Origin of the sequence: Streptomyces sp. NPDC002588, from assembly GCF_040295925.1 — a bacterium.
Lineage (GTDB): Bacteria > Actinomycetota > Actinomycetes > Streptomycetales > Streptomycetaceae > Streptomyces.
In genome coordinates this window covers 56,142-113,033 of sequence record NZ_JBEOWF010000037.1, presented here as the reverse complement: position 1 = coordinate 113,033, position 56,892 = coordinate 56,142, and the positions used below count along the sequence as shown (strand labels likewise).

General features: G+C 71.5%; 48 protein-coding genes and 2 pseudogenes (1 of these 50 cut by a window edge). 33 read left to right on the top strand and 17 right to left on the bottom strand.

What is annotated here, in order from left to right; translation table 11 throughout:
• Nucleotides 1-1,768 precede the first annotated feature (1,768 nt).
• Nucleotides 1,769-2,023 carry a hypothetical protein gene (locus tag ABT057_RS34720; RefSeq protein WP_352347796.1) on the top strand — a complete coding sequence of 85 codons (255 nt, stop codon included), beginning with the start codon at nucleotides 1,769-1,771 and terminating at the stop codon, nucleotides 2,021-2,023.
• Between the two features lie 19 nt (nucleotides 2,024-2,042).
• Here the strand turns inward: ABT057_RS34720 and ABT057_RS34715 are convergent.
• Together ABT057_RS34715 and ABT057_RS34710 are read right to left on the bottom strand one after the other, a co-directional pair.
• Nucleotides 2,043-2,240 (bottom strand): annotated as a pseudogene (locus ABT057_RS34715) (hypothetical protein); the annotation flags it as partial.
• Between the two features lie 322 nt (nucleotides 2,241-2,562).
• Entirely contained in the window at nucleotides 2,563-2,928 is a 366-nt protein-coding gene (locus ABT057_RS34710) for a hypothetical protein (protein ID WP_352347794.1), read from the bottom strand.
• 364 nt (nucleotides 2,929-3,292) lie between these two features.
• Between ABT057_RS34710 and ABT057_RS34705 the strand changes: the two genes are divergently transcribed.
• From ABT057_RS34705 to ABT057_RS34685, 5 genes are all read left to right on the top strand, one after another.
• Nucleotides 3,293-3,826, top strand: coding sequence for a Mu transposase C-terminal domain-containing protein (locus tag ABT057_RS34705; protein ID WP_502974014.1), 534 nt, complete (start codon nucleotides 3,293-3,295; stop codon nucleotides 3,824-3,826).
• Nucleotides 3,823-4,731, top strand: a complete 909-nt coding sequence (locus tag ABT057_RS34700; RefSeq protein WP_352347792.1) for a TniB family NTP-binding protein — start codon at nucleotides 3,823-3,825, stop codon at nucleotides 4,729-4,731. The genes ABT057_RS34705 and ABT057_RS34700 overlap by 4 nt, the downstream gene beginning before the upstream one ends.
• Nucleotides 4,728-5,450 (top strand): TniQ family protein, encoded by a 723-nt coding sequence (locus tag ABT057_RS34695; protein ID WP_352347790.1) that lies wholly within the window; start codon nucleotides 4,728-4,730, stop codon nucleotides 5,448-5,450. The genes ABT057_RS34700 and ABT057_RS34695 overlap by 4 nt, the downstream gene beginning before the upstream one ends.
• Before the next feature lie 23 nt (nucleotides 5,451-5,473).
• The gene (locus tag ABT057_RS34690) at nucleotides 5,474-5,845 is read left to right on the top strand and encodes a hypothetical protein (protein WP_352347788.1); all 372 of its coding nucleotides are present in this window, start codon (nucleotides 5,474-5,476) and stop codon (nucleotides 5,843-5,845) included.
• Nucleotides 5,846-5,965: 120 nt separating this feature from the next.
• Nucleotides 5,966-6,427: a recombinase family protein gene (locus ABT057_RS34685; RefSeq protein ID WP_352347786.1), complete on the top strand. Its 462-nt coding sequence runs from the start codon at nucleotides 5,966-5,968 to the stop codon at nucleotides 6,425-6,427.
• Between the two features lie 99 nt (nucleotides 6,428-6,526).
• Here the strand turns inward: ABT057_RS34685 and ABT057_RS34680 are convergent, their stop codons facing one another.
• Genes ABT057_RS34680 through ABT057_RS34670 form a run of 3 tightly spaced genes read right to left on the bottom strand, consistent with a single transcriptional unit; the run spans nucleotide 6,527 to nucleotide 9,866 of the window.
• Nucleotides 6,527-7,363 carry an ABC transporter permease subunit gene (locus ABT057_RS34680; RefSeq protein WP_352347784.1) on the bottom strand — a complete coding sequence of 279 codons (837 nt, stop codon included), beginning with the start codon at nucleotides 7,361-7,363 and terminating at the stop codon, nucleotides 6,527-6,529.
• Nucleotides 7,360-8,922 carry a DUF1349 domain-containing protein gene (locus ABT057_RS34675; RefSeq protein WP_352347782.1) on the bottom strand — a complete coding sequence of 521 codons (1,563 nt, stop codon included), beginning with the start codon at nucleotides 8,920-8,922 and terminating at the stop codon, nucleotides 7,360-7,362. Before ABT057_RS34675 ends, ABT057_RS34680 begins: the two co-directional genes overlap by 4 nt.
• Nucleotides 8,919-9,866, bottom strand: a complete 948-nt coding sequence (locus ABT057_RS34670) for an ABC transporter ATP-binding protein (RefSeq protein WP_352347780.1) — start codon at nucleotides 9,864-9,866, stop codon at nucleotides 8,919-8,921. Before ABT057_RS34670 ends, ABT057_RS34675 begins: the two co-directional genes overlap by 4 nt.
• A gap of 124 nt (nucleotides 9,867-9,990) precedes the next feature.
• On the opposite strand from ABT057_RS34670, the gene ABT057_RS34665 reads away from it, so the two are divergent.
• The 5 genes from ABT057_RS34665 (at nucleotide 9,991) to ABT057_RS34645 (ending at nucleotide 21,762) form a co-directional block, all read left to right on the top strand.
• Complete coding sequence (locus ABT057_RS34665) at nucleotides 9,991-11,244, top strand: sensor histidine kinase (RefSeq protein WP_352347778.1); 1,254 nt, start codon at nucleotides 9,991-9,993, stop codon at nucleotides 11,242-11,244.
• Nucleotides 11,241-11,918 (top strand): response regulator transcription factor, encoded by a 678-nt coding sequence (locus tag ABT057_RS34660; protein ID WP_352347776.1) that lies wholly within the window; start codon nucleotides 11,241-11,243, stop codon nucleotides 11,916-11,918. The genes ABT057_RS34665 and ABT057_RS34660 overlap by 4 nt, the downstream gene beginning before the upstream one ends.
• Before the next feature lie 523 nt (nucleotides 11,919-12,441).
• Nucleotides 12,442-15,021 carry a glycoside hydrolase family 127 protein gene (locus tag ABT057_RS34655; protein ID WP_352347774.1) on the top strand — a complete coding sequence of 860 codons (2,580 nt, stop codon included), beginning with the start codon at nucleotides 12,442-12,444 and terminating at the stop codon, nucleotides 15,019-15,021.
• 49 nt (nucleotides 15,022-15,070) lie between these two features.
• Nucleotides 15,071-18,484, top strand: coding sequence for a glycosyl hydrolase (locus ABT057_RS34650; protein WP_352347772.1), 3,414 nt, complete (start codon nucleotides 15,071-15,073; stop codon nucleotides 18,482-18,484).
• A 32-nt stretch (nucleotides 18,485-18,516) separates the two neighbouring features.
• Nucleotides 18,517-21,762, top strand: a complete 3,246-nt coding sequence (locus ABT057_RS34645; RefSeq protein ID WP_352347770.1) for a family 78 glycoside hydrolase catalytic domain — start codon at nucleotides 18,517-18,519, stop codon at nucleotides 21,760-21,762.
• Nucleotides 21,763-21,799: 37 nt separating this feature from the next.
• Here the strand turns inward: ABT057_RS34645 and ABT057_RS34640 are convergent, their stop codons facing one another.
• Entirely contained in the window at nucleotides 21,800-22,861 is a 1,062-nt protein-coding gene (locus tag ABT057_RS34640) for a LacI family DNA-binding transcriptional regulator (RefSeq protein ID WP_352347768.1), read from the bottom strand.
• 182 nt (nucleotides 22,862-23,043) lie between these two features.
• Here ABT057_RS34640 and ABT057_RS34635 point away from each other — a divergent pair, with 182 nt between their 5' ends.
• The 6 genes from ABT057_RS34635 to ABT057_RS34610 are packed head-to-tail and all read left to right on the top strand — an operon-like array spanning nucleotide 23,044 to nucleotide 32,489.
• Nucleotides 23,044-24,333: an ABC transporter substrate-binding protein gene (locus tag ABT057_RS34635; RefSeq protein ID WP_352347766.1), complete on the top strand. Its 1,290-nt coding sequence runs from the start codon at nucleotides 23,044-23,046 to the stop codon at nucleotides 24,331-24,333.
• Between the two features lie 3 nt (nucleotides 24,334-24,336).
• Nucleotides 24,337-25,227, top strand: coding sequence for a carbohydrate ABC transporter permease (locus tag ABT057_RS34630; RefSeq protein ID WP_352347764.1), 891 nt, complete (start codon nucleotides 24,337-24,339; stop codon nucleotides 25,225-25,227).
• On the top strand, nucleotides 25,224-26,129 hold the full coding sequence (locus ABT057_RS34625; protein ID WP_352347762.1) for a carbohydrate ABC transporter permease: 906 nt from the start codon (nucleotides 25,224-25,226) through the stop codon (nucleotides 26,127-26,129). The genes ABT057_RS34630 and ABT057_RS34625 overlap by 4 nt, the downstream gene beginning before the upstream one ends.
• A 32-nt stretch (nucleotides 26,130-26,161) precedes the next feature.
• Nucleotides 26,162-27,409, top strand: a complete 1,248-nt coding sequence (locus ABT057_RS34620; RefSeq protein ID WP_352347760.1) for a glycoside hydrolase 5 family protein — start codon at nucleotides 26,162-26,164, stop codon at nucleotides 27,407-27,409.
• Entirely contained in the window at nucleotides 27,406-29,406 is a 2,001-nt protein-coding gene (locus ABT057_RS34615; protein ID WP_352347758.1) for an endo-beta-N-acetylglucosaminidase, read from the top strand. The genes ABT057_RS34620 and ABT057_RS34615 overlap by 4 nt, the downstream gene beginning before the upstream one ends.
• A 29-nt stretch (nucleotides 29,407-29,435) precedes the next feature.
• Nucleotides 29,436-32,489 carry an alpha-mannosidase gene (locus tag ABT057_RS34610; RefSeq protein WP_352347756.1) on the top strand — a complete coding sequence of 1,018 codons (3,054 nt, stop codon included), beginning with the start codon at nucleotides 29,436-29,438 and terminating at the stop codon, nucleotides 32,487-32,489.
• Here ABT057_RS34610 and ABT057_RS34605 read toward each other — a convergent pair.
• The gene (locus tag ABT057_RS34605) at nucleotides 32,465-32,833 is read right to left on the bottom strand and encodes a MerR family transcriptional regulator (RefSeq protein WP_352347754.1); all 369 of its coding nucleotides are present in this window, start codon (nucleotides 32,831-32,833) and stop codon (nucleotides 32,465-32,467) included. The two genes, ABT057_RS34610 and ABT057_RS34605, sit on opposite strands and share 25 nt — an antisense overlap.
• Before the next feature lie 125 nt (nucleotides 32,834-32,958).
• Between ABT057_RS34605 and ABT057_RS34600 the strand changes: the two genes are divergently transcribed.
• The 3 genes and pseudogenes from ABT057_RS34600 to ABT057_RS34590 form a co-directional block, all read left to right on the top strand.
• Complete coding sequence (locus ABT057_RS34600) at nucleotides 32,959-33,669, top strand: SDR family oxidoreductase (protein ID WP_352347752.1); 711 nt, start codon at nucleotides 32,959-32,961, stop codon at nucleotides 33,667-33,669.
• A gap of 78 nt (nucleotides 33,670-33,747) precedes the next feature.
• Nucleotides 33,748-34,347: a DinB family protein gene (locus tag ABT057_RS34595; RefSeq protein ID WP_352347750.1), complete on the top strand. Its 600-nt coding sequence runs from the start codon at nucleotides 33,748-33,750 to the stop codon at nucleotides 34,345-34,347.
• A gap of 146 nt (nucleotides 34,348-34,493) precedes the next feature.
• Nucleotides 34,494-35,123: pseudogene (locus ABT057_RS34590) on the top strand (eCIS core domain-containing protein); the annotation flags it as partial.
• A gap of 33 nt (nucleotides 35,124-35,156) precedes the next feature.
• Here the strand turns inward: ABT057_RS34590 and ABT057_RS34585 are convergent.
• The 4 genes from ABT057_RS34585 to ABT057_RS34570 form a co-directional block, all read right to left on the bottom strand.
• Complete coding sequence (locus ABT057_RS34585; RefSeq protein WP_352347748.1) at nucleotides 35,157-35,882, bottom strand: class I SAM-dependent methyltransferase; 726 nt, start codon at nucleotides 35,880-35,882, stop codon at nucleotides 35,157-35,159.
• 72 nt (nucleotides 35,883-35,954) lie between these two features.
• Nucleotides 35,955-37,460, bottom strand: a complete 1,506-nt coding sequence (locus tag ABT057_RS34580; RefSeq protein ID WP_352347746.1) for an AMP-binding protein — start codon at nucleotides 37,458-37,460, stop codon at nucleotides 35,955-35,957.
• Nucleotides 37,457-39,751 (bottom strand): CaiB/BaiF CoA-transferase family protein, encoded by a 2,295-nt coding sequence (locus tag ABT057_RS34575; protein WP_352347744.1) that lies wholly within the window; start codon nucleotides 39,749-39,751, stop codon nucleotides 37,457-37,459. Before ABT057_RS34575 ends, ABT057_RS34580 begins: the two co-directional genes overlap by 4 nt.
• A gap of 17 nt (nucleotides 39,752-39,768) precedes the next feature.
• Entirely contained in the window at nucleotides 39,769-40,644 is an 876-nt protein-coding gene (locus ABT057_RS34570) for an alpha/beta fold hydrolase (RefSeq protein ID WP_352347742.1), read from the bottom strand.
• A gap of 129 nt (nucleotides 40,645-40,773) precedes the next feature.
• Between ABT057_RS34570 and ABT057_RS34565 the strand changes: the two genes are divergently transcribed.
• Both ABT057_RS34565 and ABT057_RS34560 read left to right on the top strand, forming a co-directional pair.
• The gene (locus ABT057_RS34565; RefSeq protein ID WP_352347740.1) at nucleotides 40,774-41,250 is read left to right on the top strand and encodes an FAS1-like dehydratase domain-containing protein; all 477 of its coding nucleotides are present in this window, start codon (nucleotides 40,774-40,776) and stop codon (nucleotides 41,248-41,250) included.
• Nucleotides 41,247-41,645: a hotdog family protein gene (locus ABT057_RS34560; protein ID WP_352347738.1), complete on the top strand. Its 399-nt coding sequence runs from the start codon at nucleotides 41,247-41,249 to the stop codon at nucleotides 41,643-41,645. The genes ABT057_RS34565 and ABT057_RS34560 overlap by 4 nt, the downstream gene beginning before the upstream one ends.
• Nucleotides 41,646-41,650: 5 nt before the next feature.
• Here the strand turns inward: ABT057_RS34560 and ABT057_RS34555 are convergent, their stop codons facing one another.
• The 4 genes from ABT057_RS34555 to ABT057_RS34540 are packed head-to-tail and all read right to left on the bottom strand — an operon-like array spanning nucleotide 41,651 to nucleotide 45,216.
• Nucleotides 41,651-42,607: a quinone oxidoreductase family protein gene (locus ABT057_RS34555; protein ID WP_352347736.1), complete on the bottom strand. Its 957-nt coding sequence runs from the start codon at nucleotides 42,605-42,607 to the stop codon at nucleotides 41,651-41,653.
• 10 nt (nucleotides 42,608-42,617) lie between these two features.
• Nucleotides 42,618-43,439 (bottom strand): ABC transporter permease, encoded by an 822-nt coding sequence (locus ABT057_RS34550; RefSeq protein WP_352347734.1) that lies wholly within the window; start codon nucleotides 43,437-43,439, stop codon nucleotides 42,618-42,620.
• Nucleotides 43,436-44,278, bottom strand: a complete 843-nt coding sequence (locus ABT057_RS34545) for an ABC transporter ATP-binding protein (protein WP_352347732.1) — start codon at nucleotides 44,276-44,278, stop codon at nucleotides 43,436-43,438. Before ABT057_RS34545 ends, ABT057_RS34550 begins: the two co-directional genes overlap by 4 nt.
• Nucleotides 44,278-45,216, bottom strand: coding sequence for an ABC transporter substrate-binding protein (locus ABT057_RS34540; protein ID WP_352347730.1), 939 nt, complete (start codon nucleotides 45,214-45,216; stop codon nucleotides 44,278-44,280). Before ABT057_RS34540 ends, ABT057_RS34545 begins: the two co-directional genes overlap by 1 nt.
• 348 nt (nucleotides 45,217-45,564) lie before the next feature.
• Here ABT057_RS34540 and ABT057_RS34535 point away from each other — a divergent pair, with 348 nt between their 5' ends.
• The 7 genes from ABT057_RS34535 (at nucleotide 45,565) to ABT057_RS34505 (ending at nucleotide 51,897) form a co-directional block, all read left to right on the top strand.
• A complete protein-coding gene (locus ABT057_RS34535; protein WP_352347728.1) occupies nucleotides 45,565-46,806 on the top strand; it encodes a Rieske 2Fe-2S domain-containing protein in 1,242 nt (413 codons plus the stop codon).
• Nucleotides 46,807-46,921: 115 nt separating this feature from the next.
• A complete protein-coding gene (locus tag ABT057_RS34530; protein ID WP_352347726.1) occupies nucleotides 46,922-48,241 on the top strand; it encodes a M20 family metallopeptidase in 1,320 nt (439 codons plus the stop codon).
• The gene (locus ABT057_RS34525) at nucleotides 48,238-49,197 is read left to right on the top strand and encodes a DODA-type extradiol aromatic ring-opening family dioxygenase (RefSeq protein ID WP_352347724.1); all 960 of its coding nucleotides are present in this window, start codon (nucleotides 48,238-48,240) and stop codon (nucleotides 49,195-49,197) included. The genes ABT057_RS34530 and ABT057_RS34525 overlap by 4 nt, the downstream gene beginning before the upstream one ends.
• Nucleotides 49,194-50,051 (top strand): alpha/beta fold hydrolase, encoded by an 858-nt coding sequence (locus ABT057_RS34520; protein WP_352347722.1) that lies wholly within the window; start codon nucleotides 49,194-49,196, stop codon nucleotides 50,049-50,051. Before ABT057_RS34525 ends, ABT057_RS34520 begins: the two co-directional genes overlap by 4 nt.
• Before the next feature lie 87 nt (nucleotides 50,052-50,138).
• Nucleotides 50,139-50,948 carry an IclR family transcriptional regulator gene (locus tag ABT057_RS34515; RefSeq protein ID WP_352347720.1) on the top strand — a complete coding sequence of 270 codons (810 nt, stop codon included), beginning with the start codon at nucleotides 50,139-50,141 and terminating at the stop codon, nucleotides 50,946-50,948.
• Nucleotides 50,945-51,478, top strand: a complete 534-nt coding sequence (locus tag ABT057_RS34510; protein WP_352347718.1) for an FAS1-like dehydratase domain-containing protein — start codon at nucleotides 50,945-50,947, stop codon at nucleotides 51,476-51,478. Before ABT057_RS34515 ends, ABT057_RS34510 begins: the two co-directional genes overlap by 4 nt.
• Nucleotides 51,475-51,897, top strand: coding sequence for a hotdog family protein (locus ABT057_RS34505; protein ID WP_352347716.1), 423 nt, complete (start codon nucleotides 51,475-51,477; stop codon nucleotides 51,895-51,897). Before ABT057_RS34510 ends, ABT057_RS34505 begins: the two co-directional genes overlap by 4 nt.
• On the opposite strand, the gene ABT057_RS34500 is transcribed toward ABT057_RS34505, so the two are convergent.
• The gene (locus tag ABT057_RS34500; protein WP_352347714.1) at nucleotides 51,866-52,852 is read right to left on the bottom strand and encodes an ABC transporter substrate-binding protein; all 987 of its coding nucleotides are present in this window, start codon (nucleotides 52,850-52,852) and stop codon (nucleotides 51,866-51,868) included. The two genes, ABT057_RS34505 and ABT057_RS34500, sit on opposite strands and share 32 nt — an antisense overlap.
• 134 nt (nucleotides 52,853-52,986) lie before the next feature.
• Between ABT057_RS34500 and ABT057_RS34495 the strand changes: the two genes are divergently transcribed.
• From ABT057_RS34495 to ABT057_RS34480, 4 genes are read left to right on the top strand one after another with little or no spacing between them, the layout of a single operon-like run.
• Nucleotides 52,987-54,012 (top strand): NAD(P)/FAD-dependent oxidoreductase, encoded by a 1,026-nt coding sequence (locus tag ABT057_RS34495; RefSeq protein WP_352347712.1) that lies wholly within the window; start codon nucleotides 52,987-52,989, stop codon nucleotides 54,010-54,012.
• 1 nt (nucleotide 54,013) lies between these two features.
• Nucleotides 54,014-54,334: a ferredoxin gene (gene fdxA / locus ABT057_RS34490; RefSeq protein WP_352347710.1), complete on the top strand. Its 321-nt coding sequence runs from the start codon at nucleotides 54,014-54,016 to the stop codon at nucleotides 54,332-54,334.
• 5 nt (nucleotides 54,335-54,339) lie between these two features.
• Entirely contained in the window at nucleotides 54,340-55,356 is a 1,017-nt protein-coding gene (locus ABT057_RS34485; RefSeq protein ID WP_352347806.1) for an LLM class flavin-dependent oxidoreductase, read from the top strand.
• Nucleotides 55,353-56,141, top strand: coding sequence for an alpha/beta fold hydrolase (locus tag ABT057_RS34480; protein WP_352347708.1), 789 nt, complete (start codon nucleotides 55,353-55,355; stop codon nucleotides 56,139-56,141). Before ABT057_RS34485 ends, ABT057_RS34480 begins: the two co-directional genes overlap by 4 nt.
• Before the next feature lie 5 nt (nucleotides 56,142-56,146).
• Here ABT057_RS34480 and ABT057_RS34475 read toward each other — a convergent pair whose 3' ends face one another.
• Nucleotides 56,147-56,892 carry the 3' end of an AbgT family transporter gene (locus tag ABT057_RS34475; RefSeq protein ID WP_352347706.1) on the bottom strand. It continues 826 nt past the right edge of the window, so 746 of the gene's 1,572 nt are visible here — the last part of the coding sequence; the start codon falls outside the window, past its right edge; it ends in the stop codon at nucleotides 56,147-56,149.

Here is a 56,892-nt window from a genome sequence, read left to right as displayed (position 1 = left end):
GTCGCAATCCACACCAGGCCAGAAGGCCCTCACCTATTTCAAGATCCCTCAGCCGAGATCTGCCTCACCCGTCCACAACCTCCCGGGACAGAACAACTAGTGCCGCATCAGGCAACGTTCGCCCTGTCGACAACAGTGCCTGATGCGGTACTAGTCGTCGGAGGGAGTGCTCCAGGGGTCGCCGTTTGACGCTGGGCGCTGCGTGCGGAGCCAGAACCCACCTGAGCCCTGGCCGCCTTCCGTGGCCAGCGAGAATTCCTGCCACTTCCCAGTAAAGTCTTCGCTAGCCATGAGGTCGATTCCGTGGACTATGGCTGCGACGCGGGGTCCGAAGCGTGTCTTACGTCCGTTGGTCTCCTGCCAGTGTTCATCCAACTCGGGTGTCGCCCAGTAGGCGTTGAGGTCAGCCATGACCTGGGCAGCCGTTACAGCTGCATCGAAGTGCGCCAAAAATCTCAGCCTGACCGGGGCAGCCCACGGATCCCGCGGGATGAGTTGCCTCACGTCATCATCGACCGCAGCCAAGAACGTGGCCACTGTCAAGCCGGGGCGCTCGTGCCGACACTCCAGGGTTATGATCGCGCCTGCGCTGCTATCTTCCCGATGTCTCCCCTGGTTAGGTTGCCCGATATCGTCCAGTGCCGTGCGCAGGATGCCTCGGATGCGTCGGCGGGTACCCAGATCCATGAGGCCCGGATGCGCCCACTCCAGTCGCATGGCCAGGAGAGGGCGACCCGGTCCGTGGTTCCCTTCGGCAGGCGCCGATGCCTTCAAGGTGACCGGGCCGCTTCCGTTTGTGTCGACCTCCCCGGACGCAGCCATCCAAAGCTTGTGAAGGCGGCGCTCCTCGGTATTCGAATCCGCCCCGGGGATTGTCCGTGCCAAGGCTTCTACCAAGACCTGGATGAGCCCCCAGTCGGCCACGCGCTGACCAGTGAAGGCGTCGTGGATGCGACTCCTGCCTGCTACGGCATCGCCGCCTATTCGGTCGACAAGAGTTCGCACTGACGGTAGTCCCGCTCGAAAGTGCAGGTCGTGAAGTGCAGCGTTCAGCTGCTTCTTCGGCCCCTCGGGCAGCTCTGGTCGCTTCAGCGCCGGCACGACTTGTTCTCCCGCCCATCCTTGTCTGATTCCGTCCGATACTGTCCGACGATACTGCTCATCGTCCGCCCGCGTCCGAGCCGCCCTACACCAACGCACCCTGAATCAGTACGCGTTGTCGATCAGAAGGACGGTAGTCATGTGGGTGTCCACGCTTCCCTGGGGCGTCATCGGCCAGGGTGCGCTGAGCGAGACGATTGGGTCTCTCGTCGCTACGGGACTCGTGACGGGTGGAGGTTGGCTCGTCCGGCGTGCTCGCCGCCGACGCAAGGGCAAGGCGGTTGAACACACCGCCGATCGCCTGCCGCCTCGCTCGGAGGATGACAGCCGCATCGACGCCTGAGTTCCGCGCCCGTCGTCGCCTCCCGGATGTGCCCCCGGGAGCCCGAAAAGTCGATCGGCGACCCCACGATGGACGACCTGCGGAGCTGGTTCGAGACGCTGTGCGATCGGAGACGCAAGAGTGCGTGCCGGGCGTCGCGACGGGGGTGGGGCGGCGGCAGGCACCTCTTGAATGCATGCCGCGTAGTCTCGCGGGGTGCATTCCCATCTGAGCTTCGAGAACCCTCCTGCGCTGCCTCACGCGGTGGTGGTTGAGACGTTGGAGCGGGCTCTTCGTGACCGCTCCGCAGAGGGTGAGGCGGCGGGAGTTCTGGTCGGGACCGCGTTGAACGACGACGACGCGGACTTCGTCGAGTTCTGGTGCGTGCAGGTCGGGACGCGGGCTGTGCCGGGGAGTCCGCTGCTGGGGCTGGCCGGCCTGTGCCTGGGACACACCGCTCGACGCTTCGGCCGTCTCAGCGATGGAGCCCTGGCCCTGGCGGAGTCGCTGGCGGCGCGAGCTGAGGTAGAGCCGACGGACGTGGACGACCGCGCCCTCGACGGCTATGACGACGTGCGGGACTTCCTGCACCTGTGGTGATGCCGTCTGCCGTAGCGGGTCAGGCGGCGTTCGCTCTGCTCACGAGGGCTTTGAGGCGCTTGTCGGCGGCGTTCTTGTTCCGCCAGATGATGTAGCGGCGGATCATGCTGCCCTGGGCCGTGTGGCTGGGATGGTCGGTGCCGTCGAGGGCGAAATAGCGCAGGGCGGTGAACTGGGCCTCGATCCGGTTGAGCCAGGAGCTGTTGGTCGGGGTGTAAGTGCCTGTTTCTGAACCCTTTATCAGCAGGTCAAGGGGCGTCAGTCTGAAATGAGAGCTTTGGGAAAGCGTTCGGGGAACGGTCACAGTGACCGTTCCCCGAACGGAAACTGCTGGTGCTGGCGTGACGCGAGCGCAAGAAGCGGCGAACGCCGTGGCGGTGCTCATCAGCAGTGCTACCCGGAGCTCACCGAGGAGCCCCACGGCTTGATCGTTCTCAAGTTCACCGCGGTGAACTTGGCCCAGGATCCGCCTGCTTCCAGATTACCGAGCGCCCGGTTCAGAAAGAGGCACTTAGGAAGGCGACCCCCGGTGCGGGTTCTCAGATCTTGTTGTCCGGGTTGAGCCTGTTGTACACGTTAACGAGGTCGTAGCCTTCGACCATGGGGTGGGCCGAGTAGAGGCTCCGCCGTGCGCTGTACGACGCGACAGTATTTTCGGAGGTGTCGACGACCTTGATGGCCGCCGGCATGTACTTCCCGCGGCTAACGACGATCACGGGCCGACCGTCCCGGTACTCAAGCGCCAACGTGCCGATTTCTTCAGGCTTGACCTCGGATGCCGGGATGAGCGCGGGTTCCGAGGGCGCTGTGTCTGAGGGTGTAGGCGTTAGGCCGAGACTTGCGGCCATCTCCGGTGTCATCTGACGCTGGACAGGGCCCTTTGAGTTGGGCGTGGTCTCGGACATGGCGTCTCCTCACTGGCCGGCTCGCTGCCGACGCGCGCGAATCCTCTCATAACGCATCGTAATCAAGCTATTACTTTGAGGTAGCGAGGGATGCGAGCGCAAGAAGCGGCGAACGCCGTGGCGGTGCTCATCGGCAGTGCTACCCGGAGCTCACCGAGGAGCCCCATGGCTTGATCGTTCTCAAGTTCACCGCGGTGAACTTGGCCCAGGATCCGCCTGCTTCCAGATTACCGAGCGCCCGAGTCCGGGGGTTCAGAAACAGGCACTGACTCTGGCGGCGTGCTGCTACCACGGTCAGGTCCACGAGACGCTCGGCCGTACCCCGGCCGGCATCTGGGCAGAGATGGCCGCCACGGCTCCGCCGGTGACCGTGACCAACGAGACCGCGTTCCTGGTGGACTTCCTGCCTGTGGTGCGCCGGGCCTTGTCACGGTCGGGGTTCGTGATCGACCGCGTGCAGTACTACAGCGACGCACTCAAGCCGTGGATCGCTCGCCGCGAACGCCTGGACCGGTTCGTTCTGCGACGTGATCCGCGCGACATCAGTCGTATCTGGGTTCTGGACCCGGACGGGGATGCCTACGTGGAAGTCGGCTACCGGACGCTGTCCCGGCCGCCGATCAGCGCGTGGGAGCAGAAGGCCGCCGTCGCTCGGTTGCGCGAGCTGGGCCGCGCCGAGATCGACGAGAACGCGCTGTTCGCCATGGTGGCGCAGATGCGCGAGATCACCGATGCCGCGGCGGCCGACACCCGCAAGGCCCGCCGCGACCGCCAGCGCCGCGCACAGGCACCGCCCCGGGCCCGGCGTGCGGCCGCGCCGCCCAAGCCGCCCGCTGGGCAGACCGGGTCGGCCGAGGAAAGCATGGCCCAGCCGTTCGAGGTGATCGAGCAGTGGTGAGCGAGAATGGGCGGCTCGACCTGTCGCACCTGCACTGGGCCGCGCAGCAGATCGCACGGCTGCCCAACGAGGAGCGGCTTCGGTACGTGCGATCCGACCGGTGGATCGGCTACCCGCGCGCAAGCGCGGCCCTGGAGCGCTTGGAGACGCTGTTGTCCTGGCCCTCACGGCTGCGGATGCCGAATCTGCTGCTGATCGGACCGACCAACAACGGCAAATCGATGATCGTGGAGAAGTTCCGCCGCTCCCACCCTGCCGTGACACACCCCGACCACGAGGAGACCCCGGTTCTGGTGGTGCAGATGCCGTCCGAGCCCACGGTGGTCCGCTTCTACACGGCGCTGCTGGCCGCCCTCGGCTCCCCGCTGCGTGCCCGCTACCGGCTCGCCGACCTGGAGCAGTTGACGCTGCGGCTGCTGCGGGCGGCAGGGGTGCGCATGCTGGTGGTCGACGAACTGCACAACGTGCTCGGCGGGCGCGGCGACAGCCGCCGCGAGTTCTTGAACCTGCTGCGCTACCTGGGCAACGAGCTGCGTATCCCGCTGGTCGGCGTCGGCATCCAGGACGCCTACCTCGCCATCCGCGCCGACGACCAGCTGGAGAACCGGTTCGCTCCGCTCACCCTGCCGCGCTGGGAGGCGGACGAGGACGCCCGCTCGCTGCTGGCCGGTTTCGCCGCCTCGTTCCCGCTGCGCAGGCCCTCGCCGATCGAGACCATAGAGATGACCGGCTACCTGCTCACCCGCAGCGAAGGCACTATCGGCGAGCTGGCACTCCTCCTCACCGACGCTGCGGTGGCGGCGATCGAGTCCGGTGAGGAAGCCATCAACCAGCAGACCCTGCTGCTCGCGCCCTATGCCGGGCCCAGTGAACGGCGCCGGCTGTTCGAGCGCGAGCTGACGTGAGCGCCGCCCGGCGCTGGCCGCTGCACCCCCAGCCCGCCCCGCTGGAAGCCCTCTCGTCGTGGCTGAACAGACTGGCCCAGCTGTACGAGATGCCGGTGACCGACCTGCTCAAGCACAACCTCGGCCTCGTCGACCTGGCGGTCCCGGCCGACCTCGACGTCGACCCGCTGACGGAGATGCTCACCGCACTGGCCGAGCGGACCGGCGTGCCCCTTGTCCAGCTTCGTTCGATGACGCTGGGCGGCTGGGTGCCCTGGCTCTTCGACATGCTTCCCGTGCCCCTCCAGGACACGCAGACGGTCTTCGACACGTACGTACGGGACAACTCCGTTCTGTTCGCGCGCGGCGTCGGCACCCACCACGTCCTGCGCTACAAGCAGGGATGGGCGGGGCCGTGGCTGCTGGGCTACCCCGCCGCTTGGCGGGCCTGCCCACTGTGCGCCGCCGATCCGGAGCGAGGCACAGACCTGTTGTGGCGCCTGGCTCTCGTGTCCAGCTGTGCCGAGCACCGCTGCCGTCTCCGGGACGCCTCCGAGGTGAGGGCCACGGTGGTCCTGGGCAGGGACATCCGCCCCGAGCCCCTGGAGGGACCCCGTTCCGCCTGCTGCGCGCTCTCCTCGACGAGGTCAGCCTCGCCGCGAGCACGCAAAACGCTCACGGCAAAGACGTGTTGCACCAGGTCTGGCAGGAAAGCGGGCACGCGGACCGCGCGGGCCTGAACGTCTGGCGCCCCTACGAACACATGGGAGACGAGGTTCGGGAGGCGATGCTGGACGCCGCCGCCACCGCGCTCCAGCTTGCCGCCGACGGCTTGATCACCGCCCGCGGGCGTCTCGCCTCCGCACTCCAGGCCCCACTCCACGACTACGTGTACGACGGCGACGAGCCCTCTCCGTTCCGCAACGCATGGCAGGACGCCATGGCCGCATGGGAGGAGGCACTCACCCAGGCCCGCAGCGATCCGGTCAGCGCCCGGCAGCTCCTGGGCATGCTCACCGGCGGATGCCGCACCCTTGCCGCCTTCGAGCAGGAACGCTCATCCCTTTGTGGGGAAGGCATCCCGGCCGGCTTCCTGCCCAGCGCCCGTGAACTGGGCCGCCACGACCTCATCTGACCGTGTTCCACATCCTTGGAAGTGGAACAGGACTCCCGATGCTCCGTCAGAAGAGACGCGTCCTGGGCAGATCACCCCGGCAGTCGTTCCGTAAGTCGTTCCACAAGAAGCGTTTCCTACGTGGACAAGAGGAGCGGTGCCACCGTCGAGCGCCCCGGCCTGGCCGACCTGCTCGCCTACGCCCGCCCCGGGGACACCGTCGTGGTGCACACCCTGGACCGGCTCGGCCGCAACCTGCGCGAAGTCCTCAACCTCGTCCACGATCTGAACGAGAAGCAGATCGGGGTGCGTTCACTGGCCGACCCGCTGCCGATCAACACCGCCAACGAGGGCATGGGCCGCATCGCCTTCCTGCTACTGGCCCTGTTCGCCGAGATGGAGCGGACCTTCACCGCGGAGCGGGCCGCCCACGCCCGCGCCGTGGCCGAAGCGGCAGGCCGCCGCATCGGCCGGCCCGTGGCCCACCCAGCCGACAAGATCGAGTACGCGCGTCTGCTCCAAGGCCAAGGCGCCAGCTATGGGGAGATCAGCGTCAAGACCGGCATCCCCAAGACCTCCCTGCACCGCTACCTGAAGGGGTAGCGGTGCAGGGAGCCGGGGTGGCCGTCGCATAGCTGTTATCGGTCCGTTCCCAGAGTCGTCAGGCCCGAAGCCACCGCGCTCGCGGTCGGCTCGATTCGGCTACGCGTCGCGCCTGTGCAGCAGCAGGCTGCCGGCCAGCATCGCGGCCGCGGCCCACGCCGCGAGCACGCCCAGGCCGGCCCATGGGCCGATGGGCAGCTCGTGCAGATGGACGGTGGCTTGGACCGCGAGTCCGGCGGTCATGGGCGACATCTGCTGGAGGTGGCGCTGCCACTCCGGGTCGTTGACCACCTGGGTGACGACCGGGAAGAGGTAGAGCAGCCCGAGCACGATCCCGATGGCGGTCGCCGCCTCCCGGACCGCCGTCGCCACGCCGAGGCCGAGCAGGGCGATCAGGGCGAGGTAGAGGACCGAGCCCACGGCCGCGCGCAGGGTCGGGCCGTCGGCCAGGGACAGCGGGGCGTAGCCGTGGGCCTCGGTGAATCCGTTGCCGGGCAGGATGTAGCGGCAGGCAAGGAGGGAGGCCAGGACGGCGGCCGTCCCGGAGGCCAGGACGACCGTGGTGAGGACCGTCGCCTTGGCGGTGAGGACGGTGAGCCGGTTTGGCACCGCCGTGAGCGTGGTGCGGATCATCCCGGTGCCGTACTCGCCGCTGACGGCCAGCACCGCGAGGACGGCGATGACCGCCTGCCCGACGGTGACGCCGGTCAGGGCGAGCTTGACGGCGTCCTGGCCGCACCCCGCGTCCGGGCATTTCACGGCCTTGGCGGTGCCGCAGCCGACGGCCACGGTCAGCGCGATGGCGAGCAGGAGCAACCTGCCCATTTCCCCTGCGGTGCGCAGCTTCGTCCACTCCGCGCGCAGGGCGCGGCCGAAGTCCCCTCGCCACGCGCCGTCCGCCGTGCTCGTGAGTCGTGCACCGCTCAGGACACTCATACGTCCCTCCCGCGCAGGCGCACCACAGCCAGACCGAAGGCGAGCGCGGCGTATCCGCACAGCACGGCGAGGCCGGCCCATGGCGCCAGCGGGTAGTAGCCGGTGGCCGGCTCGTACACGCTGAGCACCTGCGCGTACTGCGGCAGGGTCTGCTGGATGGCGAAGCCCGCAGCCGGGGTCACCCGCAGCAGCCACTCCGAGACGCCCGGAGGCAGTACACCGGAGGTGGCAAGCAGGAAGGGCAGCACGATCGACGCGATGACCAGGGCGACCGCCGTGCCGCTGCGCCGTAGCAGGGCACCGACGCCGAGAGCGAGCACGGCGGCGGCCGCGCAGAGCAGGCCGGTGCCGACCATGACGCGCACTTCGGTCGCCGACGTGATGGGGAAGACATGGAAGCCCCTGCCGCGCGCGCTGCGTTCCCCGATGGGAACGGTGATCGCGGCGGCCACCAGGCCGACGGCGAACGCGATGCCCCCGACCACCAGAGCCTTGGCACCAAGCACCCGGCCCCGCAGGGGAGTTGCCGCCATGGTCGTACGCAGCAGACCGCGCCGGTACTCGCCGGTGATGAACACCGTGCCCACGGCGATCACCACGATCAGCCCGGCGAAGGTGCCGACGAGGAAGTTCTCGATGGAGAAGCCGACGCCCATGACGGGCCCGCCGACGACCGGTGCGATGTCACCGGCCCCGGTCACGGTGAACCCGCCGCCGTCGGTCTGGGTGAAACCGCCCTTGGTGGTGTTCGTGTAACTGCCGGAGGTGCCCGCGTCGCCGCCCACCTGTGTGCCGCGCCACGCGCTCTGGGACCAGTCGCCGGTGAGGGCGGGGCGGCCGAAGGTGCCGGTGGCCACGGCGGGGCTGAAGCCCGTGCCCGCCGCGGTGTCCTGCTTCGCCTCCGGTGACGTCGCGAAGAGCCCGGCCTGCACGGTGCGCGCAAGCCCAGGCAGCTTCGCATGGCCGACCTTGGTCCAGTGGGAGCCGTCGGTGGAGTTGAACCCGGTGAGACTGTCACCGGAACGGACCAGGCGCAGCCAGCGCGGGGACTCCTGGGAGACATTGCCGGAAGGGCCCGCCGTGTCGTGCGTGTAGTCGTACTGCATGCGCACGCCGTGGCCGCCGGTGGCCATGACCGCCGCGTACGGGGATCCCTGGGTGAGGCTTTCCTTCACGATGATCCCGGCTTTCGCCCAGGGCTGGGTGCTCTGGGCCGTTTTGCCGGTCCCGGTGTCGGCCACACCGGTCAGCGACCGCAGGGGAACGGTGAGGGTGCCGTCGCCGGTGAGCGTCTTGTGGACGAAGTAGAAGCTGTCGTTGACGGCCTCGCCGCCGGGGCCCTTCGGGTACGAGGCGGAGTCGGCGCCGCGACCGCCGGGGGCGGGGGCGGCCGTGCCGAGCAGGCCGACCACGATCGTCACCAGGAGCGCCCCCGCCATGGCGAGGACCCAGCCGCGTACCGTACGGAACTTCGTCCACTCGGCGTGCAGCGTCCTGAGGAACCCGCCCCGCTCAGCGCGCCTCGTGGCCGGGGGGCGAGGGGTGAGGGTGGCGGTCATCGCGTGGCCTCCCCGGCGGGGATGCCCCGGTACTCCACCGCGTCCCGGGTGAGCTCCATGTACGCCTCTTCGAGCGTCGCCCGGTGCGCGGACACCTGGGAGAACGGCACCCCGTTGCGGGCGAGCAGGGCCACGATCTCCTCGTCGGGCAGGCCCGTGACGCCGAGGGTGTCGGAGCCGGTGGCGAGAACGGTGGCGCCCGCGCCGTGCAGGACCTGGGCGGCCCGCGCAGGCGCGGAGGTACGCAGGGTGACCCGGCCGCCGGACGCCTCGGCGAGCAGCTCGGACACGCTGGTGTCCGCGACGACCCGGCCGCGACCGATCACCACGAGATGGTCCGCGGTGTCTTCGAGTTCACTCATCAGGTGACTGGAGACCAGGACAGCGCGGTCCTGCCGGGCCAGCTCCGCCAGGAAGCCGCGCATCCACACGATGCCGTCGGGGTCGAGGCCGTTGAACGGCTCGTCCAGCATGACCACCGGCGGGTCACCGAGCAGCGCCGCCGCGATCCCCAGGCGCTGGCGCATGCCCAGCGAGAAACCGCCGGCCTTGCGCCGGGCCGCCGTGCCCAGGCCGACCTGTTCGATGACCTCGTCCACCCGCCGGGCCGGCACGCCCTGTGAGTGGGCCAGCCACAGCAGGTGGTTACGGGCGGTCCGGCTCGGCTGCAGCGCGGAGGCGTCGAGCAGTGCCCCCAGATGCCGAAGCGGGCGACGCAGGGTGCGGTACGGCACCCCGTCGACCAGGGCCTTTCCCTCCTCAGCCGCGTCAAGGCCCAGGATCACGCGCATGGTGGTGGACTTGCCCGCGCCGTTCGGGCCGACGAAGCCGGTCACCCGTCCGGGCCGCACGGTGAACGTCATCCCGTCCAGAGCCAGCTGTGGCCCGAAGCGTTTACGCAGACCGATGACCGCGATCGTCGCCTTCGCACTCTCATTGTTCATGGCCCCACCCTGTGACGGAGCGGGTTACAGGGGCCGAACGGCCGCTGTCATCTCGCTGTTAGGCGCCTCGGCTTAGCCTGTCCTGGTACGTGTCCTGGTGCGATGGCGAGAGGGGAGCATGCGGATGGAATGGGGTCCGCCCGGACGGCTCGCGGGCCTGACTACCCGGCTCAGCCTGCGCCGTGGCACTGCCCGCACCCGCTTCACCGCCTTGTACGTGACTCTGTTCCTGCTGTCGGGAACGGCGCTGCTCGCCATCGCGGCCGTGGTGGCATCCGGAGGATCGAGGGACAGCCAGACCGCCCCCGATGGCGGCACCGGTCAGCCCGCCACGGCGGCACTGGCCCAGGGCCGCATCGACGAGCTGGAGCAGCAGCTGGCCCAGGCGCACACCACCCAGTCCCAGCAGATCCTGATCGGCTCCGCCATCGCCCTCGGAGTCATGGCGGTGATCTCGGTCGGCCTCGGCTGGTTCGTCGCCGGCCGGGTGCTGCGCCCGCTGCGCGTGATGACAGCGGCCACCCGCCGGATCACCGCCGACAGCCTGCACGAACGCCTGGCCATCGGCGGCCCCGGCGACGAGATGAAGGACCTCGCCGACACCATCGACGACCTCCTCGGCCGCCTGGAGGACTCCTTCGACGCCCAGCGCCTCTTCGTCGCCAATGCCTCCCACGAGCTGCGCACCCCACTCACCACGATGCGGGCCTCCCTGGACGTGGCCCTCGCCAAACCGGGCCCGGTACCCGAGACCACGGCCACGCTGGCCGCCCGGATGCGCGCCGAACTCGACCAGGTGGACCGGCTGCTGGAGAGCTTCCTCGTCCTGGCTCGCACCCACCACGGTGAGTTCACCGACCGGGCGCGCCTCGCCCTCGGCCAACTCGCGCTGACCGCCCTGACCGGACGGGCAAAGGACATCGCGGCCAAGGGCCTGACCGTGCGCGAAAACCGGATCGACGACTCCGCGTGGCTGTGGGGCAGCCAGACGCTGCTGCGCCGCGTGGCCGACAACGTGGTCGACAACGCGATCACGCACAACGACCCCGGGGGCTGGATCACTGTCGCGGTACGGGCTGAAGGAGACGACGGAGGCGCAGTGTCCCTCGTTGTCGAGTCCAGCGGACCGGTCCTCGACCAGCGGCGGGTGGCGGACCTCGCGCAGCCCTTCCGCCGCCTTGGCGCCGACCGGACCGGCACCGGCCAGGGCAGCGGCCTCGGCCTCTCCATCGTCGCGGCCATCACCCAGGCCCACCACGGCACCCTGGACCTGCGGGCCCGCCCCGACGGTGGCCTGCGCGTCACCATCACCCTCCCCCGTACGGACGGCAGGGCGACGGCGGAAGCCCCCGGCACAGAGACGGGCGTGGCGCGTTGAGAGTTCTGGTGGTCGAGGACGCCCGCCCCCTCGCCGAAGTCATCGCCGAGGGGCTGCGCGACCAGGGCATGGCCGTGGACGTGGCCCACGACGGGCTCGACGCCGCGGCCAAGCTGGACGTCAACACGTACGACGTCGTCGTGCTCGACCGCGACCTGCCAGGCATCCACGGCGATACCCTCTGTCAGATGATCACCGAGCGGGAGGGCCGCGTGATGGTCCTGATGCTGACCGCCGCCGACTCACCCGGCGACCGCGTCAGCGGCCTGACCCTGGGTGCCGACGACTACCTCGCCAAGCCCTTCCACTTTCCCGAACTCGTCCTGCGCATCCGCGCCCTGGCCCGCCGCCGCCCCGCCGCCCGGTCCCGCACCCTGAGCACGGCGGGCATCGAACTCGACCCGATGCGTCGCACCACCAGCCGCGACGGCCACCAACTCGACCTCTCCGTCAAGGAATTCGCGGTACTCGAAGCCCTCCTGAACGCGAGCCCCGCCTTCCTCAGCACGGAGGACCTCCTCGAACAGGTCTGGGACGAACACGCCGACCCGTTCACCAACACCGTCACGGTGACCATCAGCCGCCTGCGCCGCAAACTCGGCGACCCCCCGGTCATCGCCACCACACCCGGCGTGGGGTATCGGATTATCGACCCAGCCGTCCCACCCGACTGAGCAGCCGCCAGGGGCCGACGGCCCGCGAGTGGAGGCCGTGCTCAGTGCACCCGACTCCAGTCATCTGCGCAGCCGACTTCGGAGACTGACAGCTGGGACCTGGCCGGCCGCTCATGTGACCGCACCTGAGCGCCTCTTGCCGGCGTCGTGCCGGGAGTCCCGGCACGGTGGCCGCCGCGGCGGTCGGTCTTTCCCCGCGCGGCGCGGCGGCGCGGACCGGCCGTGCCTGCCCGGTCGGCGGCCGTCCAGCTGTGACCGGAACGGCCGGTCGTGGAGGATCTCGACCGGGTCCGGGCCCTGGTCACGACGGGCGGCTCGGGGACCATCCCGGCCGCGTCCGAACGAGCCGGGGCTCTTCCAGGCGATTGAACGATTCAATCGGACTCGGTCTTCTGTGGGGTCGGGCAATCCCTGTGAGGAGCCTTGACGCACGCCGGGGCCGAACATAGCGTCTGCGGCTGCGCGATAAAACGATTCAATCCCGCGTACCGTACTCGTGCCCCGCCGAAGGGAGTCCCCCGCGTTGCCCGCACCCCGCGAAGCCGTCGGCCCGTCCCGCCGCCGGATCCTGTTCACCGCCACGGCCGCCACCGCGGCGGCAGCCGTCACCCCGGTCGTACCGGCCGTGGCCGCCCCCGCCGCCCCCGCCTCCCGGCCTGCCGCGGACACGCCCGCCGCCCGCCCCGCCCTCGTGCCCTTCGACCTCTCCGAGGTCCGTCTCCTCGACAGCCCCTTCCTCGCCAACATGCGGCGCACCTGCGCCTATCTGCTCTACGTCGACGCCGACCGGCTGCTGCACACCTTCCGCCGGACCATGGGCCTGCCGTCCACGGCGGAGCCCTGCGGCGGCTGGGAAGCGCCCGACGTGCAGTTACGCGGTCACACCACGGGCCACCTGCTCAGCGCCCTGGCCCAGGCGCACGCGAACACCGGTGACCCCGCCTACGCCGACAAGGGCCGCGCCCTGGTCGCCGCGCTCGCCGAGTGCCAACGAGCCGCCCCGGCCGCCGGCTTCACCCGCGGCTACCTCTCCGCCTTCCCCGAGTCCGTCTTCGACCAGCTGGAGGCGGGCGGCAGGCCCTGGGCGCCTTACTACACCCTCCACAAGATCATGGCCGGTCTGCTGGACCAGTACCGCCTGAGCGGGAACCGTGAAGCCCTGGACGTCCTGCGGGAGATGGCCGCGTGGGCCGACGCCCGCACCGCGCCGCTGTCCCACGAGCGCATGCAGGATGTGCTCAAGGTGGAGTTCGGCGGCATGAACGACGTACTGACCCGGCTGTACCAGGAGACCGGCGACCCTGCGCATCTGCGCACCGCCCTCCGCTTCGACCACGAAGACCTGTACGCCCCGCTCGCCGCGGGCCGCGACGAACTCGCCGGGCGGCACGCCAACACCGAGATCGCCAAGGTCGTCGGGGCCGTGCCGTCCTTCGAGGCCACGGGGGACGCGCGCTACCTCGACATCGCCGACACCTTCTGGACCACCGTCGTACGCCACCACTCGTACGCCATCGGCGGCAACTCCAACGCCGAACTCTTCGGACCGCCCGGGGAGATCGTCAGCAGACTCTCCGAGGTCACCTGCGAGAACTGCAACAGCTACAACATGCTGAAGCTGGGGCGTCACCTGTTCCTGCACCGGCCCGGCCGCACCGACTGCATGGACCACTACGAGTGGACGCTCTACAACCAGATGCTGGGCGAGCAGGACCCCGACTCCGCCCACGGGTTCGTCACCTACTACACCGGCCTGTGGGCGGGCTCGCGCCGGGAACCCAAGGGCGGTCTGGGCTCCGCGCCCGGCAGTTACAGCGGCGACTACGACAACTTCTCCTGCGACCACGGCACCGGCCTCGAGACCCACACCAAGTTCGCCGACACGGTGTACTTCCGCACCCGCGACACCGACCCGCCCGCCCTCTGGGTGAACCTGTTCATTCCCTCCGAAGTGCGCTGGAGGCACGCGGGAGTGACGATCCGTCAGGAGACCGGCTATCCGGCCGAGGGCGGTACCCGGCTCACCGTCACCCGCGGCCGGGGACGTTTCACGCTGCGCATCCGGATCCCCGCCTGGGCGGACGGCGCCGGACGACCCGCCTCCCTGAAGGTCAACGGCCGCCCCGTGAACGCAACTCCGCGCCCGGGCACGTACGCCACGCTGGAGCGGACCTGGCGCACCGGCGACACGGTCGAACTGGTCCTGCCGCGCCGGCCCGTGTGGACCCCGGCGCCGGACAACCCCTGCATGACAACGCTGTCGTACGGTCCTCTGGTGCTGGCCGGACAGTACGGCGACACGGCGCTCGCCGTACCGCCGACGATCCGCCCGCAGTCGCTGCGCCGCGTCCCCGGCACGCCCACGCGGTTCACCGCGCTCGCGGACGGCCGCAGCGTCGAACTGCGGCCGTTCCACGAGGTGCACCACCAGCGCTACAACGTCTACTGGGCGGTGACCCCGCGCCGCTCCCGTGAACGGGACGTCGCCCGCTATCCGTTGGACGAGGCGGCCGGCTCCCTCGCCGCCGACCGTACCGGGAACTTCGCGCCCGCGACGCTGGCCGCGGGCGCCGCCTGGGCGGACGACGGCACGGGACCGGCCGTGTCGCTGGACGGCCGTGGCGGCCATGTCGCCCTTCCCGCAGGGGTGTTGAGCGCGCTGGACGAGCTGACCGTCAGCGTCCGGGTCCGGATCGACACCCTCATCTCCTCGGCCCGCGTCTTCGACTTCGGCTACCACAAGGACACCTACCTCTTCCTCGCCGCGACCACCGGCGCCGGACGTGCCCGGGCCGCGCTGAAGATCGCCGGTATGGAACGGGAGGACTTCCTCGACGCCGGCGGGCCGCTGCCCGTGGGCCGTTGGACTCATGTGGCCCTCACCCTGGGCGGCGGCACGGGCGTGCTCTACCTCGACGGCACCGAGGCGGGCCGCAACCCGGCCATGGTGGCGGGCCCGTTGCTGCTCGGCGCGACCACCCGCACCTACCTCGGACGCTCCCAGAACAGCACCCACCCGTACCTGCACGGCGCGCTGCGCGACCTCCGGGTGCACAACCGGGCGCTGACCGCCTCCGAAGTGGCCCGCCTGGCAGCCGGCTGAGCACCCGGCCCCGACCCCCGCCCTCCTCGAACTCCGCAGGAGCTCCCGCATGCCCGAACGCACTCCAGGCACCGCCTCCCCGAGCCCGCTGTCCAGACGCGGATTCGTCGCCGCGGCGAGCGCCGGATCGGCCGTCGCCGCCGGTCTGCCCGGCCTCGGCCTCGCCCTGCCCGCAGCCTCCGCCGCGCCCCGGGACACCGCCCCCGCCGCCTACACCGCACACCGCTTCACCGACCCGCCCAAGGACAGCCGCCCCACCGTCTACTGGTACTGGAACGGCCCCGTCACCCCGGAACTCGTCGACCGGCAGCTCGCCGACCTGCGGGCCAAGGGCATGTACGAGGTGATCCTCTTCTCCTTCGACAACGACGCGATGCGGCCCGTCTTCTTCTCCGAGGAATGGTTCGAGATCGTCGGGCATGTGCTGAGCACCGCGGAGCGCACCGGCATGCGGGTCTGGCTGTTCAACGACGACCACTTCCCGAGCGGACGCGCCGGCGAGTACATCGTCAAGGGCGGCACGGTCGGCTCCCGCACCTACCCGCCCCGTCCCGAGCACCGCCTCAAGGCGCTGTGGCGCTCCACCACCGTGGTGGACGGCCCGGCACGGGTCGACCTGCGCCACAGCACCGGCGTCGGAGTGGAGGGCGGACATCTGGTCGCCGACGCCGCGGTCCTCGGCGGCGCGACCGTGCTGCGAGGGGGACAGGGGTGGGGCGACCTGACCGTCACCGCGAGCGGCAAGGCCGACCACACCGCCGCCGGGCTCCTGGTCCGCGCCTCCGCGGATGCCCTGGACGGCTACGCCGTCGCCTTCGACCAGACCGGCGTGGTCACCGTGCAGCGGCTGGCCCGCGACGCCGACCCCGTCGTCCTGCTGCGCAGCAGCCGCACCGACGGCTTCAACAAGACGAAGTTCCACACCGTCGCCGTGACCGTCCGCGGCACCACCCTGTCGGTCACCCTCGACGGGCGTGACAAGGGAACCGTCGCCGACGACCGGTACCCCTCCGGGGGCGTCGGAGTGCGTGCGGTGGGCGACGAACGCGGCCTGTGGGACAGCCTCGCCGTCACCGCCGCGGACGGCACCACCCTGTACACGACGACGTTCGACGCCCCGGCCGCCGCGGGCGACTTCCCCGACCGGACGTCCCTCGGCGTCCGGGCCGTCGCCGCCGCGGCGCGCCCGGCCGGCTCCGCCGACGCCTCGGACCTCGTCGACCTGACCGCACGGCTCACGTCGGACGGCAACTGGCAGGTACCGCAGGGCCGCTGGCAGATCGACCTGTTCGGTGGCGTCCCACTGGCCGACGACTCCCAGGGCTACAGCCGCAGTTACATCGACCTGCTCGACGACGAGCCCGTACGGCTCTTCCTCGACATCGTCCCCGGCGAGTACCACCGACGGTTCCGGCGCTACTTCGGCACCGTCGTCCCCGGCTTCTGGGACGACGAGCCGTTCTTCGCCTCCGCCGACGCCCACTTCAAGCGGCTGCCCTGGTCGCCCACGCTGGAGGAGGCGCTGCGCGCGGTCGGCACCGGGCCCGGAACGGCCTACGCCGCCGCCTTCGACGACCTCGGCCGCGGCGGCCGTATCGCCCGCGGACGCTACTGGCAGGCCGTGTCCAACCGGTTCGCCCGCTACATCCGGGCCCAGGCCCGCTGGTGCGAACAGCGGGGCGTCGCGCTGATCACCAACCCGCTCTACGACGAGACCGCGCCCGCCAAACGGATCCCCAGCACCGGCGACCTGCACAAGGTCAACCAGTGGGCGCAGGTGCCCGGCGGCGACATCATCACCGCCGAGTACGTGCCCGGACAACCGACCACGATTCCCCGCAACCCCGTCTCCACGGCCCATCAGATGGGCCGCGAACGCGCCCTGTTGGAGATGTTCGGCAACATGGGCTGGCAGGTCACGCCCGGCTTCGTGCACGCGACCGTCGGGGCGCAGGCCGCGCGCGGCGTGAACCTGACCGTCCTGCACGCGCTGTGGACGGACGAGGCCGTCGTCTACTTCCCGCCGCCGTTCGGCCCCCGCGCGCCCTGGTGGTGGTCCATGCGCCCGCTCGCCGAGTGGATCGGCCGGGTCATGGAGGCCGGCCGCGGCACGTCCGCCGCCCGCACGGCGCTCCTCCAGCCCCAGCGGGCCGCCGAGCAGTGGACCGCCACCGACCGGCAGGGCGAGGTCGACGGAGCGCTCGCCGACGCCGCCTACGCGCTGGAACGCGCCCAGGTCGACTTCGACCTGCTGCACGAGGGAGCCCTGACGAACGACCCCGAACTGCTGGCCCACGCCCGGGTGCGGTCCGGCCGGCTCGTCGTGGGCGCCGCGGCCTACGACCTGGTCGTGCTGCCGGTCACCCCGACCCTGGCCGCGGCGGCTGTCCGCGCCCTCGGCGCCTTCGTACGGGCCGGCGGGACCGTCGTCGCGGTGGGCGCGCCGCCCGCCGACGAGGCCGACGGCGACGACCGCTCCCTCGCCCGCGCCCTGACCGACGTGTTCGGCGACGGCGTCCCCGGCCGCCGGGCCCTCGGGCGGGGACAGGCGGTGCGGGTCGCCGACGTCACGGCCCTGGGCGCCGCCGCGCACGACGCCGGGGTCGCGGCCGCCGTCCTCGAGCCGGCCCGGGAGACCGTCCGCGCCCTGCGCGTCACCCGGGGCGAGGACATCGCCTTCCTGTTCAACAACGAGAGCGCCACGGAGGTGTCGACCACGGCGGTCCTGCCCGCCGAGGGCGTCCCCGAGCTGTGGGACCCGGCGACCGGCGAGACGGCACCGGCGCCCGTGTACCGCGCCGACAGACGGGGCCTGCGGGTGCCGCTCGCGTTCGCGCCCTACGAGACCCGGATCGTGGTCGTCCGCCGGGCCGCCGACCCCCGGCCGCACCTGACGGACGCCACGCTCGACGTGCTCTCCGTCGAACGCCGTGGTGCCGTTCTGCGCGCCACGGCCCTGGCGGACACCCCGGGGACCCACCGGCTCACCGGTACGGACGGCGGCCGGACCTACCGGGGCACGGTCCGCGTCGACGACCCGCTCACCCCATTTCCCGTCACCGGCGACTGGACGCTTTCCCTGGACCGCGACGGGGACACCCCGGTCACCGGCCCGCTCGGCAGCTGGACCGCGCACGCCCCGCTCTTCTCCGGCACCGGCACCTTCACGACCCGGCTCGACGTGGCCCCCGCTCTGCTCGACGGCCGGCGGGTCCTGCTCGACCTCGGGGACGTCCGGGACGTGGCCGGGGTGACCGTCAACGGCGAGGAACTCGGCCCGCTGCTGTGGGCGCCGTTCGTCACCGACGTCACCGGACTCCTCGTCCCCGGCCGCAACGAGCTGGCCGTGCGCGTCTCCAACACCCTCTCCAACGAACGCAACAAGCCGCTTCCCTCCGGCCTGCTCGGCCCGGTCACCCTGCGCTTCCAGCGCCGCGTCACCGCCGTACTGGACCGCGTCTGACGAGCCGATCACCCCGTTCACGAAGGACCAGGATGTCCGGATTCGGATCCCGCCTCTCCCTCCTCCTGCCCGCCGCGGTGACCGCGTTCCTCACCGCGGTGTCCGGCACCGTCCAGGCCGCCCCGCTGACCGGCGGCGGCCTGCTCCCCGTCCATCTGCGCACCCAGCACCTCGACGAGGCGCTCGGCATCGACGACACCACCCCCGAGCTCGGCTGGCAGACCACCGCCCGCACCCGCGACGCCCTGCAGAGCGCCTACCGCGTCCAGGCGGCCACCTCACCCGAGCGCCTGCGTTCGGGCCGGCCCGACCTCTGGGACTCCGGGAAGGTCGCCTCCGCCGTGCCGGAGACGACGTACGCGGGCCGGGAGCTCGGCTCCCGCACCCGCGTGTACTGGCGCGTCCGGCTCTGGTCCGGGGCCCACCGGGACTCCGGCTGGAGCGATCCGGCGGTCTTCGAGACGGGCCTGACCAGGGCCGCCGACTGGAGCGCCCAGTGGATCACCCATCCCGACTGGCGACTGAGCGAACGCGAGTTGGAGCCGGTCGTCGTCGACCTGCCGCGTACGAACGCCCGTTACGTGCGGCTCGACGTCACCCGCCTCGGTCTGCCGCTCAAGGAGAACGTCGACACCCGCACCTGGCGCGTACAACTCGGCGAGATCGACCTGCGTGACTCCGTGACGTCGGCCGCCGGACTGGCCAGGGGCGCCGCGGTCACCGCCTCCGAGACCACCACCGTCCGCAAGACCTACGAACCCGCCCTCGCCGTGGACGGCCTGCCCAACAGCGCCCTGCAGACCGCCGCCGGCTACTCCAGCGCACCGCACACCTCGGCCGACACCTCGGCCGCCCCGGTCACGCTCACCCTGGACCTCAAGGCGGCGAGGACCTTCGACCAGGTCGCCCTCTACCCGCGCGCCGACGTCCTCACCGAGGACGGCCGGGTCCCCGACTTCCCCGTCGACTACGCCCTGTCCGCGGCCGACACCCCGACCGGCCCGTACACCCCACTCGCCCAGGTCACCGGCCAACGCCCGCCGAAGCCCTACCTCCCCGCCGGACTGCCCCTGCTCGCCGACGACTTCACGCTCCCGCGCGGCATCCGCAGCGCCCGCCTCCACATCGCCGGACTCGGCGTCTACGAGGCCACCCTCAACGGCGAGCCCGTCGGCGACGCCGTGCTGGAACCCGCCAACACCGACTACCGCGAACGCGTCCAGTACGCCACGTACGACGTCACCGACCGCCTGCGAGCCGGCGCCAACACCCTCGGCGTGGCCCTGGGCAACGGCATGTCCAACGTCGTCAGCACCGCCGACCGCTACCGAAAGCTGTACGGCGACATCAGCGATCCCAAGCTCATCGCCCAGCTCGAGGTCACTCTCGCCGACGGCAGCGTCCGCGTCGTCGGCAGCGGCCGGGACTGGCGCACCACACTCGGCCCCACCACCTCCAGCAACTGGTACGGCGGCGAGGACTACGACGCCCGCCGCGAGATCCCGCACTGGGACGAGCCCCGCGGCGACCGCCGCTCCTGGGACCGCGCGGTCACCGTCGCGGCCCCCGGCACCGCCGCCGCGCCCGCCGCGCTCAGCGCCCGTGAGACCGAACCGATCCGGGTCGTGGAGACCCTCACCGGCCAGGAGGTCGACGGGGCCGACGGCAGCCGCGTCTTCGACCTCGGCCGCAACATCGCGGGCTGGCCGGAGCTCACCGTACGGGCACCCGCCGGGACGGAGATCCGCGTCTTCCCGGCGGAGAGCCTCAAGGACGGCCACGCCTTCCAGTCCATCAGCAACGTCGGCGCACCCCTGTGGGACAGCTACACCACCCGCGACGCCCGCACGGCCACCTGGCACCCGAGATTCAGCTACCACGGCTTCCGCTACCTGGAGTTGAAGGGCGTGCCCGAGGGCGCCGAAGTCTCCGTGCGGGGCCGGGTCCTGCGCACCGACAACGCCTCGGCCGGCGACTTCACCAGCTCCGACCCGCTGATCAACGGCATCCACGGGCTGATCCGGCGGGCGATCGAGGGCAACATGATGAGCGTCCTCACCGACTGCCCGAGCCGGGAGAAACTGGGCTGGCTCGAACAGGACCAGTTGGTCTTCCCCGCCCTCGCGGCCAACTTCGACATGCAGGCCCAGCTGCGCAAGATCGTCCGGGACATGGCCGACGCGCAGACCGCCGAAGGGCTCGTCCCGAGCACCGTGCCCGAGTACACGAACCTCCCCGGCGCCTACCGCAACGACGCCAACTGGGGCGGCGCCTTCGTCCTGGTGCCCTGGCAGCTCTACACCACCTACGGCGACCTGGACACGCTGCGCACCTACTACCCGCGCATGCGGCGGTACGCGGCCTTCCTGCGGACCCAGGTCGCGGACGGCATCCTCGACTACGGCCTGGGCGACTGGTTCACCCCGGACCGCACCTTCCCGCGCGCGGTGGCCGGCACCTACGGCTACCGGCGGGTCGTCGACGCCCTCGCCCGGATCGCCGACGTCCTCGGTGACGCCACCGCGGCCGCGGACTACCGGGCCGAGGCGGACACCGCGGCCCGCGCCCTGGCCGCGAAGTACTACGACCCGGTGACCGGCACCTTCGGGGGCGGCGGCCAAGGGGCGGAGGCCCTCGCCCTCGACATGGGCGCCTACCCGGCGGGGGAGAAGGACCGCCTGCTGGCCCACTTCACCGGCGCGGTCGAGGCGGCCGGAGACCATCTGCTGCTCGGCGAGATCTCCCTCCCCGCCGCGTTCCGCGTCCTGTCCGCGGCAGGCCGTGACGACATCGTGTACCGCATCGCCACCCGGACGACCAGCCCCGGCTACGGCTACCAGGTCCTCGCCGGCAACACCACGCTCGGCGAGTCCTGGGACGGCGGCCCCGGGCAGTCGCAGAACCACTTCATGCTCGGCGCCATCGACTCCTGGTTCACCGGCCGCGTCGCCGGCCTCGCCCAGACCCCCGACTCCGTGGGCTACGCCGAACTCCTCGTAGATCCGGCCGTCGAGGGCGACCTGACCTCGGCATCGGGCTCGTACCGCACCCCCTACGGCCTCGCCCGCACCGACTGGGCGCGCACGGCCGACCGGTTCCGGCTCACGGTCGACGTGCCCGCGGGCAGCCGGGCGGAGATCCATGTCCCGGCCGCGGACGGCCGCGCGACGGCGCCGGAGGGGGCGCGCCCGATCCGGTCCACGGCCATCGAGACGGTGTACGCGGTCGGTTCGGGGCACTGGACCTTCCGGTCGACGCTGCCTCCGGCGGAGGCCTGACCCGACGAGCTGTGCGGGAGCCCGGCGACGAACCCGGCTACTCCGGTGTCCTCGCCGCCTCCCGCATCGCCCCGGTGCTGCCCCGCACGATCAGCCCCGGCACCGGCACCCGCACCGTCCCCGCGGGCCCGCCGTCGAGCAGGGCGACCAGCTCCCGCGCCGCGGTCCGCCCGAACTCCACACTGTCCCGGGACAGCGCGGACAGCCAGGGCTTGACCATGCGGCACAGCGCCGAGTCCTCCCAGGACACCACCGACACGTCCGCCGGTACGGCGAAGCCCAGTTCGGCCGCGGTCGCGACGCCGGCCACGGCCATCACGTCGTTGTCGTAGATGAGCGCGGTCGGGGGAGCCGGGCCGTTCAGAACCGCGCGGGTGACCGCCGCGCCCGCCGCGTCCGAGTAGTCCGTCGGCACCGACCGCACCTCCGTCAGCCCCCGCCGCTCCGCCTCCGCGCGCAGGGTGCGGATCCGGCGCTGGGTGTGGGCGAGGTCCGGCAGGCCCGCGATGTGCACGATCCGGCGGTGGCCGAGCGCGTACAGCTCGTCCACCACCGACGCCATGGCCCCCGCGTCGTCGGCCCACACCGACGACAGCCCCGGATGGCGCTCGTCGGGCGCCCCGCCGATCACCACTGCGGGCAGGCCGAGTTCGTCGAGGAGAGCGGGCCGCGGGTCGTCGGTGCACGGGTCGACGACGAGTACGCCGTCCACTCGGTGCTCGGCCCACCAGCGCCGGTACACCGCGCACTCGTCGCCCACGTCCCGCCCGATCTGGAACAGCAGACCGAGGTGACGCTCCGCCAGCACCTCCTGGATCCCGGAGACGAGCTGGAGGAAGAACGAGTCCACGCCGAGCGTGTGCGCAGGACGGGCCAGCACCAGGCCGACCGTGGCCGCGCCCTCCCCGGACAGCGCCCGGGCCGCCGTGCTGGGCCGCCAGCCCAGCTCCTCCGCGACCCGGCGCACCCGCTCCCGGGTGACCTCCGAGACCCCAGGACGCCCGTTCAGGGCGAACGAGACGGCGCTCTGTGAGACACCGGCGCGCTGCGCGATGTCCTGCATGGTGGGCCGGCGCGCCGGTGACCGCTTACCCGACAAGGCGTTTCCCCATTCCCGCCGAAATTCCCGGCCAGTATGCACTAATGCGCTTCAGCTCAACAGGCCTAATGCGCATAAGCAACTAATGAAATTAGCTCCGCATGCGCCATTGACGGGCCGGTCAACGGCCGTGCAGGGTCTGCGTCGTCGGTCAACTCCACCGCAAGGGAGGCCGTTTCACCGTGCGTATTTCCCGCAGAGTCCTCGCCGCCGCCGCCGTCTGTGTCCTCCTGCCGCTGAGCGCATGCGGCTCCGGCGGCGACGACGGAGGCTCGGCCGACGCCTCGGGCAGGATCGAGGGCGACATCACCTTCCAGACCTGGAACCTGCGCGCCAACTTCAAGTCCTACTTCGAGGGCCTGATCGCCGACTTCGAGAAGGAGTACCCCGGCACCGACGTGAAGTGGATCGACCAGCCGGCCGAGGGCTACGCCGACAAGATCAGCGCGGACGCGGCCGGCGGCACCCTGCCCGACGTGGTCAACGTCTCGCCCGACCTGGTCGCCCCCCTCGCCAAGGCCGGCCTCGCCCTCGACCTGGACAAGGCCGCCGGGAAGTACGAGAAGGAGTACCTGCAAGGGGCCTGGGCGAGCCAGCAGGTCCCCGGCACGACGGGCACGTACGCCTTCCCCTGGTACCTCAACACCGGCCCGCTCTTCTACAACAAGTCCCTCTTCGAGGAGGCGGGACTCGACCCCGAGCAGCCGCCGAAGACGTACGACGAACTCTTCGCCGACGCACTGGAGCTGGCGCAGAAGAGTGACGGGAAGGTGGCCACCCTCGCCAACGTGCCCACCATCGAGGACTTCGGCCGCTACGGCGTCCCCCTCATGAACGAGGCGGGCACCGGATTCAGCTTCAACGACCCGAAGGGCGTCGGACTCCTCACCAAGTACAAGGAGTTGTACGACGCCAAGGCCCTCGACCCGCAGGCGCTGACCGCCACCCCCGAGTCCTCCGGCAAGAAGTTCCTCACCGGGGCCGTCGCCATGAACCCCGGCAGCGCCCTGGACCTCGGCAACTTCAAGAAGCAGGCGCCGAACCTCTACAAGAACATCGGCATCACCGACCAGATCACCAGCACCGGCCACGTCAACATGTACGTGATGGGCCTGATGGTGAACGCCCGGAGCAAGAAGAAGCCCGCCGCGGTCGCCTTCGCCCACTACGTCACCGACGCCGAGCACCAGATGTCGTTCGCGAAGCAGGTCGCCATCTTCCCCAGCACCGCCGGTTCGCTGGACGACCCGTACTTCACCGAGGAGGACGGCACCGACGAGACGCGGGTGCGGATCGCCGCCGCCAAGTCCCTGCGGAACGCCGTCAACTACACGCCGGTGCTGTTCAGCGAGCAGATGAAGACCGCGCTGCGCAACGAGGTCGCCAAGGCGCTCCAGGGCAAGGAGAGCCCGAAGGAAGCTCTCGACAACGCTGTCAAGGAGTGCGACACGCTGCTGAAGCAGCAGGGCTGAACGATGGCCACCGTCTCGCGCGTGCGCCGCCAACTGCCCTCCAGCCCTTGGCTGTTCGCCGCCCCAGGACTGCTGATCGCCGGCGTGTTCGTGCTCTACCCGTTCTTCTCCACCCTGACGAACTCCTTCACCGACCGCCGCACGCTGATCCCGGGCGAGTTCGTCGGTCTCGCCAACTTCCGCGAGATGCTCCACGACGACATGTTCTGGATCGGTCTGCGCAACAGCACCCTGTACGTCCTCGGAGTCGTCCCCGCCCTCGTGGTGCTGCCGCTGCTGCTCGCGCTGCTCGTGCGGAAGAACATCCCCGGCATCACCTTCTTCAGGGCCGCGTTCTACACGCCGGTCGTCGCCTCGATCGTCGTGGTCGGACTGATCTGGGTGTGGCTGCTCGACGAACGCGGTCTGGTCAACTCGCTGCTCGAGACGGTCGGTGCCGGCCGCGTCGGCTTCCTCAGCGACCAGTGGCTGCTGCTGCTGAGCGCCATGGCGGTCACGGTGTGGAAGGGCCTCGGCTACTACATGATCATCTACCTGGCGGCGCTCGCCGGCGTGCCGCGCGAACTGCACGAGGCCGCGGCGGTGGACGGTGCGGGCGCGGTACGCCGCTTCCTGACCGTCACCGTGCCCGCCGTCCGCTCCACCATGGTCCTGGTCGCGGCGCTGTCCTCGGTCGCCGCGTTCAAGGTGTTCTCCGAGGTGTACCTGATGGCGGGGCCCAGCGGCGGCCCGGCAGGCGAGGACACCACGCTCGTGATGCTCGTCCAGCGCACCGGCACCGGCCTCACCGGCCGCGTCGGCTACGCCTCCGCCCTCTCGGTCGTCGTCTTCGCCGTGACCGTCGTGCTGATGCTGCTCGTACTGCGCGCCGACCGCAAGGAGGTGCGGACATGAGCGTCCTGGAGAAGACGCGGCCCGAGCGGCGGCCGGTCGCCGCCCGTGCGCCCCGGATCGCCGACGAGCACGGCCGCCGCATCCGGGTCGGCGAACTCGCCCTGCGGTACGTACTGTTGCTCGCCGTCCTCGCCCTGACCGTCGGCCCGTTCCTGTGGCAGCTGTCCACCTCGCTCAAGGGTCCGACGGAGGACATCTACAGTTCCCCGCCGAGCTTCCTGCCGGGCGACCCCACGCTGCACAACTACCGGCGGGTCGCCGACACCATCCCGGTGTGGGACTACGCCCTCAACTCGCTGAAGGTGGCCACCGCCAACGTCGTGACCAACTGCGCCGGTTCGGCCCTGGCCGGCTACGCGCTCGCCCGGCTGCGCTACCGGGGCCGCCGGGCCGCCACGCTCGTCTTCATCCTGGCGATGCTCGTGCCGGTCGAGGGCATCATCATCGCCCAGTTCACGACCATGCGGGAGCTCGGCCTCAACAACACCCTCATAGGAGTGGTCCTGCCGGGCAGCATCGCCGCCATGAACGTCCTGCTGATGCGCAACGCCTTCCTCAACCTGCCCTACGAGATCGAGGAGGCGGCCTACGTCGACGGGGCCGACGTGTGGCAGCGGTTCCTGCGGATCGCGCTGCCCTCGGTGAAGGGCACCGTGGCCGTCGTCGCGATCTTCGCCTTCATGGGCGCCTGGGACGACTTCCTGTGGCCGCTCATCGTGCTCAGCGACCCGTCGAAGTTCACCCTCACCATCGGACTCAACTACCTGCACGGCACCTTCGCCAACGACGAACGGCTCGTGGCCGCAGGGACCGTCATCGCCGTGGCACCGCTCATCGCCCTCTTCGCCTGCCTCCAGCGGTACTTCTTCCGCGGGGTCGGCGAGGGCGCCGTCAAGGGCTGAACGCCGTCTCCCCCCGCTCACAAGGACACTGGATGCCTCCTGCCGTGCGCTTCGGCGTCAACTACACCCCGAGCGAAGGGTGGTTCCATCACTGGCTGGACTTCGACCTGGACTCGGTACGCGAGGACCTCGACTCCATCGCCGCGCTGGGCCTGGACCACATCCGGGTCTTCCCGCTGTGGCCGTACTTCCAGCCCGACCGGGCGATGATCCGCCCCCGGGCGGTGGAACAGCTGGTGCGGCTCGTCGACGCGGCCGCCGAACGCGGACTCGACGTCAACGTGGACGGTCTGCAAGGGCACTTGAGCAGCTTCGACTTCCTGCCCGCCTGGACCCGCACCTGGCACCGGCGCAACCTCTTCACCGACCCTGAGGTCCTCGACGCCCAGGCCGCCTATCTGCGCACCCTCGCCGCCGCCCTCGCGGGCCGGCCCAACTTCCTCGGCATGACCCTCGGCAACGAGGTCAACCAGTTTTCCGCCGGCCCGCATCCCGACCCCGACCGGGCCTCCGCCGACGAGATCGACACCTGGCTGGAGCGCATGCTCGCCGCCTGCGAGGAGGGCGCTCCCGGCCGGCTGCATCTGCACGCCGAGTACGACGCGACCTGGTACCAGGACGACATGCCGTTCCTCCCGGCCCAGGCCGCACGGCGCGGCGCCGTCACGGCCGTGCACTCCTGGGTCTTCAACGGCACCGCCCAGCGGCACGGGCACGCCTCCGTCCCGGCCGAGCACCACGCCGCCTACCTCGTGGAGCTGAGCAAGGCCTGGGCGCGGGACCCGCACCGGCCCGTCTGGCTCCAGGAGGTCGGCGCGCCCGCGCCCCTCGTCCCGGCCGAGCACGCCGCCGCCTTCACCGAGGCGACCGTACGCAACGTCCTGGACTGCCCCGACCTGTGGGGCGTCACCTGGTGGTGCTCCCACGACGTGTCCCGCCGGCTTGCGGACTTCCCCGAACTGGAATACACGCTGGGCCTGTTGACCAACCAGCGAAAGGCGAAGGACACCGCCCGCGTACTGGCGCGCGCGGCCGGTGAGACCTGGTCCGCGCCCGCCGCCCGGACCACGGCGCTGGTGGTCCCCGCCGAACCGTCCGTCCGCTCGGTCTGCGCGCCCGGCGGCACCGTCTACGACGCGTTCTTCCGGCTGACCGCCGACGGGGCCCGCCCCACGACCGTCCTCGACACGCACGCCGACGACAAGGATCACCTCGGCGCGCGCGGCATCACCCAAGTCGTCACTTCCGAAGAGGTACTCCAAGGAGGCACCCGCTCGTGAACCCCACCAGACGCACTGTCCTGCTCGCCGCCGCCGCGGCCGGCGCGGCCGCCGTCCTGCCCGCGACCACGGCGAAGGCCGCCACCGCGGCCCCGCCGTACGCCGCCTACTGGTACCCGGACTCCCTGCCCTCGGGCACCCCCGGCACCGGCATCACCTGGCGCAGCCTGAAGAGCTGGACCGCGGCCGACGACACCGACCTCGCCTTCAACGCGGCGTCCGTGCCGCTCGCGCCCCGCTTCACCCCGACACCGCCGAACGCCACCGCCCGCTCGGGGCAGGCCCGCGTCCAGTCCCTGGTCTCCTTCGGGCCCACCTCGCTCAACCCCTCCCAGGGATCCGCCACCGCCGACTACTACGCCTTCACCCACTGGGCCTACGTCGACGAGCTGGTGTTCTGGGGCGGTTCGGCCGGCGAGGGCCTGATCCTCGCCCCGAACGCGCCGATCGTCGACGCGGCCCACCGGCACGGTGTGCCCGTCCTCGGCAACATCTTCCTGCCGCCCGTCGCCTACGGCGGCCAGCTCCAGTGGACCCGTGACCTGGTCCAGAAGGACACGACCGGGCACTACCCGCTCGCCGCGCAGCTCGTCGCGGTCGCCGCCGCGTACGGCTTCGACGGCTGGTTCGTCAACGCCGAGACCAGCGGCGGCAACACCGCGCTGGGCACCGACATGCTCGGCTTCCTCACCGAGCTGAAGTCGCTCTCCGCGGCGCACGGCCAGCGGGTGACCTGGTACGACGCGATGACCGTGAACGGCACGGTCAGCTGGCAGGGCGCGCTCGACACCCAGAACCAGGCGTTCTTCCAGACCGCCGACGACATGTTCGTGGACTTCCGCTGGTCCGCGAGCACCCTCGCTTCCTCCGGCACGCTGGCCGAGCAACTCGGCCGCAGCCGCTACGAGTTGTGGGCGGGTGTCGACGTGGAGGCGAGCGGCTCCAACCGGTCCGTGAACTGGGACGCGATCGTGCCCACGAACAAGGCGCACATCGCGTCACTGGGCTTCTACCGGCCCGAGTGGACCCGAAACCACCTCCCCTCCGGCGGCAGGGCACCCGGTGACTTCCACGCGGCCGACGACCGGTTCTGGACCGGCCGCTCGCTCGACCCGTCCCGGCCGGACGGCACGGACCCCTGGCGGGCGCCCGCCGTGTCGGTCGCGGACCGGTCCACGGTGACGGCGGTGCCGTTCGCGAGCGTCTTCAACACGGGGCACGGACTGCGCTGGTACGAGGACGGCGCGGTCACCTCCGACACCCCGTGGAACCACCTCGGACTGCAGGACCGGCTGCCCTCCCGGCAGTGGGCGGTACACACCGACGGGACGCGGCCGACCGTCGCCTTCGACTTCGCGGACGCCTGGCACGGCGGCAGCAGCGTGCTGGTGACGGGAGCGCTGGACGAGCCGGCGGTCCTGGACCTCTACGCGACCCGGCTCCCGCTCACCGACGGCACGGTGGTCGAACTGACCCACCGGACCGACGCGGGGGCGGTGACCGTCGAGCTGGCCGTCGCCACCGCCGAGCCGGACACCCCGGGGTCGACGCCGCCGTACACCTACCTGCCGGTGGAGACGGGCGATGGCTGGCGGACCTCGACCGTACGGCTCACCGGACTGACCGGGACCGTCCACGCGCTCGGCGTCCGCCTCACCGCGACCGACGGGCCGGTGAGCTGGCGGCTCGGCTCGATCGCCGTCCGCGACGACGAGCCGGTCCCGCCCGCCGCACCCTCCGGGCTGCGCATCACCGCGGCCGCCGGCGGCGACCTGCGCCTCGCCTGGGACGCCTCCTCGGGCGGAGTGCGCCACCACACCCTGCACCGCGTCCTGCCCGACGGCACCCGGCGCTTCCTCGGCGGCACCTGCCAGCGGGCCTGTTTCGCCGGCGGCCTCGTGCCCGAGCAGGGCGAGCAGACGGCACGGTTCGAACTGCGCGCCGTAGGGGAGCTCTACACAGCGTCGGACCCCGCCACCGTGACCCACACCTGGTAAACCCTCCCACCCCCCTTGGAGCACCCCGCATGCATGACGACCGCACCCTGGTCGAAGCCCGCCTCAAGCGTGTCCTCGACGAGCGCATCCGTCCCGCCGTGTACCCCGAGTCCGTACCGCTGGACGTGGCGGTGTGGCACGCGCCCGGCGAACCGGTGCCGGTCGCCGAGGGACTCGCGGCGGAACCCGAGCCGATCGAGGTGGGCGCCCGGTGGGGTGCTCCCTGGGGGACCAGCTGGTTCCGCGTCACCGGGACGGTCCCCGAGGCGTGGGCGGGCCGGACCGTCGAGGCGCTCCTCGACCTCGGCTTCGACGAGAACATGCCCGGCTTCCAGTGCGAGGGCCTGGTCTACCGGCCCGACGGCACTCCGGTGAAGGGCCTCAACCCGCGCAACCAGTGGGTGCGGGTCGGCGCGCCCGTGGTGGGCGGCGAGGAGGTGCGCCTGCACATCGAGGCCGCCTCCAACCCGGTGATCCTCGACTACCACCCCTTCCTGCCCACGCCGCTCGGCGACAAGGAGACCGCGGGCCGCGAACCGCAGTACACCCTCACCCGTATGGACCTCGCCGTCCTCGACGAGACGGTGTGGCAGCTCGTGCTCGACCTGGAGGTGCTCGGCGAGCTCATGGCCGAGCTGCCCGTGGAGTCGGCGCGGCGCTGGGAGATCCTGCGGGCCGTGGAGCGTGCGCTCGACGCCGTGGATCTCCAGGACGTGGGCGGCACGGCGGCCGAGGCCCGTGCCCGCCTGGCCGGTGTGCTGTCCGTGCCCGCCGCGCCCTCCGCCCACCGCATCTCCGCCGTCGGCCACGCCCACATCGACTCGGCGTGGCTGTGGCCGCTGCGCGAGACCGTCCGCAAGGTCGCCCGTACGACCGCCAACATGACCGCCCTCCTCGACGACGAGCCCGACTTCGTCTTCGCCATGTCCCAGGCCCAGCAGTGGGCGTGGGTGAAGGAACACCGGCCCGAGGTGTGGGCGCGGGTGAAGAAGGCGGTGGCCGACGGCCGGTTCGTACCGGCGGGCGGCATGTGGGTGGAGTCGGACACCAACATGCCGGGCTCGGAGGCGATGGCCCGTCAGTTCGTGCACGGTAAACGGTTCTTCCTCGACGAGTTCGGCATCGAGAACGACGAGGCGTGGCTGCCCGACACCTTCGGTTTCGCCGCGGGCCTGCCGCAGATCATCAGGGCGGCGGGCTCCAAGTACCTGCTGACGCAGAAGATCTCCTGGTCGCAGACGAACAAGTTCCCCCACCACACCTTCCGTTGGGAGGGCATCGACGGCACCCGGATCTTCACCCACTTCCCGCCGGTCGACACCTACAACTGCTCCATGAAGGGCGGCGAGATCGCCCACGCGGCACGCAACTTCAAGGACAAGGGTGTCGCCCGCCACTCCCTCGCCCCCACCGGCTGGGGTGACGGCGGGGGCGGCACGACTCGCGAGATGGTCGCGAAGGCGGCCCGGCTCCGCGACCTCGAGGGCTCCGCGACCGTGACCTGGGAGACGCCGGCGGACTTCTTCGCGAAGGCCACCGCCGAGCACCCCGAACCCCCGGTCTGGGTGGGCGAGTTGTACCTCGAACTGCATCGCGCGACCCTCACCAGTCAGGCCGGCACCAAACAGGGCAACCGTCGCAGCGAACACCTCCTGCGGGAGGCCGAACTGTGGGCCGCGACTGCCGCCGTGCGCACCGGATTCCCCTACCCCTACGAGGAGTTGGACCGCATCTGGAAGACGGTCCTGCTCCACCAGTTCCATGACATCCTGCCCGGCTCCTCCATCGCCTGGGTGCACCGCGAGGCCCGCGCCACCTATGCGCGCCTGGCCGGGGAACTGACCGCGGTCGTCGAGGCGGCCCAGCGCTCCCTGGCCGGCGAGGGCGCCGCCCCGCTCGTGTTCAACGCCGCCCCGCACGCACAGGGGGGTGTCCCGGCGGGCGGCGCCGGCGTTCTCGCCGGTCAGGGACGTACGACCCGCACGCCCCGCCCGGACGGCGGACACGTCCTGGACAACGGCCTGCTGCGCGTCGAGGTCGACGCCCGCGGGCTCGTCGTGTCGGCCTACGACATCCCGGCCGACCGGGAGACCGTCGCCCCCGGCCGCACCGCGAACCTCCTCCAACTCCATCCCGACTTCCCCAACATGTGGGACGCCTGGGACGTCGACGAGTTCTACCGCAACACCGTCACCGACCTGACCGACGCCGACGAGGTCACCGCGGGCGAGGACGGCGCGTCGGTGCGGATCGTGCGGTCCTTCGGTGCGTCGCGGGCCGTTCAGGTGCTGTCGCTGCCGCCGGGGGAGCGGCGGCTGGTCATCGACACGGAGGTCGACTGGCACGAGACGGAGAAGTTCCTCAAGCTCGCCTTCCCCCTCGACGTGCACGCCGAACGGTACGCGTCGGAGACCCAGTTCGGGCACTTCCACCGGCCGACGCACACCAACACCAGCTGGGAGGCGGCCCGTTTCGAGGCCTGCAACCACCGGTTCGTCCACTTCGAGGAACCGGGCTGGGGCGTCGCGGTCGTCAACGACTCGACGTACGGCCACGACGTGACCCGCACGGTCCGTGACGAGGCCGGCGGCGATGGCGGCACGACCACCACCCTCCGGGTCTCTCTCCTGCGCGCCCCGCGCTTCCCCGACCCCGAGACCGACCAGGGCGTCCACCGGTTCCGGCACGCCCTGGTGCCGGGCGCGACGATCGGCGACGCGGTGCGCGAGGGCTGGCGCGTCAACCTGCCCGTCCGTACGGTCGTCGGCGGCCCGGAGGTCGCCCCGCTGGTCACCGTCGACCGGGACGCGGTGGTGGTCACGGCCGTCAAACTCGCCGACGACGGCAGCGGGGACGTCGTGGTCCGCTGCCACGAGGCCCACGGCGGCCGCACCCGCGCCACCCTCACCGCGGGCTTCGAGGTCGCCGACGTCACCGTGACCGACCTGCTGGAACGGCCCCTCGCGGATGCCCCGGCCCCTCTGGCCGACGGCAACCGGCTCTCGCTGCGGCTGCGCCCGTTCGAACTGGTGACGCTGCGGTTCCGGCGGGGTCCCGGTCAGTCCGTGCGGGGCGGTGCGTAACGGCAGGTGGGGTCACCGGCCATGATCTGGTCGAGGCGGGCCCGGACCGCCAGCAGGTCGGCGATCTGCCGGTCGATCCGGGCCCGTTCCGCGGAGAGCAGGGCGGCCGGGTCCGCGCCGCCCTCGTCCTTGCCCATGTAGAGGCGCAGGACGTCGCGGACGGTCCCGCTGCGCAGCCCGGCGGCGTAGAGCTGCTGGATGAGCCGGACCCGGTCGACGTCCGAGTCGCCGTAAAGGCGCTGTCCGCCGGAGGTGCGGGTCGAGGTGAGAAGATCCTGTTCCTCGTAGTAGCGCAGGGCCCGGGTGCTGACCCCGGCTCGCGCGGCGAGCTCCCCGATCCGCACCCGGCCTCCCGAGAGTCGTCCGTCACACGGACTTGAAGTTGACGTTGGCGTGAGGTTCTAGCGTAACGGTCGTCGGCGTTCCGTTCCGGGCGCCGAGGTTTCCGTACACGCAAAGGCTTATCGACATGAAGATCGCCGACTCCGTCGTCCTCGTCACCGGTGCCGGGAGGGGCCTGGGCCGACACTTCGCCACTCAGCTGCTGGAGAGGGGCGCGGCCAAGGTGTACGCCACGGCGCGCCGTCCCGAGAGCGTCGATGTGCCGGGGGCCGAGGTGCTCGCCCTGGACATCAGCGACCCGAAGTCCGTCGCCGCCGCGGCCGCGGCGGCCGGCGATGTGACGCTGGTGGTCAACAACGCCGGCATCGCGACCTTCACGGATCTCGTGACCGGCGACATGGACGGAATCCGGCGGGAGATGGAGACCAACTACTTCGGCCTGCTGAACATGGTCCGCGCCTTCGCGCCGGTCCTGAAGGCGGGCGGGGGAGGGGCGCTCGTCAACATGCTGTCGGTGGCGGCCTGGGTCGGCGGCGAGCACGCCGGCGCGTACAACGCGGCCAAGGCCGCGGCCTGGAGCCTCACCAACTGCGTCCGGCTCGAACTCGCCGCCCAGAACACGCTGGTCACCGGTGTCATCCTGGGCCCGACGGACACGGACATGATCGCGGGCCTTGAGATGCCCAAGAACGATCCGGCCGTCTGCGTACGGACCGTGCTCGACGGCGTCGAGGCCGGCCGGGCCGAGATCCTCGTCGACGCGTTCGCCACCATGGCCAAGGAGTGCCTGTCCCTCGACCCCACCGAGATCCCGCGCCCCGAGGACCTGGACGTCTGACACCGGCGCACCACCCGCGAGAGGGGCGCTTCGTCCAGAAAAGTCCGATTGTCGGTGGCGCCTGGAAGACTCGACGGCATGAGTCAACCGGACCCCAAGGCAGACCTCATCCGTTATCTGCAGGAAGGGCGTGACGTCCTGCTGTGGAAGCTCGAAGGGCTGTCCGAGTACGACGTGCGCCGCCCGCTGACCCCCACCGGAACCAATCTGCTGGGGCTGGTCAAACATGTCGCCGGCGTGGAGCTGGGGTATTTCGGCGACACCTTCGGCCGGCCCTTCTTCACCGAGGATCCGCCGTCCTGGTGGTACACACAGGATGCGGAACCCAACGCGGACATGTGGGCCACCGCGGAGGAGTCGCGCGAGGAGATCGTGGGGCTGTACCGGCAGGCGTGGGAGCACTCGAACACGACGATCGGGACACTGCCGCTCGAGGGGATCGGGCAGGTCCCGTGGTGGCCGCCGGAGAGACGGGAGGTGACCCTCCACCACATCCTCGTCCGAGTGATCACCGACACCCAACGGCACGCCGGCCACGCCGACATCCTGCGCGAGCTCATCGACGGCGGGGCCGGGTATCTGAAGGCGAAGGACAATCTGGCGGTGGGCGATCGGGCCTGGTGGGAGCGGTACCGGAGCCGACTCGAAGGTGTGGCGCGGGAAGCCGACGGCGGCTGACCCCGCGGCCGGCTCGGGTGGAGGGGGGCCGGCCTTGTCCGGGACTGCCCGATCGGCCACCCCTCACTGCACTCACGGACCTCGCCCCGCCCCCCGGCGACCCTGTATGCAGGGAGTCCAGTCGCTGATCACGGGAAGGGCTCTCGGTGCGCACACAAGGCCATGGCAAGAGTGGCGACGAGAAGGATCCGGGCCGGTCCCCGGCCGCCGCGAAGAGGACGCCTGCCGCGCCGCAGTGGTCAGGTGCGTCGTCGCCGCGGGAAGTCCTCGCGTTGCAGAGCTCCGCGGGCAACGCCGCCGTCGTGCAGATGCTGCGCCGGACCGGCCTGCAACGCGCCGAGGAGGAGCACCGGCACGGAGCCGGCTGCGGTCACGACCAGGACGCGCAGCCCGCCGTGCAGCGCTCCGCCGTGCACGGTGTGCTGCGCGCCCCCGGCCGGCCCCTGGACAGCACGACCCGCACCGACATGGAGTCCCGGCTCGGCGCCGACTTCGCCGATGTCCGCATCCACGACGACAGCGCGGCCCGTGCGTCGGCCGCCGAGGTCGGCGCCCGTGCCTACACCTCCGGCAGCCACATCGTCATCGGCGACGGCGGCGGCGACCGGCACACCCTCGCCCATGAGCTGACACATGTGATCCAGCAGCGCCGGGGACCCGTGGCCGGCACCGACAACGGCTCGGGACTCAGCATCTCGGACCCGTCCGACCGCTTCGAACGCGAGGCGGAGGCCAACGCGACCAGAGTGCTGTCGTCCAGTCACCCGACCGCGCAGGAGACGAACTGAGCCCCGGGGCGTGAGACCGGGTCACGGGCGTCGTGCGACGAAGACGAACTCGCGGCCCGGCCGGTCCGGCGCGTCGCGGATGTCCTCCAGCACGTAGCCGTTCGCGACCAGATCCGTCTCGACCTCGTGCCGTGCACGGAAGCGCAACGTGGAGTCCGACGTCAGCGTCTGTCCGTCCGCCGCGAACACATAGGTCGAACGGAACGTCACCAGCGGTCCGTTCACCCCGGTCAGGTCGACCCAGTGCTCGACGGCGCCGGCCCCCGGGATCTCCGTCACCCGGTACGTGCTCTCGCGGTTCCACTCCTCCCAGGCGCGCCGGGCCGGATCCCGGGTCTCGAAGACCAGATGCCCGCCCGGCCGCAGCGCTTCGTGCGCTCCGCGCAGAGTCCTCTCCCACAGGGGCGGATCGACGATGGCCTGGGCGACGTTCGCCGTCATCGTCGCCAGGTCGACCCGCAGCGCCGGAAGCGCCGTCGCGTCACCGCGGATCCAGCGCACTCGCTCGGCGCCCCGCTTGGCCCGTGCGACGTCGACCGACGCCTCGGCGGGGTCGACGCCGACGACCTCGATCCCGCGGTCGGCCAGCAGGAGGGCGAACACCCCGGTCCCGCAGCCGATGTCCAGGACCCGACGTGCCCCGAACTCCTCCGTCATCCGGAGGTAGGCGTCGAGATCACCGCGGTCGGGGTCGAGGGGATCGTAGACCGCGGCGAGCCGGGGATGTGCGAAGCATGCGTCGACCATGCCGCTCAGCCTAGGAGTTGCGCGACTCGGGCCCACCCGGCCCGAACCGTCACCGTGCGCGCAGGAGTGCGCCTACCCGGCCCGTCGGCCCGAGGCGTCCCACGTGGCGGGCGTGACCCCGCGGTCCCGCAGCACCCCCTTGCGGACCTTGCCCGTCTCGGTGAGGGGCAGCGCCGGGACCGTCTCCACGTACCGGGGAACGGCGAACGCGGGGAGTTCGAGCGCGCAGTGCCGGGTGAGGTCGGCCGGGTCGAGCACCCGGCCGGGCCGGACGACCACCGCGACCATCACCTCGTCCTCGGCCAGCTCCGAGGCCACCGGGAACGCGGCGGCCTCCAGGACCGCCGGATGGGAACGGACCGCGGCCTCCACCTGGCAGGACGAGATGTTCTCGCCGCGGCGCCGGATCACGTCCTTGATCCGGTCGACGAAGCGGAACCAGCCGCCGGGCTCGCGGATCACCCGGTCGCCGGTGCGGCGCCAGGAGTCCGGGGCCGGCTCGGGATCGCCCAGATAGCCCGTCGAGAACGCGTACGGCCGGTGGCTGCGCACGAGGAGTTCGCCGGGCGTCCCGTCCGGGACGGGGGCGAGCGCCTCGTCGACCACGCACGCGCCGAAGCCCGGCCGCACGGTCCCCATGCGGCCCGGCCGGCCCTCCTCGGGTGTCGTGCCGATGACCAGGTTCGTCTCCGTGGAGCCGAACCCGTCGACGAGGGTCACGCCGAACCGCTCGCGGAAGGGCTCCCACAGCGCGCCCGGAGTGGCCGGAGCGAGACTGCGTGTGGCCCGGTGATCCCGGTCCTGCGGGCCGGGAGACTGCGCCAGCAGCATGGGCACCATGGCGCCGAGCAGATAGACCACCGTGGCGCCGCACTCGGACGCCTGGGCCCAGTGCCGCGAGGCGGAGAAGCGGGTGCCGACGACACAGCTCGCGCCCACCGTCATCGCCTGCGCCAGGGTGTTGAGGGCGTTGGTGTGGAACATCGGGAGGCAGGTGAACAGCACGTCGTCGGGCGTCAGGCGCAGGGCGGACGCGGTGTTGCGGCCCCACCAGACGAACTGGGCCTGCGGGCACCGCACTCCGCGCGGGCGTCCTGTGGTGCCGGAGGTGAACAGGATCGCGGCGGTGTCCCGCGGCCGGACCCGGGCCGGTGCCGGGCCGGCGCCGGTTCCGGGGCGCGGTGCGTCCGCGTCGCCCGCCACCCACACCGGCCCCCGGTACCCGGCGGCCGCCGCGAGCGCCGCCGACTCGGCCTCGGCGTACAGGAAGCGGGGCCGGGCCGTGTCCAGCACCTGACGAAGCGAACCACCCCGCAGGGCGGTGTTCAGCGGCACCACGACCGCGCCGAGCCAGGCACACCCGAGGACCAGATCGACGAGTTCGATCCGGTTGGACAGCAGCGCCGCGACGCGGTCGCCCGGCCGGCAGCCGCGGGCCGCGAGGGCGGCGGCCATGGAGGCGGCCGCCGCCCGGCTCTGGGCGTATGTCCGCGTGGTGTCGCCCACCCGCAGGAAGACCCGGTCACCGAACCTCACGGCCGCTTCCTCGACCAGCTCCGGCACGGTCGTCCCGGTCATCGCAGCACGCCCGCCTCGCGCAGCTCACCCAGCCGCTCCGGGGAAAGGCCCGCCACCTCGCGCAGCACCGCGTCGGTGTCGGCGCCCAGCACGGGCGCCGGCCCGCGGACCGAACCCGGGGTGCCGGTGAGACGGATCGGCACCCCCTCGTGCAGGAACGCGCCCGCGACCGGATGCTCCGCGCGGACGTAGAAGCCGCGCGCCCGCAACTGCGGGTCGTGCTCCACCAGTTCACGACCGTCCTGCACCGCCCCCGCGGGAATCCCCGCCGCCTGCAGGAGTTCCGCCGCCAGATCGGCGGACAGGGTGCGCGCCCATGCCCCGAGTGCGTCGTCGACCAGGTCGCTCTCGCGCCTGCGGTCGTCCGCCGTGGGCAACCGCTCGGCCAGGTCCGGGCGTTCGAGGACCCGGCAGAGCGACGTCCACTCCTCGTCCGAGCGGACGCTGACCGCCAGCCAGCGGTCGGCGCCGAGGCACCGGTACACCCCCTGGGGGCTCCAGCGCGGATGTGTGTTCCCGGCCAGCGACCGCGCCGCCGTGAGCAGACTCGTCCCCATGTGGGCGGCGATCGCCTCCAGTTGGGACAGATCGATGTGCTGCCCGCGGCCGGTCTCCGCCCGGTGCTCCAGCGCGGCGACCGTGGCCAGCGCGGCCTGGAGTCCCGCCACGATGTCGCCGTGACCGTAGATCACCCCCACCACGTCGTCCGGCCCCCAGCCCGTCAGCCCGGTCAGCCCGGAGGACGCCGACACGGTGTCCGCGTACGACACCCAGCCGGCCCGCGGACCGGTGTGGCCCATGCCGGACATGCTGACGTAGACGAGGCCGGGGTTGATCTCGCGCAGTGTGTCGTAGCCGAGGCCCATCCGGGTCAGGACCGTGGCGCTGAAGTTCTCCACGAGGACGTCGCAGCGGGCGATCAGCTCCCGCAGCACGGCCACGCCGTCCTCGGTGCGCGTGTCCAGGGCGACGCTGCGCTTGTTGCGGTTGACCTCGTTGAAGTAGCCGTTGGTGTTCGGGTCCGTGTGCGGGCCGCGGGAGAGGTGCATGAAGGGGGCGAACCGGGTCGGGTCCGGACGCCCCGCCGACTCGACCTTGATGACGTCCGCCCCGTGGTCGGCGAGGACCTTCGTGCAGTACGGGCCCGCCAGCACCCAGGTGAGGTCGAGGACGCGTACGCCGTCCAGGGCGGGCCGCGCGGCGGGAGCCGCACCCTCGGCCGGGCGCACCGGGCGCGCCTCGTCCAGCAGGGCCTGGTCGGCGCCGGGACGGGCCACCGTGAGCGCGGTGCGCCTGTGGCCCTCGGGGAAGGCGAACGGGAAACCGAGGTCGGTCCGGCCGTCCACCCGGGTGAAGAAGTCCCGCGCCGCGAGCTGCGGGTTGTCGGGCAGCTCGCACGGCAGGTCGACGGCGGCCCAGGGCAGCTTCCTGGCCTGCGCCCGCTCGGCGAACTCGGCCTTCGGCCAGGCGCCGACGAAGTCCTGGACGACCTTGAAGACGTGCTCCTGATGGGTCTTGCGCTCGACGGGGTCCTGCCACCGGGGCTCCGCGAGATCGGCCTCCGCGCCCTCCTCGCACAGCCAGGCCAGCAGCGCGTCCCACATGCGGGGACTGCCGCCGAGCCCGCCGCCCAGATGACCGTCGGCCGCCCGGAACAGCCCGTGCGGGACCAGCGGATGCACGCGCCCCGGACGGGGCGGCACCCGGTCCTCGTGCAGATAGGCGAGGGTGCCCGCCTCCAGGGCGGCCGCGACGCACGCCTGGGCGGAGACGTCGACGAGCTGGCCCGTGCCGCGTCGACGGGCCCGCAGCCCCAGCAGGGCGGCGATGGCCGCGTTGACTCCCGCGAGCTGCTCGGCCTGGTTCTCCGGCAGCCGCAGCGGCGGACCGTCGGGGTCGCCCACCTGCGCGAGCATGCCGCCCAGCGCGGCCACCACCAGATCGGTGCCCTGCCAGTCACTGCGCGGGCCGACCAGCCCGAACGGGGTCACCCGGACGTGGACGAGGTGATCGAGGCCGTCCGCGCCCTCCGCGCCCTCCGGCGTCCCGTCCAGCAGGACGTCCGCGCCCTCCAGGAGGCGGCGCAGCCCGCCCCGGTCGGCGGGGTCCAGGGTCACCGAACGCTTCCCCGCGTGCCAGTGGACGAACGCGTCGGGGTCCTCGAGCCGGTCGGGGTCGCCGCCGGGCGGCTCCACCAGCACCACCTCGTGGCCGAGCCCCACCAGCAGCCGGCCGGCGAAACGCGTGAAGGGACCGGTCAGTTCGACGACCCGCGGGATCGATGCGCTCACGTGTCCTCCGCTCGACGTCAGCCGTGCCGCTGGTTCAGGAAGCCGCTGACCACGCTGTGGTAGTCGTAGGGCTGTTCCTCCTGGGGATGATGGGAGACCCGGCTCATCACATGCAGGCTGCCCCGGGGGACCATGCGGGCAAGCATCAGCGGGTAGTCCGGCGTCAGGAACGCGTCCTGCATCCCCCACAGGAACAGCGTGGGGGCCTCGATACGGCCGAGTTCCGCCGTCAGGTCCTGCCAGTCGCCGCGCGGGTTGTCCGAGGCACCGGCCAGCGCGGTCTCCTCCGGGTCGAGACTCTGCTCGTACCGCAGGGCCACGGTGCCCTCGGGGATGGCGTCCGGGTCGTACCACTCCAGGCGCGCCATGAGCTCCCGCATCTTCGCCCGGGAGGGGCCGTCGCCGCCGTAGTACACGTCCCGGGCGTTGCGGCCGCGGCGGCCGCCCTCCGGCAGCGGGGCCAGGGGGCCGTAGAAGACCGGCATGCTGCCGGTGATGACCAAGGAGCGCACCCGCTCCGGGTACTTGGCGGCCAGGTTGAGGGCGATCGTCCCGCCCCACGAGTTGCACACGAAGTCCGCCCGCTCGACGCCGAGCGCGTCCATCAGCGCCACCGTCTTCGCGGCGTGGTAGTCCCACATGGGGCCCTCGATGACGGGCTTCGCCGACCTGCCGTACTGCAGGATGTCCACCAGGAAGCAGCGGCGGTCCTCGGCGAACAGCGGCGCCACCTGACCGAAGTCCGACCAGCCGGTGCAGCCCGGACCGCCGCCGTGCAGGAAGATCGTCGGGCTGCCCTCGCCGCCCTCGCCGAGTTCGATGTAGTGGTACTTGACGCCGTCGGCCTCCGCGTAGGCGCCCTGCGGAGGCGCCTGGATGTCCATGAGATCCATAGCCGGATGGTGTCGGGTGCCGGCAGGTCCGGCCAAGGGCGGCGGTCCGCTCAGCGGGCCGGTTCCGTGGAGGCCCGGACGCCGTCCCGCCTAGCATCCCGGGACCGGACACGGGAAGGCGGATGCGGTATGCGGCGGACCGAGGTGGACCTGGCGGAGGAACGGGCGCGCGCTGTGCTCGGCCGGTGGGAGCAGCGCCCGCTGGGCGTCGTACGGGCCGAGAGCGCCGCGGAGTTCGCGCGGGCCGCGGGGGAGACGGACCCGCGGCTTGTCGAGCCGGCCCACGCCGCCTTCCGAGTGCACCCGATGTACGTCGCCAGCCTGCTGCGCGGCGAACCGGGCCCGCAGGCCGACGAGTTGCGGCCGGACGGCATGTACCGCGACGAGGTGCCCGGCACCGACGGACTCGGCGTGCGCCTGATGGCCGGGGGCCAGGAGGTCCGCTGGATCGGCGAGGTCCGGGCCGGGGACCGGATCGAGATACGGCGCGCCCTCACCGAGGTCGAGCGCAAGCGCGCCGACCTCCTGCTGCTCACCGTGGACAAGCAGTTCGTCGCCGGTCGCGGGTCCCTGGTCGAGGTCACGGAGAGGTTCATCGTGCGATGAAGAAGACGGCAGGACAGCCCCTGTCCCCTGTGGAGTCCGTGTTCGACGAGGTCGCGCTGCTGCGCTTCGGCGCGGTGACCCGCAACACGCACCGCATCCACTACGACACCGCGTTCGCGCAGACCGAGGGCCTGGACGGCCCGGTGGTCATGGCGCAGCTGCACGGCTGTCTCCTGCACCGGGCCGCGGCCGGTTTCGCCGGACCGGCCGGACGGGTCGTACAGCTCGCCTGGCAGAACCGGGCACCCGCCTACCCGGGCGACCGGCTGCGGGTGACCGGGAGCGTGCGCGAGGTCGATCCGGTCACCGGTCAGGTCACCCTCGACCTGGAGGAACACCGGATCGGCCCCGGCATCCTCTGCTGCCGGGGCCACGCGGTGGTCGTGCTCGGCTGACGCCGTCACGCCAGATCGAGCACCACCCTCCCCACCGCCTCCCCGGTCCGCAGCCGCTCGACGGCCTCGGCCAGCCGGTCCGGACCGCACCGCTCGATCGGCAGGGTCAGTTCTCCGGCCGCCAGTTCCCCGAGCATCCGCTCGGCGTCCGCGGCGACCTCCCTGCCCCGCGTCATCAGGTTCACCGGAAGCAGGGACACATCGGCGAGCAGGAAGTCCGCCAGGTCCACGCTGAACTCCCGGCCCGCGGTGTAGCCGACCAGGGCGACGCGTCCCCGGGGGCGGACGAGTCCCAGCGCGTCGCGCAGCACCGGACCGCCCACGGTGTCGATCACCGCGTCGACCGGTCCGCCCACGGCCTCCGCCGACAGCTCGGCCGCCAGGACCGCCTTGGCCGCGGCGGGCACATGGTCCAGCTTCGCGGCGCGGCCGACCACGCCGATCACCTCGGCGCCCGCCCGCGCGGCGACCTGCACGGTCAGCGAACCGACCGCGCCCGCCGCCCCGGTGACGAGGACCCGCTCGCCCGCCCGCACCCCGGCCACCGAGTGCACCGCCGCCCAGGCCGTGCCGGCCGGTGAGAAGAAACTGCACGCCAGCGCCGGATCCGTACCGTCCGGAACCAGGGTCGCGGCCGCGTCGGGCACCAGCGCGTGGTCGGCCCAGCAGCCGTCCCGGCGCAGCCCCAGCCCTTTGCCGTCGACCCGGACCAGAGCGCCTTCCGGGTGGGTGTCCGAGGCCAGCACCACCCCGCACCCGGTCGTCCCCGGCACCGCGGGGAGATCGGGGAGGATCCCGAACGCCCCGTCGACCACGTTGAGATCGAGGTGAGCCACCTGCGCCGCGAGCATCCGGACGAGGGTGTGGCCGGGGCGCGGCTCGGGCACCGGCCGCGACACCAGCCGGGGCAGCGCACCGAACTCCTCCAGCACCAGCGCGCGGGACAGCGAACCACTCGTCATATCTGCACCTTCATACCTTCACTCCGTACCGACGCAGGACCCGGGCGGCCACGATCCGCAGCACACGGTCGAAGACGAACCCGAGGACACCCAGGGTGATGATCCCGACGAAGACCCAGTCGATGCGGCCGTAGTTGCGGGAGGTCCAGATCAGCGAGCCGAGACCGACCTGGGCGGCGACGATCTCGGCGGACACGATGGTCAGGAAGCTGTTGCCCATGGCCAGCCGGGCCCCGGTGACGATGTACGGCACGGTCGACGGCAGCACCACCCCGCGCAGGATCTGCCCGCGGCTCGCGCCCAGGCTCGCCGCGGCGCGCAGCTTCGACTCGCTCACCGCCATCACCCCCGCACTGGTGTTGAGGATGACGATGAAGACGGCCGTGTAGAAGATCAGGACGACCTTGGAGGACTCACCGATGCCGAGCCACACCACGGCCAGGGTGACGAAGGCGATCGGCGGGATGAACCGGAAGAACTCGATGTACGGCTCGAGGAGTTGGCGCACCAGCCGGATCTGCCCGATGAGCAGTCCGGCCGGCACGCCCACGGCCAGGCCGAGTCCCCAGCCGATCAGGATGCGGCGGCTGGAGGCGATGATCGAGTTGGTCAGCGTGCCGTCGCGCGCCAGGTCGACGGCCGCGGTGAGCGTGGCGTGCGGGGAGGCGACGAGCGAGTCGCCGTACTTCACGGCCAGCAGCTGCCAGACGCCGATGCCGATCAGGACGGACAGGGCGTACAGGGCGGCGGTGCGCAGTCCGAGGCCGGCGGCCCTGAGGGCCGGCCGCCCGGTGCGGGGCTTGGGTCCCGCCTCGACGGTGACGGTCGTCATCGCTCCTCCTCGGGGTCGAGTCCCTGGTCCCGCAGGGCTTTGCGGACCTCTTCGCCGATGTCCTGCCGCAGCGCGCGGCGCAGTTCGAGGGCCGCGGGGTCGGACTCGTCGCGCGGCCTGGGCAGGTCGACACGGTAGACGGACTTGAGGGTGGCGGCCGGTCCGGCGGTCATGACCGCGACGCGGTCCGCCAGCAGGATCGCCTCGTCGATGTCGTGGGTGACGAACACGACGGTGCAGCCCGAGGCCTGCCAGATCCGGGCCATCTCCTCCTGCATCACCTGCCGGGTCTGGGCGTCGAGCGCCCCGAACGGCTCGTCCATCAGCACGACCCGAGGCTGGTTGGCCAGCACTCGCGCGATCTGTACGCGCTGCCGCATACCGCCCGAGAGCTGGCTCGGGAACCGGTCGGCGCAGTGCCGCAGCCCGACGAGGGCGAGATATTCGTCGGCCAGCGCGTTCTGCTCGGCCCGGGATCTGCCGCGCATCCGGGGCCCGAACGCCACGTTCTGGCGGACCGTCAGCCAGTCGAAGAGGGCCTCGCTGCTCTGGAAGACCATGCCGAGTTCGGGGTCGGGGCCGGTGACGGGCGCGCCGTCGACGGTCAGGCCGCCCCGGTGCGGGGCGACGAACCCGGCCAGCGAGGACAGCAGGGTGGACTTGCCGCAGCCGCTCGGGCCGAGCAGACAGAGGAACTCTCCGGCGGCGATGTCGAGCGACATGTCGTGCACCGCGTGGAAGGAGCCGAACCGGATGTCGACGGAGTCCACGCGTACCGCCGCGCCACTCCTGCCGTCCGTCTCGGCCGCCTTCGGTTCGGCCTGGATGGCCTTCGTCATCACGATCCCTTCGTGTTCTGGGTGAACCAGCCGGGCACCGCGGCCCGCGACACGTTCGGCAGGGACTTGACCTTGCCGGTGTCCACGTAGAACTTGGCGGTGGCGGAATAGGTCTTGAGGTCGGCCGAGGTGATGTCGCGGACCCCGAAGTCGATCTCCTTGATCGCCTGGAGCGTCTGGGCGGTGGGGATCTTCGTGGCCTTCTGTGTGGCGGCCGCGGCGTCCCCGGGGTCCTGCTCGGTGAGCCGGGCGGCGTCCTGGAGCGCCAGCGCCACCTTCGCCGCGAGATCCTTGTGCCCGCTCAGCCAGGTGTCGTCGGCGATGAGCCAGTGCGAGTACGACAATCCGTAGTCGCCGGTCGTCTCCAGGATCCGCCCGCCGAGCTCGACACCCTTGCCCGGCCACGGGTCCCACAGGACGTAGGCGTCCACGTCGCCCTTCTGCAGGAGCGCCGGGATCTCGGGCGGGTCGGCGGTGACGAACTCGACCGACTTCGGGTCGATGTCCTTCGACTCCAGGAAGCGGGTCGCCGCGAGCTGGGACAGGCCCGGTACGACGGCCATCTTGCGGATCTTCGCGGGGGAGGTGACCTTCGGGCCGAGGACGACCTTGAGGTACTTCCCGGACTGCTCGTAGACCAGCAGCGAACGCAGATCGGCGTTCTGCTGGAGCATGCCGATGGTGGTGGTGTCCGAGTTCCCGGCCAGCTGCACCTGGTTGCCGGCGAGCGCGTCGACGCCCTCGCCGCCCCGCCCGAACTGGACCAGCTGGACGTTGACACCGTGCTTCGCCCACAGTCCCTGGGCATCGGCGAGGAAGAAGGGGGCGAAGGACGGGTCGATGCCGACGGCGACCCGGACCGTCGGCCCCTCGGCGCCGTCCGCGGCTGCCGCGGACGAGTCGGTGGTGGCCGCGCTGCACGCGGTGAGGGGGGCCAACGCGGCGGTGACTAGGGCGACGACGCCCCGGGCGGGATGTCGTCTACTGGCCTTTGACTCCATGAGCACCTCGGGTGGGTCGGAGGGGAGGCGGAGAGGCGGCGAGTACAGCGGCGGGGTGCGGGCCCTGGGAGCGGCCCGAACGGGTCCGATCCGGCGCACCGTAGAACGCCCGGCGCGGGGCACGCATGGACGGTGGTCCGCTCAGCGGGACACCCCCGCCGAAAACCCGCCGAACGTCCCCCGGCCGGCCGGCGGTCTGCTCACCGGAACGGTTCCATAGGCGCCCGCCGCACGTCCCCCCGATGCTCGAGGCCATGCAACGACGTCGGCAGGAGGTCACGCACGATGACGACGGGTGAAGGCTCGCTCGCCCCCAAGAAGAGAAGCGCCCCCGGCCGATCCGCTCCCGGTCGGTCCACCACGGGCCGGACCGCTCCCGGCCGTCAGGACTGGGCCTCGTGGCCCCACTACGACGGAGCGGCCGAGGGCTTCCGCGGCTACTGGTACCCGGTCACCTGGTCCAGCCACCTCACGGACAAGCCGCAGCCCTTCACGATCTGCGGAGAGAAGATCACTCTGATCCGCGACGCCGGCAAGGCGTACGCGCTGCACAACCGCTGCCCGCACCGCGGAGTGCCCTTGTCCGAGGGCGACCAGCAGTTCCCCGGCACGGTCAGCTGCCCCTACCACGGCTGGACCTTCGACCTGCCCACCGGCAAGCTCTGCGCGGTCATCACCGACGGCCCGGAGTGCCGGCTGACCGGCAAGGTCGGCGTCCGGACGTACACCGTCGAGGAACGCCTCGGCATGGTGTGGGTGTACATCCCCGTCGCCGACGAGGAACCGCACCCCATCGACGAACAGCTCCCCGAGGAACTCGTCTCCCACCCCTTCGTCATGGGCGGCCGGATCGAACCGCGCGGCGGCAACTGGCGCTTCGCCTGCGAGAACGGCTTCGACGAGGGCCACGCCAAGTACCTGCACCGCACCGCGCTCTGGCGCCTGTTCAAGCCCATGCCGACCTGGAACATCACCCGGATCGTGCCCAAGGGCCGCTGGATCTTCCGGGTGCAGGACGAGGTCCACTGGGAGGCCGACTTCCCCGGCGTGGGCCGCTGGTCCAACAAGCGCTGGTGGAAGATGCAGCCGCCGAAGGAGACCTTCAACATCGGCAACACCGGCGCGGCGGACGACATCAACCCGACGATCGAGGCCCAGGACTTCCCCGGCTTCGCGTCCCTGTCCATGCCGGGTGTGCTGCGCATCGTCTACCCCAACTTCATCCACTACGAGTTCTACGTCCCCGTCGACGCCGACCACCACAACTACGTCGGCGTGATGGTCAACTTCACCGAGGGCTGGAAGACCCTCGGCTTCTACGCCAAGTACCTCGGCGCCATCCGCTGGCTGTTCCACGGACAGTTCTCCGGCCAGGACGCCTGGATGGTCGACGTCACCGACGCGCCCCCGGAGAAGCTCTACCGCCCCGACATCTCGCTGACCGCCTGGCGGAACCTCAGCGAGGAGGAGTACGGCAAGAAACTCGCCGCGACCGGCGTCAATCCCCCCGCACCCAAGGAGGCGTGAGCATGCGCCGTACCCTGCTCACCCTGCTGGCCGGGATCGCCCTCGCCATCGGGCTCCCCCGGGCCAGGAAGCGCTTCGCGCGCACCACCATGACCCAGGTCCACAGGATCAACCAGTGAGCGGGCCCGGAGTGGCGGGGCTGGACACCCAGCGCGCCACCTGGGTCGAGGAAGCCTGGCGGCAGATCACCGCCGACCGGCTGCGCGAGCTGATCATCGGGCTCGTCGACATCCCCAGCCCGACCGGCGACGAGGGCCCGCTCGCCCGGCACATCGCGGACACCCTGAACGCCTCGGGCTGCCGCGGCGCCGTTCAGCCCCTCGACGACCGGCAGGCCAACGCCTGGGCCCGGCTCGACGGCGACGGCACCGGCCCCGACCTCATGCTCTACGCCCCGATCGACACCCTGACCGTGGGCGAGGAGAGCGAGGACGTCCCCTGGATCGGCCCGGAACTGAGGGACGACATGCGTCCCCGGGCCACCGTCTACGACGACCTGGTCGTCGGCCTGGGCGCCTCCAACCCCAAGGGCCACGCGGCCTGCGTGATGATGGCCGCCGAGGCGATCGCCCTCGCGGGCATCCCGCTCACCGGCGATCTGGTCGCGGCGTTCGGCGCGGGGGGCATGCCCACCAACGCGCGCCCCGGGCCCCGGCGCCACACCGGTCAGGGGGTGGGCTGTTCGTTCCTCCTGGAACAGGGCGTGTGGACCGACCACGCGGTCATCGCCAAGCCTGGCTGGACCGTCTCCTGGGACGAGGTCGGCCTCGTGTGGTTCGAGGTCACCGTCACCGGCACGCACACCTACGCCGGCTCACGCCACCGGCTGCCGTACGACAACGCCGTCGCCCGCGCGGGCGAGGTCGCCCGGCACCTGGAGGACTGGTTCGCCGAGTACTCCGCCCGCCACACCGCCGGCACCGTCGCCCCCCAGGGCATCGTCTCCTCCATCCGCGGCGGCTGGCCGCGCATGGCGGCGGTGACCCCGGCCGCCTGCACCCTGATGGTGGACCTGCGCATCGCCCCGGACACCACGCCGATGCAGGCCAAACGGGAGTTCCTCGCCGCACTCGAGAAGTTCGGCCCCGAGGTGCGCGCCGAACTGGTCCTGGCGATCCCCGGCACCCGCACCGACCCGGAGAGCTGGATCTGCCGGTCCGCCACGGCCGGCTGGGAGGCCTTCGAGGGACGCGAACACGAGGTGGTCCGGGGCAACAGCGGCGCCACCGACGCCAACATCCTGCGCGGGCGCGGCATCCCCACCGTCCGGGTCGGCATGCCCAAGGTCACCGAGGCGCCCTTCGACATCGACTTCGCGGCCGGGATGAACACCGTGTCCGTGCGGGCGATGGAGAAACTGACCCGCCATCTGGTCCGGACGGCCGTCGACACCGTCACCCGCACCCGCGCCGAGGTGGAAGGAACACCGGCATGACCGAGATCGTCCTGGGTGTCGGTGCCTCGCACAGCACCCTCATGAACACCCACTGGGAGCAGACCCTCCACAAGGACCGCGCCGAACGCTTCCGCGACGCGCTCGCGGCGGCGCGCGACGAACTCGCCGCGGCCCGGCCCGACACGGTGATCCTGGTCGGCTCCAACCACTTCCGCGGCTTCTGGCTGGACCTGATCCCCGCCTTCACCCTCGGCGTGGGGGAATGCGTCGCGAGCGGCGAGTCGGGCACCCCGAAGGGGCCGCAGCCGGTGGACGTCCCGCTCGCCCGGCACCTCGCGAGCTCCCTGGTGGAGGGCGGCCGCTTCGACGTGGCCTTCTCCGCCCGGCTCCAGATCGACCACGGCCAGTCGCACGCCATCCAGTACCTGCTGGCCGGCCTGGACGTGGAGATCGTCCCCCTCGTCGTGAACGTCTTCGCGCCGCCGCTGCCGACCCTGGGCCGCTGCGAGGAACTGGGCCGGGCGATCCGGGAGGCCGTGCTCGCCCTCCCCGGCGACCGGCGCGTCGCCGTCATCGGCTCCGGCGGTCTCTCGCACCGCCTGCCCTGGCCGGACTGGCGCGAGCCGCACGGCGACGACGAGGAGTTCATGGCCCGCGCCTGGCTCGACGGCCGCAACAACTGGCAGGACTACGACGCCCGCCGCCGCGAGATCATCCGGGCCGCCGAGGCCGCCATCAACCCCGAGTTCGACGAGGAGTTCCTGACCCTCCTGGAGAAGGGCGAGGCCCACCGCGTCACCGGCCTCAGCACCGAGGAACTGGAGAAGACGGCCGGCAACGGGGCGCAGGAGGTGCGCACCTGGCTGCTCATGGCGGCGCTCCTCGACCACGCACCCGCACACCGACTGGCGTACGAGCCGCTGCCCGAGTGGCTCACCGGCATGGCCGTCGCCGTTCTCGACCCCGCACGCAACGACAGCAAGAGGCACCCATGAGCATCTGGACCGAACTGTCCGGCATCGACTACCGCCACGCCTACGTCGAGGCCGGCGGCTTCACCACCCGAGCCCTGCAGGCGGGCCCCGAGGACGGCGAACACGTCGTGTTCCTGCACGGCACGACCGGCCACCTGGAGGCGTTCATCCGCAACGTCCCGGCGCACGCCGAGCGTTACCGCGTCCACGCCGTCGACATGCTCGGCCACGGCTACACCGCGAAGCCCGACCGCCCCGGTGAGATCCCCGCCTACGTCGAGCACCTGATCGCCTACCTCGACGCCGTGGGCGCCGAGCGCGCCCACCTGGTCGGCGAGTCGCTGGGCGGCTGGGTCTCGGCGTGGGCGGCGAGCGAACACCCGGACCGCGTCGCCTCCCTCCAACTGCTGTGCATGGGCGGCACGAAGATCAACCCGGCGGTGATGGAACGGCTGAAGACCTCCACCCGGGCCGCCGCGCTCGAGGACGACATCTCCCTCACCCGGGAGCGGCTGCGCCTGCTGTGGGCCGAGTGGGACGAGGACCTCGGCGAGGAACTCACCCGGGTCCGCTACGAGATCTACCACCACCCGGACTTCCAGCGGAACCTGCACAACCTGCTGGCCCTGCAGGAGGTCGAGGCCCGGACACGCAACCTGCTGCGGCCGGACCGCATGGCCCGGATCAAGGCGCCGACCCTGGTGGTCTGGGGCAACAAGAACCCCTTCGGGGAAGTGCCGGAGGCGGAGGAGATCACCGCCGCGATCCCGGGGGCCCGCCTGGAGATCTTCAACGAGTGCGGACACTGGCCGCAGCACGAGAGGGCTGACCTGTACAACCCGCTCAGCCTGGCCTTCCTGGGCGGGGTTTCCTGAATCCGTAACCCATGGTTCCGTGTAGGGACCATATCCAGCCACCGATTGCGTTGCGAGGCAGCCAACGGATCGACCGGAGGTCCTTCCATGACCGTCACCGTCGTCCCCCGAGGGTCCGCGATCCCCCGTGGGTCCGTCATCCCCCGAGAAGAAGCCCCCGGTCCCGACTCGATGAACTCGGTCCTGGGCAAGGTCCGACCCATCCTGGAGGCGTTCACCGCCGAGGACGCCTCCCTCTCCCTCGCCGAGCTGGTGCGCCGCACCGGCGTGGCCAAGGCGACCGTGCACCGCCTCGCCCAGGAACTCGTCGTCTGGGGCCTCCTGGAGCGCGACGGCTGCGACTACCGGCTCGGGCTGCGCCTGTTCGAGATCGGCCAGCGCGTCCACCGCCAGCGCATCCTGCGCGAGGTGGCCCAGCCGTACATGGAGGACCTGCTGCTGGCCACACAGGAAACGATCCACTTCGCCATCCATGACAGCCTCGACGTCGTGTACCTGGAGAAGATCTTTCCCCATCGTGGCCTCAGCGAGGAGTCCCGGGTGGCCGGCCGGCTGCCGCTGTACTGCACCGCCACCGGCAAGGCGATCCTCGCCTTCTCCCCGGGCAAGCTGTTCGCGGACGTGATCAGGAGCGGGCTCAAGCCCATGACCCGGCACACGGTCACCTCACCGGGGCGGCTGCGCGCCCAGCTGGAGCGGATCAGGGAGGAGGGCGTCGCCGTCGAGGCCGAGGAGATCCGCCTCGGCTACACCAGCATGGCCGTGCCCGTCTTCGGCAGCCAGGGCAGCCTCGTGGGCGCCCTGTCCATCACGGCGCCCACCTACCGCATGGACCCCTCCGGGCACGCCGTCGCCCTGCGTGCCGCGGCCCTCGGCATCAGCCGGTCGCTGCGGTGAGCGCGACGCTCGACGAGGTGCTGGCCAGGGCCCGCAAACTGATCGACGACTGGGAGAGCGAGGACTGCGGCGTCCTGGCGGTCAAGGACTTCTGCCGGTACGCAGCCGCCCTGAACGACGTCGACTACCTGCGCCGGGCCCGCGCGCGGGAGGCGGCCGGCGAGCCCGTCGCCGCCCCCGCGCTGTTCCTGGCGGGCACGCTGAGCTGGCAGGACGGTCCGGCCGAGCAGGAGCTGCGCCCGGACGGGCTGGCCACCCGGGAGTCGCCGTGCACCCAGGGGCTGCCGGTACGGCAGGTGCACGGCGGCCAGTCGGTACGGCTCGGGCGCGCGCCGGTCGCGGGCGACCGGGTGACCGCCCATCGGGCGCTGACCTCGGCGGACCTGCGGCAGGGCCGCTCGGGGGACTTCGTCCTGCTGGGCGTCCGCACCCGCTTCACGGCACAGGCCGACGACGAGAACGAGGACGAGGACGAGCTGATGGTCATGGACGAGACGATCGTGGTACTGGACGGCGGGACCGCCGGATGACCGCGCCCTCCGCCGGACAGATCTGCCCGCCCCGCCGCTACACCCACAGCGAGGTGCAGCTGTTCCGCTTCAGTGCCGTGTCCTGGAACGCCCACCGCATCCACTACGACGCCGGGTTCGCCGCCTCCGAAGGCCATCCCGGCGTCGTCGTACAGTCCACCCTGCACGGCGAGACGCTGACCCGGTACGCCCTGGAATGGGCCGGGGACGGCGCGAGTCTGGAGTCGGTGGACTGGCGCAACCGGGCGATCGCCGTGGCCGGTGAACCGCTCACCTGGACCGCGACGGTCCGGACGGCGGAGCCCTGTGACGGGGGAGTGCGGGTCACGCTCGACGTCTCGGTGCTCAAGGACGACGGCGCCCCCTGCGTCACAGGGCACGTCCGGCTCAGCCGACGTGCTGCCCGTACCAGCCCTTGAGCAGGACGGTGTCCAGGTCGGGCGACTTCTTGATGAGCTTCTGCGCGAGCAGGAAGTCGACGATCTTCTGCGACGAGGTCACATCGCTGTCGTCGATCCCGCGGGTCGCGAAGGTGATCTCGGGCAGGACCTGCCGCGTCTGCGCGACCGGCAGCTTTGCCTGCTTCTCGGACGCCTTCGCCGCTGCGGCGGGGTCCTCGGTGACGAGTCTGTCCGCCTCCGCGACGGCCTTGAACACCTTCCCGGCGACGGCTTCGTTGTCCTTCAGCCACTTCTGGTCGGTCAGCAGCCACTGCGCGTAGCCGACCCCGAAGTCACCGATCCGGCCGGCGATGTGGCCTCCTCCCGCGACCCCCTTGGACACCCAGGGGTCGAACAGGATGTACCCGTCGATGGAGCCCCGCTCCAGCATGCCCGGCATCTCCGGAGGCGAACTCTGAAGGATCTTCACGGACTTCGGGTCGATCCCGTTGTGCCGCAGGTACTCGTGCGTCGCGTACAGCCCGAGCCCGCCGATCGACGCCATGGTGCGGATCTTCTTCGGCGAGGTGACGCCCTTGCGCAGCACCACCTTGAGGTAGCTGTCGGAGGACTGGAAGACGCCGAGCGCGCGCAGATCCGGATTGGTCACCATCAGCGGCAACGCGGTCGAGTCGGCGTTGGCGGAGATCTGCGCGGTGCCCGCGCTCACCGCCTGGGCCGCCGCGGGCCCGCCCTCGGTCTGCACCAGCTCGACGTTGACACCCGCCTTCTCGAACAGCCCGCGCTCCTCGGCCAGATAGAACGGGGCGTACGAGGCGTCGACCCCGAGGGCGACCCGTACGGTCGGCTTCCCCGCCGACGACACGCCCGTCGAGTCGGTACTGCCCGCCGTACAGGCCGCGGTGAGGGCCAGCGCCGCGCAGGCGGCGGTCAAGGCGGCTCTCCTGCCGATCGTCTTCCTGTTGGTGTGCATGGTGCCCTCCCGAGCGCCGGAACAACCTGGGATCCAGACGTTCCCAGTGCTCGGCCCGGTGCCTAAGCGAAGCGTCCTGCTCACCGGACCGAACCCATTTGTCGGAACTCGCGCCGTCCCTACTCTCGCGGTTCATGAGCGTTCTTTCCGACGTGCCGACGAGCACGGAACACGACTCGCGCTCGATCGAGACGGACATCCTGATCATCGGCGCCGGCCCCGCAGGCCTCTACGGCGCCTACTACGCGGGTTTCCGCGGACTGCGCGTCGCGGTCATGGACGTCCTGCCCCAGTGTGGGGGCCAGATCAGCGCGATGTACCCCGAGAAGCCCATCTTCGACATCGCCGGGTTCCCCGCGGTGCGCGGCCGCGACCTGGTGGCGAACCTGGTCGCGCAGGCGGAGCCGTACGGCCCCCGCTACCTCCTCGGCCACCGGGCCGCCGAACTGTCCCACGACCCCGACGGCCGCCCGGTCGTCCGCAGCGACCAGGGCGCCGTGGTGCGGGCCGGCGCGGTCGTCATCACCGGCGGGGTGGGGACGTTCACGCCCCGGCCGCTCCCGGCGGGGGAGGACTACCTCGGCCGCGGGCAGGTGTACTTCGTCCCCGACACCGCCGCCCACGTCGACCACGACGTCCTGGTCGTCGGCGGCGGCGACAGCGCCTTCGACTGGGCCGCGCTGCTCGCCCCGGTCGCCCGCTCCGTGCGGCTGGTCCACCGCACCGCCCGCTTCCGCGCCCACCGGGCGAGCGTCGAACGGGTCCGCGCCCTCGGCATCGAGATCATCACCGACTCCGAGGTGAGCGCCCTGCACGGCGACACCCACCTGGAACAGGCCGAGGTCCGCCACCGCACCACCAAGGCCACCCGGCTGCTCCCGGCCCGGACCGTCGTCGCCGCCCTCGGCTTCATCGCCGACCTCGGGCCCCTCCAGCACTGGGGCCTGAACCTCAACGCCCGGCGGATCGCCGTGGACACCCGGATGGCCACCAACCAGCCCCGCGTCTTCGCCGCCGGCGACATCACCGACTACCCGGGCAAGGTGCGCCTGATCTCCGTGGGCTTCGGCGAGGTCGCCACCGCGGTGAACAACGCGGCCACCGTCATCGACCCGGATGCGGCCCTCTTCCCAGGGCACTCCACCGAGAAGGAGAACTGACATGGCCTACGTGATCGGCTCGGCCTGCGTCGACATCATGGACCGTTCCTGCGTCGAGGAATGCCCGGTCGACTGCATCTACGAGGGCGAGCGCAAGCTCTACATCAACCCCACCGAGTGCATCGACTGCGGCGCCTGTGAGACCGCCTGCCCCGAACAGGCCATCGCCGTCGACCGCCTCGCCGACCCCGCGTTCCGCGCCGACAACCGCCGATTCTTCGAGGAGACCCTGCCGGGCCGTACGGCCCCCCTGGGCACCCCGGGCGGGGCGAGCGGCCTCGGCCCGGTGGGCGTCGACACGCCGCTGGTCGACGCCCAGTGACCGAACTGCGCGTCGGTGTCCGCGTCCCGCCCTGCGACCGGGCCGACCGGATCGTCGAGACCGTGCGCCGGGCGGAACAGCTCGGCTTCGACGAGGTCTGGTTCCCCGACTCGCAGCTGCTGTGGCGGGACGTGTTCACCACCCTGACCGCCGCCGCCCTCGGCACCGGACAAATCGGCCTCGGCACCGCCGTCACCAACCTGGCCACCCGGCACCCCGCCGTCGTCGCCTCGGCCGCCCGCAGCGTCGCCGAACTGGCCCCCGGCCGCTTCACCCTGGGCCTCGGGGTGGGCAACAGCTCCGTCGGCCCGATCGGGCTGCGCCAGACCACCTCGGCGGCGATGCGCGAGGGGATCGCCATGCTGCGTGCCCTGCTCGCGGGCGAGGAGTGGGAGTTCGAGGGAAAGGTGTGCTCGCGCCTGCGAGACCCGCAGCCCGCGATCCCTCTGCACCTGGCCGCGAGCGGGCCGAAGAACCTCCGGCTGGCCGGGGAGATCGCCGACGGCGTCATCCTGCTCAGCGGGGTCTCACCGGCGACCCTCGCCCAGGCCGCCGCCCGGGTACGGGAGGGAGCCGCCGGACGGGAGGAGCAACCGCCGCTCACCGTCTCCGCGTTCTGCGCGGTCACCGACGACGTCGAGGCCGAGGCCCGGCGGATCAAGCCGGTGTGCGCCTCGATCGCGCAGAACGGCGGGGCACCCTTTCTCGCCCTCGCCGGGATCGACGTCCAGGTCCCCGACAAGATCGACGGGGTCTACCCGGACCTCGTCCACGCGGAGGACTGGAAGGCGGCCGTCGACGTCTGCTCGGCATGGATCAGCGACGAGGCGGCCCTCCGGTTCGCCCGGGAGTTCTGCCTGTTCGGCACCGCCGACGAGATCGCCGAACGACTCCGCGCCCTGCACACCGCCGGTGTCACGGGGGTGTTCCTGCAGCACGTCGGCTCCTACGACCCGCCCACCGAGCTCATCGAGGCCGTCGGCACCACGGTGCTGCCCCGACTGAAAGCGAACGACCGATGATTCTGCACAAGGGCTATGTGCCCAGTGAGTTCGGCCAGTTGCACTACGCCGAGTGCGGGACCGGAGAGCCCGTCCTGATGCTCCACCAGACCCCGCGCTCCTGGACCGAGTACCTCGACGTGCTGCCCCTCGTGGGAGCCCGGCACCGGGCGATCGCCATGGACACCCTGGGCTTCGGCGCCTCCGCCAAACCGGACGGCCCCCACTCGATCGAACGTTTCGCCGACGCCGCCGAAGCCCTGGCCGACGGACTCGGACTGGACCGCTTCCACCTCGTGGGACACCACACCGGCGGCGTGATCGCGGTGGAACTCGCCGCCCGGCTCAAGGACCGCGTCGCGAGCCTCCTCCTGTCCGCCACCCCCTTCGTCGACGAGGAGAAGCGGCGCACGGCGGGCGAACGCAAGCCCGTCGACCACGTCGACCCCCAGCCGGACGGCTCCCATCTCCTCGACCTGTGGAACCGGCGCCGCGGCTTCTACGAGAAGGGCCAGGAGGCGGCGCTCCACCGCTACGTGGTCGACGCGCTCACCGTCCTGGACCGGGTGGAAGACGGCCATCTGGCGGTGCGGCGGTACGAGATGGACCGCCGCCTGCCGCACGTCACCGCCCGCACCCTCGCGGTCTGCGCCCCGGGCGACCACTACTCCCTGCCGGCGCTGGAGAGGTTCGCCACGGCGACCGGCTGCGAGACCCGGGTCCTGTCCGGCGGCCACGTGCCCCTCCCCGAGCAGTTGCCCGGGGAGTTCGCCGAGGTCGTGGTGGAATGGGCGGGTTCCGCGTAACAGGCTCACCCGAGTCCGATGTGCGCCCCGGGCCCGAGCGGCAGATCGAAGCCGTGGAAGATCCCCAGGATCACCAGCCACACCGCCAGGAACGGCACGACGAAGATGGCGAGCCGGGAGATCAGGGTGCCGAGCCTGGCCTCCGGCTCGTACTCGCGGACCATCGCCAGGATGAGGAACAGATAGGGGTTCATCGGGGTGATGGCGCCGGTCGCGGAGTCGCCGATCCGGAAGGCGGCCTGGCTGAGCGCGGGGCTCATGCCCATCAGCATGAACGCCGGGATGAAGACGGGACCGACCAGGGACCACAGGGCCGACCCGGAGACGATGAACAGGTTGAGGCAGGAGGTCAGCAGGACGAAGGCGAGGATCGCCCAGAAGCCGGTCACCCCGAGGGAGCCGAACAGGGCGGCGGCCTTCACCGCCAGCAGGATGCCCACGCCGGACCAGGTGAACAGCGCGATGACCTGGGCCGCGACGAACATCATCACGATGTAGCCGGACATGCTCTTCACCGAGTCGGTCACCGCGGTGACCGCGTCCTCGGTGCTGGTGAGCGTCCGGGCCGTGATGCCGTACGTCAGACCGGCGAGCAGGAACGCGCCGAAGAGCACCGGGACGACACCGGTCAGCACCGGCGAGGGCACGAAGGCGCCGCCCTCGCCGCGCAACGGGGCGCCCTCCGGGAGCCAGAGCGCGAGCACCCCGCCCACGTACACGAGGACGACCAGCGCGGTGGCCAGCAGACCGC

What these genes read in the sequence shown, in the direction of transcription:
- ABT057_RS34710 (WP_352347794.1), bottom strand. Translation starts at nt 2,928, where the DNA reads ATGTCCGAGACCACGCCCAACTCAAAGGGCCCTGTCCAGCGTCAGATG.
- ABT057_RS34690 (WP_352347788.1), top strand. Translation starts at nt 5,474, where the DNA reads ATGGGAGACGAGGTTCGGGAGGCGATGCTGGACGCCGCCGCCACCGCG.
- ABT057_RS34680 (WP_352347784.1), bottom strand. Translation starts at nt 7,363, where the DNA reads ATGAGTGTCCTGAGCGGTGCACGACTCACGAGCACGGCGGACGGCGCG.
- ABT057_RS34675 (WP_352347782.1), bottom strand. Translation starts at nt 8,922, where the DNA reads ATGACCGCCACCCTCACCCCTCGCCCCCCGGCCACGAGGCGCGCTGAG.
- ABT057_RS34670 (WP_352347780.1), bottom strand. Translation starts at nt 9,866, where the DNA reads ATGAACAATGAGAGTGCGAAGGCGACGATCGCGGTCATCGGTCTGCGT.
- ABT057_RS34665 (WP_352347778.1), top strand. Translation starts at nt 9,991, where the DNA reads ATGGAATGGGGTCCGCCCGGACGGCTCGCGGGCCTGACTACCCGGCTC.
- ABT057_RS34650 (WP_352347772.1), top strand. Translation starts at nt 15,071, where the DNA reads ATGCCCGAACGCACTCCAGGCACCGCCTCCCCGAGCCCGCTGTCCAGA.
- ABT057_RS34645 (WP_352347770.1), top strand. Translation starts at nt 18,517, where the DNA reads ATGTCCGGATTCGGATCCCGCCTCTCCCTCCTCCTGCCCGCCGCGGTG.
- ABT057_RS34630 (WP_352347764.1), top strand. Translation starts at nt 24,337, where the DNA reads ATGGCCACCGTCTCGCGCGTGCGCCGCCAACTGCCCTCCAGCCCTTGG.
- ABT057_RS34625 (WP_352347762.1), top strand. Translation starts at nt 25,224, where the DNA reads ATGAGCGTCCTGGAGAAGACGCGGCCCGAGCGGCGGCCGGTCGCCGCC.
- ABT057_RS34620 (WP_352347760.1), top strand. Translation starts at nt 26,162, where the DNA reads ATGCCTCCTGCCGTGCGCTTCGGCGTCAACTACACCCCGAGCGAAGGG.
- ABT057_RS34610 (WP_352347756.1), top strand. Translation starts at nt 29,436, where the DNA reads ATGCATGACGACCGCACCCTGGTCGAAGCCCGCCTCAAGCGTGTCCTC.
- ABT057_RS34600 (WP_352347752.1), top strand. Translation starts at nt 32,959, where the DNA reads ATGAAGATCGCCGACTCCGTCGTCCTCGTCACCGGTGCCGGGAGGGGC.
- ABT057_RS34595 (WP_352347750.1), top strand. Translation starts at nt 33,748, where the DNA reads ATGAGTCAACCGGACCCCAAGGCAGACCTCATCCGTTATCTGCAGGAA.
- ABT057_RS34585 (WP_352347748.1), bottom strand. Translation starts at nt 35,882, where the DNA reads ATGGTCGACGCATGCTTCGCACATCCCCGGCTCGCCGCGGTCTACGAT.
- ABT057_RS34580 (WP_352347746.1), bottom strand. Translation starts at nt 37,460, where the DNA reads ATGACCGGGACGACCGTGCCGGAGCTGGTCGAGGAAGCGGCCGTGAGG.
- ABT057_RS34570 (WP_352347742.1), bottom strand. Translation starts at nt 40,644, where the DNA reads ATGGATCTCATGGACATCCAGGCGCCTCCGCAGGGCGCCTACGCGGAG.
- ABT057_RS34565 (WP_352347740.1), top strand. Translation starts at nt 40,774, where the DNA reads ATGCGGCGGACCGAGGTGGACCTGGCGGAGGAACGGGCGCGCGCTGTG.
- ABT057_RS34560 (WP_352347738.1), top strand. Translation starts at nt 41,247, where the DNA reads ATGAAGAAGACGGCAGGACAGCCCCTGTCCCCTGTGGAGTCCGTGTTC.
- ABT057_RS34555 (WP_352347736.1), bottom strand. Translation starts at nt 42,607, where the DNA reads ATGACGAGTGGTTCGCTGTCCCGCGCGCTGGTGCTGGAGGAGTTCGGT.
- ABT057_RS34550 (WP_352347734.1), bottom strand. Translation starts at nt 43,439, where the DNA reads ATGACGACCGTCACCGTCGAGGCGGGACCCAAGCCCCGCACCGGGCGG.
- ABT057_RS34545 (WP_352347732.1), bottom strand. Translation starts at nt 44,278, where the DNA reads ATGACGAAGGCCATCCAGGCCGAACCGAAGGCGGCCGAGACGGACGGC.
- ABT057_RS34535 (WP_352347728.1), top strand. Translation starts at nt 45,565, where the DNA reads ATGACGACGGGTGAAGGCTCGCTCGCCCCCAAGAAGAGAAGCGCCCCC.
- ABT057_RS34525 (WP_352347724.1), top strand. Translation starts at nt 48,238, where the DNA reads ATGACCGAGATCGTCCTGGGTGTCGGTGCCTCGCACAGCACCCTCATG.
- ABT057_RS34520 (WP_352347722.1), top strand. Translation starts at nt 49,194, where the DNA reads ATGAGCATCTGGACCGAACTGTCCGGCATCGACTACCGCCACGCCTAC.
- ABT057_RS34515 (WP_352347720.1), top strand. Translation starts at nt 50,139, where the DNA reads ATGACCGTCACCGTCGTCCCCCGAGGGTCCGCGATCCCCCGTGGGTCC.
- ABT057_RS34505 (WP_352347716.1), top strand. Translation starts at nt 51,475, where the DNA reads ATGACCGCGCCCTCCGCCGGACAGATCTGCCCGCCCCGCCGCTACACC.
- ABT057_RS34500 (WP_352347714.1), bottom strand. Translation starts at nt 52,852, where the DNA reads ATGCACACCAACAGGAAGACGATCGGCAGGAGAGCCGCCTTGACCGCC.
- ABT057_RS34495 (WP_352347712.1), top strand. Translation starts at nt 52,987, where the DNA reads ATGAGCGTTCTTTCCGACGTGCCGACGAGCACGGAACACGACTCGCGC.
- fdxA (WP_352347710.1), top strand. Translation starts at nt 54,014, where the DNA reads ATGGCCTACGTGATCGGCTCGGCCTGCGTCGACATCATGGACCGTTCC.
- ABT057_RS34480 (WP_352347708.1), top strand. Translation starts at nt 55,353, where the DNA reads ATGATTCTGCACAAGGGCTATGTGCCCAGTGAGTTCGGCCAGTTGCAC.